The organism is Martinezella lusitana (assembly GCF_014207095.1).
GTDB lineage: Bacteria > Pseudomonadota > Alphaproteobacteria > Rhizobiales > Rhizobiaceae > Rhizobium > Rhizobium lusitanum_B.
In genome coordinates this window covers 57,672-113,234 of record NZ_JACHBG010000001.1, presented here as the reverse complement: position 1 = coordinate 113,234, position 55,563 = coordinate 57,672, and the positions used below count along the sequence as shown (strand labels likewise).

58 protein-coding genes (2 of these 58 running past the window's edge) are annotated in these 55,563 nt (G+C 60.8%); 25 read left to right on the top strand and 33 right to left on the bottom strand.

The features are described 5' to 3' along the window. The 4 genes from mctP to GGD46_RS00525 form a co-directional block, all read right to left on the bottom strand. A protein-coding gene (mctP, locus tag GGD46_RS00540) for a monocarboxylate uptake permease MctP (protein WP_184700764.1) crosses the window boundary here: on the bottom strand, positions 1–1,355 show its 5' portion. Its footprint begins 121 nt before the window's first position; 1,355 of the gene's 1,476 nt are visible here — the first part of the coding sequence; the start codon lies at positions 1,353–1,355; its stop codon lies off the left edge, out of view. Beyond that, on the bottom strand, positions 1,345–1,542 hold the full coding sequence (locus GGD46_RS00535) for a DUF3311 domain-containing protein (RefSeq protein WP_184700762.1): 198 nt from the start codon (positions 1,540–1,542) through the stop codon (positions 1,345–1,347). Before GGD46_RS00535 ends, mctP begins: the two co-directional genes overlap by 11 nt. Before the next feature lie 133 nt (positions 1,543–1,675). Further along, a complete protein-coding gene (locus GGD46_RS00530) occupies positions 1,676–2,659 on the bottom strand; it encodes a bifunctional riboflavin kinase/FAD synthetase (RefSeq protein ID WP_184700760.1) in 984 nt (327 codons plus the stop codon). 15 nt (positions 2,660–2,674) lie between these two features. Next, complete coding sequence (locus GGD46_RS00525; protein WP_184700758.1) at positions 2,675–3,523, bottom strand: TIGR01459 family HAD-type hydrolase; 849 nt, start codon at positions 3,521–3,523, stop codon at positions 2,675–2,677. Between the two features lie 424 nt (positions 3,524–3,947). Here GGD46_RS00525 and groES point away from each other — a divergent pair, with 424 nt between their 5' ends. From groES to GGD46_RS00510, 3 genes are all read left to right on the top strand, one after another. Next, positions 3,948–4,241, top strand: a complete 294-nt coding sequence (gene groES / locus GGD46_RS00520; protein WP_034488329.1) for a co-chaperone GroES — start codon at positions 3,948–3,950, stop codon at positions 4,239–4,241. 76 nt (positions 4,242–4,317) lie between these two features. Continuing rightward, positions 4,318–5,958, top strand: a complete 1,641-nt coding sequence (groL, locus tag GGD46_RS00515) for a chaperonin GroEL (RefSeq protein ID WP_184700756.1) — start codon at positions 4,318–4,320, stop codon at positions 5,956–5,958. 585 nt (positions 5,959–6,543) lie between these two features. After that, entirely contained in the window at positions 6,544–6,990 is a 447-nt protein-coding gene (locus GGD46_RS00510) for a hypothetical protein (RefSeq protein WP_210325420.1), read from the top strand. 52 nt (positions 6,991–7,042) lie between these two features. On the opposite strand, the gene GGD46_RS00505 is transcribed toward GGD46_RS00510, so the two are convergent. Further along, positions 7,043–7,750, bottom strand: a complete 708-nt coding sequence (locus GGD46_RS00505; protein WP_184700752.1) for a glutathione binding-like protein — start codon at positions 7,748–7,750, stop codon at positions 7,043–7,045. 211 nt (positions 7,751–7,961) lie between these two features. On the opposite strand from GGD46_RS00505, the gene GGD46_RS00500 reads away from it, so the two are divergent. Beyond that, positions 7,962–8,405, top strand: coding sequence for a DoxX family protein (locus tag GGD46_RS00500; protein WP_184700750.1), 444 nt, complete (start codon positions 7,962–7,964; stop codon positions 8,403–8,405). An 81-nt stretch (positions 8,406–8,486) separates the two neighbouring features. Here GGD46_RS00500 and hisG read toward each other — a convergent pair whose 3' ends face one another. The 3 genes from hisG to hisS are packed head-to-tail and all read right to left on the bottom strand — an operon-like array spanning position 8,487 to position 11,814. Continuing rightward, a complete protein-coding gene (gene hisG, locus GGD46_RS00495; RefSeq protein WP_184700748.1) occupies positions 8,487–9,182 on the bottom strand; it encodes an ATP phosphoribosyltransferase in 696 nt (231 codons plus the stop codon). Next, positions 9,182–10,300 carry an ATP phosphoribosyltransferase regulatory subunit gene (locus GGD46_RS00490; protein WP_184700746.1) on the bottom strand — a complete coding sequence of 373 codons (1,119 nt, stop codon included), beginning with the start codon at positions 10,298–10,300 and terminating at the stop codon, positions 9,182–9,184. The genes hisG and GGD46_RS00490 overlap by 1 nt, the downstream gene beginning before the upstream one ends. After that, entirely contained in the window at positions 10,300–11,814 is a 1,515-nt protein-coding gene (hisS, locus tag GGD46_RS00485; RefSeq protein ID WP_184700744.1) for a histidine--tRNA ligase, read from the bottom strand. Before hisS ends, GGD46_RS00490 begins: the two co-directional genes overlap by 1 nt. A gap of 116 nt (positions 11,815–11,930) precedes the next feature. Between hisS and GGD46_RS00480 the strand changes: the two genes are divergently transcribed. The 3 genes from GGD46_RS00480 (at position 11,931) to GGD46_RS00470 (ending at position 13,342) form a co-directional block, all read left to right on the top strand. After that, positions 11,931–12,458 carry a 2'-5' RNA ligase family protein gene (locus GGD46_RS00480; protein ID WP_184700742.1) on the top strand — a complete coding sequence of 176 codons (528 nt, stop codon included), beginning with the start codon at positions 11,931–11,933 and terminating at the stop codon, positions 12,456–12,458. Positions 12,459–12,527: 69 nt separating this feature from the next. Further along, on the top strand, positions 12,528–12,899 hold the full coding sequence (locus tag GGD46_RS00475) for a hypothetical protein (RefSeq protein WP_184700740.1): 372 nt from the start codon (positions 12,528–12,530) through the stop codon (positions 12,897–12,899). A gap of 74 nt (positions 12,900–12,973) precedes the next feature. Next, positions 12,974–13,342: a DUF305 domain-containing protein gene (locus GGD46_RS00470; RefSeq protein WP_184700738.1), complete on the top strand. Its 369-nt coding sequence runs from the start codon at positions 12,974–12,976 to the stop codon at positions 13,340–13,342. Positions 13,343–13,391: 49 nt separating this feature from the next. On the opposite strand, the gene GGD46_RS00465 is transcribed toward GGD46_RS00470, so the two are convergent. Beyond that, entirely contained in the window at positions 13,392–14,291 is a 900-nt protein-coding gene (locus tag GGD46_RS00465; RefSeq protein ID WP_184700736.1) for a LysR family transcriptional regulator, read from the bottom strand. 110 nt (positions 14,292–14,401) lie between these two features. On the opposite strand from GGD46_RS00465, the gene GGD46_RS00460 reads away from it, so the two are divergent. Further along, the gene (locus GGD46_RS00460; RefSeq protein ID WP_184702182.1) at positions 14,402–15,427 is read left to right on the top strand and encodes a zinc-dependent alcohol dehydrogenase family protein; all 1,026 of its coding nucleotides are present in this window, start codon (positions 14,402–14,404) and stop codon (positions 15,425–15,427) included. 48 nt (positions 15,428–15,475) lie between these two features. Here the strand turns inward: GGD46_RS00460 and GGD46_RS00455 are convergent, their stop codons facing one another. Further along, complete coding sequence (locus GGD46_RS00455) at positions 15,476–16,525, bottom strand: aldo/keto reductase (RefSeq protein ID WP_184700734.1); 1,050 nt, start codon at positions 16,523–16,525, stop codon at positions 15,476–15,478. Positions 16,526–16,827: 302 nt separating this feature from the next. On the opposite strand from GGD46_RS00455, the gene GGD46_RS00450 reads away from it, so the two are divergent. Further along, the gene (locus GGD46_RS00450) at positions 16,828–17,532 is read left to right on the top strand and encodes an HAD family hydrolase (protein ID WP_184700731.1); all 705 of its coding nucleotides are present in this window, start codon (positions 16,828–16,830) and stop codon (positions 17,530–17,532) included. Between the two features lie 65 nt (positions 17,533–17,597). Here GGD46_RS00450 and GGD46_RS00445 read toward each other — a convergent pair whose 3' ends face one another. Then, positions 17,598–18,122 carry a hypothetical protein gene (locus tag GGD46_RS00445; RefSeq protein ID WP_184700729.1) on the bottom strand — a complete coding sequence of 175 codons (525 nt, stop codon included), beginning with the start codon at positions 18,120–18,122 and terminating at the stop codon, positions 17,598–17,600. Then, entirely contained in the window at positions 18,119–18,748 is a 630-nt protein-coding gene (locus GGD46_RS00440) for a DNA-3-methyladenine glycosylase I (protein WP_184700727.1), read from the bottom strand. Before GGD46_RS00440 ends, GGD46_RS00445 begins: the two co-directional genes overlap by 4 nt. 302 nt (positions 18,749–19,050) lie before the next feature. Here GGD46_RS00440 and GGD46_RS00435 point away from each other — a divergent pair, with 302 nt between their 5' ends. The 4 genes from GGD46_RS00435 (at position 19,051) to GGD46_RS00420 (ending at position 22,136) form a co-directional block, all read left to right on the top strand. Then, positions 19,051–19,830, top strand: a complete 780-nt coding sequence (locus GGD46_RS00435) for a L,D-transpeptidase (RefSeq protein ID WP_184700725.1) — start codon at positions 19,051–19,053, stop codon at positions 19,828–19,830. 222 nt (positions 19,831–20,052) lie between these two features. Further along, entirely contained in the window at positions 20,053–20,751 is a 699-nt protein-coding gene (locus GGD46_RS00430) for a L,D-transpeptidase (protein WP_184700723.1), read from the top strand. A 299-nt stretch (positions 20,752–21,050) separates the two neighbouring features. Beyond that, complete coding sequence (locus tag GGD46_RS00425) at positions 21,051–21,722, top strand: outer membrane protein (protein ID WP_184700721.1); 672 nt, start codon at positions 21,051–21,053, stop codon at positions 21,720–21,722. A 75-nt stretch (positions 21,723–21,797) separates the two neighbouring features. Then, entirely contained in the window at positions 21,798–22,136 is a 339-nt protein-coding gene (locus GGD46_RS00420; protein ID WP_184700719.1) for a DUF6881 domain-containing protein, read from the top strand. 43 nt (positions 22,137–22,179) lie between these two features. On the opposite strand, the gene glcF is transcribed toward GGD46_RS00420, so the two are convergent. Genes glcF through GGD46_RS00405 form a run of 3 tightly spaced genes read right to left on the bottom strand, consistent with a single transcriptional unit; the run spans position 22,180 to position 26,149 of the window. Further along, entirely contained in the window at positions 22,180–23,499 is a 1,320-nt protein-coding gene (glcF, locus tag GGD46_RS00415; RefSeq protein ID WP_184700717.1) for a glycolate oxidase subunit GlcF, read from the bottom strand. Between the two features lie 14 nt (positions 23,500–23,513). Beyond that, on the bottom strand, positions 23,514–24,713 hold the full coding sequence (locus GGD46_RS00410; protein WP_184700715.1) for an FAD-binding protein: 1,200 nt from the start codon (positions 24,711–24,713) through the stop codon (positions 23,514–23,516). Further along, on the bottom strand, positions 24,710–26,149 hold the full coding sequence (locus GGD46_RS00405; RefSeq protein WP_184700712.1) for an FAD-linked oxidase C-terminal domain-containing protein: 1,440 nt from the start codon (positions 26,147–26,149) through the stop codon (positions 24,710–24,712). The genes GGD46_RS00410 and GGD46_RS00405 overlap by 4 nt, the downstream gene beginning before the upstream one ends. Positions 26,150–26,270: 121 nt before the next feature. On the opposite strand from GGD46_RS00405, the gene GGD46_RS00400 reads away from it, so the two are divergent. Beyond that, the gene (locus GGD46_RS00400) at positions 26,271–27,167 is read left to right on the top strand and encodes a LysR family transcriptional regulator (RefSeq protein WP_184700710.1); all 897 of its coding nucleotides are present in this window, start codon (positions 26,271–26,273) and stop codon (positions 27,165–27,167) included. A gap of 30 nt (positions 27,168–27,197) precedes the next feature. After that, positions 27,198–27,761: an O-acetyl-ADP-ribose deacetylase gene (locus GGD46_RS00395; protein ID WP_184700708.1), complete on the top strand. Its 564-nt coding sequence runs from the start codon at positions 27,198–27,200 to the stop codon at positions 27,759–27,761. Positions 27,762–27,773: 12 nt separating this feature from the next. Here the strand turns inward: GGD46_RS00395 and GGD46_RS00390 are convergent, their stop codons facing one another. Together GGD46_RS00390 and GGD46_RS00385 are read right to left on the bottom strand one after the other, a co-directional pair. After that, on the bottom strand, positions 27,774–28,937 hold the full coding sequence (locus GGD46_RS00390; protein WP_184700706.1) for an adenosylhomocysteinase: 1,164 nt from the start codon (positions 28,935–28,937) through the stop codon (positions 27,774–27,776). A gap of 135 nt (positions 28,938–29,072) precedes the next feature. Next, the gene (locus GGD46_RS00385; protein WP_184700704.1) at positions 29,073–29,981 is read right to left on the bottom strand and encodes a LysR substrate-binding domain-containing protein; all 909 of its coding nucleotides are present in this window, start codon (positions 29,979–29,981) and stop codon (positions 29,073–29,075) included. 303 nt (positions 29,982–30,284) lie between these two features. On the opposite strand from GGD46_RS00385, the gene GGD46_RS00380 reads away from it, so the two are divergent. From GGD46_RS00380 to GGD46_RS00370, 3 genes are all read left to right on the top strand, one after another. Then, positions 30,285–30,743, top strand: a complete 459-nt coding sequence (locus tag GGD46_RS00380) for an NUDIX hydrolase (protein ID WP_409527654.1) — start codon at positions 30,285–30,287, stop codon at positions 30,741–30,743. A 96-nt stretch (positions 30,744–30,839) separates the two neighbouring features. Next, positions 30,840–32,375 (top strand): inorganic phosphate transporter, encoded by a 1,536-nt coding sequence (locus GGD46_RS00375; RefSeq protein ID WP_184700702.1) that lies wholly within the window; start codon positions 30,840–30,842, stop codon positions 32,373–32,375. Positions 32,376–32,487: 112 nt separating this feature from the next. Next, on the top strand, positions 32,488–33,225 hold the full coding sequence (locus GGD46_RS00370; protein WP_184700700.1) for a 16S rRNA (uracil(1498)-N(3))-methyltransferase: 738 nt from the start codon (positions 32,488–32,490) through the stop codon (positions 33,223–33,225). Between the two features lie 3 nt (positions 33,226–33,228). Here the strand turns inward: GGD46_RS00370 and GGD46_RS00365 are convergent, their stop codons facing one another. Further along, positions 33,229–33,843, bottom strand: coding sequence for a LysE family translocator (locus GGD46_RS00365; RefSeq protein ID WP_184700698.1), 615 nt, complete (start codon positions 33,841–33,843; stop codon positions 33,229–33,231). 240 nt (positions 33,844–34,083) lie between these two features. Here GGD46_RS00365 and GGD46_RS00360 point away from each other — a divergent pair, with 240 nt between their 5' ends. The 3 genes from GGD46_RS00360 (at position 34,084) to GGD46_RS00350 (ending at position 37,505) form a co-directional block, all read left to right on the top strand. Continuing rightward, positions 34,084–35,457: a glutamate--cysteine ligase gene (locus GGD46_RS00360; protein WP_184700696.1), complete on the top strand. Its 1,374-nt coding sequence runs from the start codon at positions 34,084–34,086 to the stop codon at positions 35,455–35,457. 137 nt (positions 35,458–35,594) lie between these two features. Beyond that, positions 35,595–36,464 (top strand): DUF937 domain-containing protein, encoded by an 870-nt coding sequence (locus GGD46_RS00355; protein ID WP_184700694.1) that lies wholly within the window; start codon positions 35,595–35,597, stop codon positions 36,462–36,464. A gap of 162 nt (positions 36,465–36,626) precedes the next feature. Then, positions 36,627–37,505, top strand: a complete 879-nt coding sequence (locus GGD46_RS00350; protein ID WP_184700692.1) for an aldo/keto reductase family oxidoreductase — start codon at positions 36,627–36,629, stop codon at positions 37,503–37,505. A gap of 9 nt (positions 37,506–37,514) precedes the next feature. Here GGD46_RS00350 and GGD46_RS00345 read toward each other — a convergent pair whose 3' ends face one another. The 3 genes from GGD46_RS00345 to GGD46_RS00335 all read right to left on the bottom strand — a co-directional run bounded on the left by GGD46_RS00345 (position 37,515) and on the right by GGD46_RS00335 (position 40,381). Beyond that, positions 37,515–39,122, bottom strand: coding sequence for an ABC-F family ATP-binding cassette domain-containing protein (locus tag GGD46_RS00345; protein WP_184700690.1), 1,608 nt, complete (start codon positions 39,120–39,122; stop codon positions 37,515–37,517). Between the two features lie 195 nt (positions 39,123–39,317). Further along, positions 39,318–39,899, bottom strand: coding sequence for a dienelactone hydrolase family protein (locus GGD46_RS00340; protein WP_184700688.1), 582 nt, complete (start codon positions 39,897–39,899; stop codon positions 39,318–39,320). Positions 39,900–40,087: 188 nt separating this feature from the next. Then, positions 40,088–40,381: a DUF1127 domain-containing protein gene (locus tag GGD46_RS00335; protein WP_184700686.1), complete on the bottom strand. Its 294-nt coding sequence runs from the start codon at positions 40,379–40,381 to the stop codon at positions 40,088–40,090. Positions 40,382–40,580: 199 nt separating this feature from the next. On the opposite strand from GGD46_RS00335, the gene GGD46_RS00330 reads away from it, so the two are divergent. Next, positions 40,581–41,534 carry a LysR substrate-binding domain-containing protein gene (locus GGD46_RS00330; protein ID WP_184700684.1) on the top strand — a complete coding sequence of 318 codons (954 nt, stop codon included), beginning with the start codon at positions 40,581–40,583 and terminating at the stop codon, positions 41,532–41,534. Between the two features lie 134 nt (positions 41,535–41,668). Here GGD46_RS00330 and GGD46_RS00325 read toward each other — a convergent pair whose 3' ends face one another. The 5 genes from GGD46_RS00325 to guaB all read right to left on the bottom strand — a co-directional run bounded on the left by GGD46_RS00325 (position 41,669) and on the right by guaB (position 46,137). Further along, positions 41,669–42,301 (bottom strand): TetR/AcrR family transcriptional regulator, encoded by a 633-nt coding sequence (locus tag GGD46_RS00325; protein WP_184700682.1) that lies wholly within the window; start codon positions 42,299–42,301, stop codon positions 41,669–41,671. A gap of 209 nt (positions 42,302–42,510) precedes the next feature. Then, on the bottom strand, positions 42,511–43,392 hold the full coding sequence (locus GGD46_RS00320) for a dienelactone hydrolase family protein (RefSeq protein ID WP_184700680.1): 882 nt from the start codon (positions 43,390–43,392) through the stop codon (positions 42,511–42,513). A 145-nt stretch (positions 43,393–43,537) separates the two neighbouring features. Beyond that, positions 43,538–43,960: an MAPEG family protein gene (locus GGD46_RS00315; RefSeq protein ID WP_184700678.1), complete on the bottom strand. Its 423-nt coding sequence runs from the start codon at positions 43,958–43,960 to the stop codon at positions 43,538–43,540. Positions 43,961–44,058: 98 nt separating this feature from the next. Then, positions 44,059–44,649 (bottom strand): hypothetical protein, encoded by a 591-nt coding sequence (locus tag GGD46_RS00310; protein WP_184700676.1) that lies wholly within the window; start codon positions 44,647–44,649, stop codon positions 44,059–44,061. Between the two features lie 3 nt (positions 44,650–44,652). After that, positions 44,653–46,137: an IMP dehydrogenase gene (gene guaB / locus GGD46_RS00305; protein WP_184700674.1), complete on the bottom strand. Its 1,485-nt coding sequence runs from the start codon at positions 46,135–46,137 to the stop codon at positions 44,653–44,655. A gap of 318 nt (positions 46,138–46,455) precedes the next feature. Between guaB and nudI the strand changes: the two genes are divergently transcribed. Continuing rightward, complete coding sequence (gene nudI / locus GGD46_RS00300) at positions 46,456–46,935, top strand: nucleoside triphosphatase NudI (protein WP_246806174.1); 480 nt, start codon at positions 46,456–46,458, stop codon at positions 46,933–46,935. A gap of 88 nt (positions 46,936–47,023) precedes the next feature. Here nudI and GGD46_RS00295 read toward each other — a convergent pair whose 3' ends face one another. Further along, positions 47,024–47,872, bottom strand: a complete 849-nt coding sequence (locus tag GGD46_RS00295) for an MBL fold metallo-hydrolase (protein ID WP_409527660.1) — start codon at positions 47,870–47,872, stop codon at positions 47,024–47,026. Between the two features lie 366 nt (positions 47,873–48,238). Here GGD46_RS00295 and GGD46_RS00290 point away from each other — a divergent pair, with 366 nt between their 5' ends. Continuing rightward, on the top strand, positions 48,239–49,669 hold the full coding sequence (locus tag GGD46_RS00290; protein ID WP_184700670.1) for a DHA2 family efflux MFS transporter permease subunit: 1,431 nt from the start codon (positions 48,239–48,241) through the stop codon (positions 49,667–49,669). Between the two features lie 34 nt (positions 49,670–49,703). On the opposite strand, the gene GGD46_RS00285 is transcribed toward GGD46_RS00290, so the two are convergent. The 6 genes from GGD46_RS00285 to GGD46_RS00260 form a co-directional block, all read right to left on the bottom strand. After that, positions 49,704–50,087 carry a VOC family protein gene (locus GGD46_RS00285; RefSeq protein ID WP_184700668.1) on the bottom strand — a complete coding sequence of 128 codons (384 nt, stop codon included), beginning with the start codon at positions 50,085–50,087 and terminating at the stop codon, positions 49,704–49,706. Positions 50,088–50,152: 65 nt separating this feature from the next. Continuing rightward, positions 50,153–50,872, bottom strand: coding sequence for an RlmE family RNA methyltransferase (locus GGD46_RS00280; protein ID WP_184700666.1), 720 nt, complete (start codon positions 50,870–50,872; stop codon positions 50,153–50,155). Beyond that, the gene (locus GGD46_RS00275) at positions 50,869–52,446 is read right to left on the bottom strand and encodes a Ppx/GppA phosphatase family protein (RefSeq protein ID WP_184700664.1); all 1,578 of its coding nucleotides are present in this window, start codon (positions 52,444–52,446) and stop codon (positions 50,869–50,871) included. Before GGD46_RS00275 ends, GGD46_RS00280 begins: the two co-directional genes overlap by 4 nt. Positions 52,447–52,591: 145 nt before the next feature. Continuing rightward, positions 52,592–53,371: an anti-sigma factor family protein gene (locus GGD46_RS00270; RefSeq protein ID WP_184700662.1), complete on the bottom strand. Its 780-nt coding sequence runs from the start codon at positions 53,369–53,371 to the stop codon at positions 52,592–52,594. 16 nt (positions 53,372–53,387) lie between these two features. Further along, the gene (locus GGD46_RS00265) at positions 53,388–54,032 is read right to left on the bottom strand and encodes an RNA polymerase sigma factor (protein WP_184702176.1); all 645 of its coding nucleotides are present in this window, start codon (positions 54,030–54,032) and stop codon (positions 53,388–53,390) included. 62 nt (positions 54,033–54,094) lie between these two features. Beyond that, complete coding sequence (locus GGD46_RS00260) at positions 54,095–54,637, bottom strand: tetratricopeptide repeat protein (RefSeq protein WP_184700661.1); 543 nt, start codon at positions 54,635–54,637, stop codon at positions 54,095–54,097. A 196-nt stretch (positions 54,638–54,833) separates the two neighbouring features. On the opposite strand from GGD46_RS00260, the gene GGD46_RS00255 reads away from it, so the two are divergent. Beyond that, positions 54,834–55,563, top strand: the 5' portion of a protein-coding gene (locus GGD46_RS00255; RefSeq protein WP_184700659.1) for a type III polyketide synthase. It continues 323 nt past the right edge of the window; the window shows 730 of its 1,053 coding nt (coding positions 1–730); the start codon lies at positions 54,834–54,836; its stop codon lies off the right edge, out of view.

The following is a 55,563-nucleotide window of genomic DNA, read 5'->3' as shown; positions in this document are numbered from 1 at the left end:
ATATGCAGCGGCTTCCAGCCGGCATCCCAGACAAGGTAGGTGCCGCCGAAGAAGCCGACGAACCAGCCGGCCAGCAGCGCAGGCGCCCGGAACCATTTGGTATAAAGGCCGAAGACCAGGGCCGGCAGGGTTTGCAATATCCAGATCCCGCCTAAAAGCTGCAGATCGAGTGCAAATTGCGTCGGCAGGAAAATGATGACGAGAAGCGCGCCGATTTTGACGATGAGCGAGGTCATCTTGGCGACCTTTGCCTCGCCGGCATCGGAAACCTGCGGATCGATATAGGCCTTCCAGAAGTTACGGGTGAAGAGGTTGGCAGCGCCGATGCTCATCACGGCGGCAGGGACGAGCGCGCCGATGGCGATTGCCGCAAAGGCAAAGCCGGCAAACCAGCTTGAGAACAAGTTCTGGAACAGGGCCGGGACGACATCATTAGCGCTGTCCAGCTTCAGGTTTGCCGCGTGGCCCATGTAGCCGAGCAAGGCCAGCAGACCGAGCAGCAGCGTATAGGCCGGCAGTAGCACGGCATTCTTGCGAATGGTGTTGCCGCTGTTGGAGGCGAAGATGCCGGTGAGCGTATGCGGATACATGAAGGCCGCAAGCGCCGAGCCGAGCGCCAGGGTCGCATAGGCGACATACTGGTTGCCGCCAAGCAGCAGACTGCCCGCTCCCTTGGCCTTGAAATCCGCATCGGCCGCGGCAAAGACATTGGCATAACCGCCGAGTTTGGCCGGGATGAGCGCAATGGCGGCAATGACAACGATATAGATCATGATGTCTTTGACGAAGGCGATCAGCGCCGGCGCACGAAGGCCTGCAGAGTAGGTGTAGAGCGCCAGGATGATGAAGGCGACGGCGAGCGGCAATTCACCGTGAAGCCCGAGAGCCTTGAACACCGCCGTCATGCCGACGAGCTGCAGAGCGATATAGGGCATGGTCGCGATGACCCCGGTAAGCGCAACCGCCAGTTCGAGCGCACGGGAGCCGTATTGGCCGTGCACGACATCGCCTGCCGTGACGTAGCCATGATCCTTCGCGCGCCGCCACAGCAGCGGCATGACCATGAAGACGAAGGGGTAGACGACGATCGTATAGGGCAGCGCGAAAAAGCCGTAAGCGCCGACCGTGTAGACCAGTGCCGGTACGGCGATCACGGTATAGGCCGTGTAGAAGTCACCCCCGACGAGGAACCAGGTGATCCAGGTGCCGAAGGTGCGGCCGCCAAGGCCCCACTCGTCGATATGGGCAAGGGTCTTCGGCCGGCGCCAGCGGGCGGCCACGAAGCCCATGACGGTCACGAGCGCCAGAAAGAAGATGAAGACTGCAAGTGCTGTCGGATCGATATCAGTCGTCATTGCGCATGCTCCGATAAGCGATCCACGTCAGCAGAGCGGTGATCGGCACCCAGGCCAGTTGATACCAGTAGAAGAAGGGGAAGCCGAGCAGAACCGGATCGTGAGCGTTATAGAAGGGGACCCAAAGCAAGCCTATATAGGGGATGACGAGCAGCCAGCAGGCCGCCGTTCCAAAACGTTTGTCCATTACCTGCGCCTTTCGGAAAAGGGACGCGGCGACTCGCGCCCTGCAATATGAGCATTGCAGCATCTTTCCACGCGCTCAAGGCAAAAAGATACCGCACTGCCGCAATCCCTGCGCGCAGTTTTCTATAATGAAGTCAGGAGAAGGCGATGCAGCGATCGATGTCGCTCAGTGGCTGGACGCCGGCAAGAAGCGCCCTTGCCTCTTCTTCATCTTTTCGGATCTGTGCGACCAGAGGATCCAGCCCGTCGAATTTCAGTTCCGGGCGGAGATAGCCGAAGAAGGACACCGAACAGATTTGGCCATAGAGATCGCCGCTGAAATCGAAGACGAAGGTTTCAAGCAGCGGCGCGCCATTGTCCGTCACCGTTGGGCGGCGACCATAGCTCGCAACAGCATCGCGAATGATGCCGTCGGCTGCGCGGAACCTCACGGCATAAATGCCGGCCTTCAGCGATATTTCCGGCGGAAGCTGCATGTTTGCCGTTGGGAAGCCGAGCGTACGACCGAGCTTCTCGCCGCCGATGATGGGCGCTTCGACGGTATAGCGATAACCGAGCATCCCGGCGACCTGGGCCACCTCCCCGTCGGCGAGCAATGTGCGGATGCGGCTTGAGGAGATAACCTCGGCATTTTCATCGCGAAAAGCATCGATGAGCGTTACGCCGAAACCGTTGCGGCTGCCGGCGTTCATCAGGAAGGCCGGGCCACCCTGGCGATCATGGCCGAAATGGAAGTCGAAGCCGGTGACGACTTCGGAAGCGTGCAGCCAATCGATCAGGATCGAATGAACGAACTCATCGGCCGAGCGTTGAGAGAAAGCGCGGTCGAATGGATATTCGATGACGGCATTGAAACCGATGGCTTCGAGCAGACGCGCCTTCAGCGGCGCCGGCGTCAGGCGGAATACGGGGTGATCCGGGCGAAACACGGTGCGCGGATGCGGCTCGAAAGTCAGCACGAGAGCCGGAATGCCGCGCTCCCTGGCAATCTCCAGCGCGCGATCAAGCACCGATTGATGACCGCGATGAACGCCGTCGAAATTGCCGATGGCGACGACACCGCCCTTGAGAGCATCCGGAAGCGCGTCGCGCGTCTCGTTGCGATGGAAAACGGTCATCGGCTACCACTCCGGTCAGACTAGGCGCGGCATCCACCACTTCGGTGAGGCCTGCTCGCGCGCCAGAAAGGCACCGAGAGCAGCCTCATCCGTATGCCCGTCGACCATATATTCGCGAGCGTGGATGCCATGGCTGATATAAAGAAGATCAAGGCCGTAATCGAGCGCTCCGCGCACATCGGTCGGCATGCCATCGCCGATGGCGACGACGCGCGACAGCGGAAACTCACTCCTGACCTCGCGGGCCGCGGCAATCGCCGCATTGTAGATCGGCTGATGCGGCTTGCCGGCGATACGCGTCTGGCCGCCGAGGCGCTCGTAATAGGCCGCCATGGCACCAGCGCAGGGGATCATCCGATGGCCGCGTTCGACCACGAGGTCCGGATTGGCGCAGATGAGCGGCACGTTGCGGACGGACCAAGCCATCAGCATGTCCGTATAGTCGTCAGGCGTTTCGGTCTCGTCGTCGAAGAAGCCGGTGCAGACGATGCTTTCGGCCTCACCGACATCGACGCGCTGGACATCCAGCCCTTCGAGGATGCCGGTATCCCGCTCCGGACCGAGCAGAAACACCTTCTTCGGGCCTTCGGCAATCAGCTTGCGGGTGACATCGCCCGACGTGATGATACGGTCGTAGACGCTGTCTGGAACGCCGATCGCCCGCAACTGCTCGACCACTTTGGGAGCGACACGCGGAGAGTTGGTGATGAGGACGACGGTTAGACCTTCAGCGCGGGCGGCTTCTAGCGCGATCGAGGCTTCCTTGTAGGCGGTGACGCCATTGTGAAGCACGCCCCAGACGTCGCAGAGCGCAACATCATAAAGTCCGCCAATCTCGCGAAAGCTCTCGATCCGTTTGCCCATGCCATCCTCGCATTACATAAATCACGGGCTGACATCGCAAACCGGCCGGCAAATTACAAGAGCGGCACGCGAGGTTTTTGCGCCGCACAAGGCCGGAATGACAGGCACCGGCAACCTCGGCGAAGCGCAAATAACGCGAGTTAGGCATCAGCAAGACTGCCAAGAAAGAGCGGCGCGACACCCTTCTCCATGAGCCCAAAAGTGGTGGAGTACATGCAACGGGATGCTAAGCGGGATCGCGATGGGCATTAATCATCCTAGAAACAAGGTGACCAGCGCCGTAAAAATTTCACAGTGCTGTTCTTGACTCACCCAGTAGCCACCCCTAAATCACGGTCGCTAGCACTCGCCGATGCTGAGTGCTAACAAAGCCCATACGGATCCCCCGCTGATCCGTGAAGTCATTTGATCGAGGGATTAGACAATGGCAACCAATTTCCGCCCCCTTCATGACCGCGTCGTCGTTCGTCGCGTTGAGTCCGAAGCAAAGACCAAGGGTGGTATCATCATTCCCGATACCGCCAAGGAAAAGCCGCAGGAAGGCGAAATCGTCGCTGTAGGCTCTGGCGTTCGTGATGAATCCGGCAAGGTCATCCCGCTCGACGTCAAGGCCGGCGATCGCATTCTGTTCGGCAAGTGGTCGGGCACCGAAGTCAAGCTTGATGGCGAAGACCTTCTCATCATGAAGGAAGCCGACATCATGGGTATCATCGGCTAATCCAGCCGGTTTCCCCTTTTCCGATACAGCTGACGGGCCATAAACCCGTTCAATGCGAATTCAGGAGTTTTTAGACATGGCAGCTAAAGAAGTAAAATTCGGCCGCAGCGCCCGCGAAAAGATGCTTCGTGGCGTTGATATCCTCGCTGACGCAGTGAAGGTCACGCTCGGCCCGAAGGGTCGTAACGTCGTTATCGACAAGTCCTTCGGCGCTCCGCGCATCACCAAGGACGGCGTTTCCGTCGCCAAGGAAATCGAACTCGAAGACAAGTTCGAAAACATGGGCGCCCAGATGGTCCGCGAAGTTGCTTCGAAGACCAACGACGTCGCCGGTGACGGCACCACCACTGCAACCGTTCTTGCCCAGGCGATCGTTCGCGAAGGCGCCAAGGCTGTTGCAGCCGGCATGAACCCGATGGACCTGAAGCGCGGTATCGACCTCGCTGTTGCAGAAGTCGTCAAGGATCTCCAGGCCAAGGCCAAGAAGATCAACACTTCGGAAGAAGTTGCGCAGGTCGGCACGATCTCCGCAAACGGCGAAAAGCAGATCGGTCTCGATATTGCTGAAGCCATGCAGAAGGTCGGCAACGAAGGCGTCATCACGGTTGAAGAAGCCAAGACCGCCGAAACCGAACTCGAAGTCGTCGAAGGCATGCAGTTCGACCGCGGCTACCTCAGCCCGTACTTCGTAACCAACCCGGAAAAGATGATCGCCGATCTCGAAGACGCGTTCATCCTCCTGCACGAGAAGAAGCTCTCGAACCTGCAGGCCATGCTCCCGGTTCTCGAAGCTGTCGTTCAGACCGGCAAGCCGCTCCTCATCATCGCTGAAGACGTCGAAGGCGAAGCTCTTGCTACGCTCGTCGTCAACAAGCTGCGCGGCGGCCTGAAGATTGCTGCTGTCAAGGCTCCTGGCTTCGGCGACCGCCGCAAGGCCATGCTGGAAGACATCGCCATCCTGACGGGCGGCACTGTCATCTCCGAAGACCTCGGCATCAAGCTCGAGTCCGTTACCCTCGACATGCTCGGCCGTTCCAAGAAGGTTTCGATCTCCAAGGAAAACACCACGATCGTCGACGGCGCTGGCGCCAAGTCCGACATCGAAGGCCGTGTTGCCCAGATCAAGGCTCAGATCGAAGAAACCACCTCCGACTACGACCGCGAAAAGCTGCAGGAACGTCTTGCCAAGCTCGCTGGCGGCGTTGCCGTGATCCGCGTCGGCGGCTCGACGGAAATCGAAGTGAAGGAAAAGAAGGACCGCATCGACGACGCTCTCAACGCGACGCGCGCTGCTGTTCAGGAAGGTATCGTACCGGGCGGCGGTATTGCTCTCCTGCGTTCTTCCACCAAGATCACTGCCAAGGGTGAAAACCAGGATCAGGAAGCTGGCGTCAACATCGTTCGCCGCGCCCTGCAGTCGCTGGTTCGCCAGATCGCTGAAAACGCTGGTGACGAAGCTTCGATCGTTGTCGGCAAGGTTCTCGACAAGAACGAAGACAACTACGGCTACAACGCCCAGACGTCCGAGTTCGGCGACATGATCGCAATGGGCATCGTCGACCCGGTCAAGGTTGTTCGCACGGCTCTGCAGAACGCAGCTTCGGTTGCTTCGCTGCTGATCACCACCGAAGCCATGATCGCTGAACTGCCGAAGAAGGATGCCCCTGCTGGCATGCCGGGCGGCATGGGCGGCATGGGCGGCATGGACATGATGTGATAGGCCAACGGCCTAATCACAGGAATGTCCATAAAGCTTCGCCCATGCACTTTTAGTGCTTCAGGCCGCCAAGCGGCCTGAAGTGGCGGCATGGACATGATGTGATAAGGCCTTAGCCTTATTCGATTGTTCAATCCGGCATCCGGAATTGACGAAGGGCGGCTCTCGGGCCGCCCTTTTTGTTGTGCCAAACCGATCCATGCGCAAATCCCGCAAGCTCTCCTGGCAATGCAATTTTGTGCAACTTCCCCATTGCCGTTTTAGAAAAAGCCCCTATAACTCGCAGCGCAGCGATTTTGGAGAGTAAGCTGCAATACACGAAAATTTTACTGATTTTGGGCAGGATTAACCTGCGGCGTGGCTTAGCCATGACCTTCGAGGTTGGGTTCGTCCAAATTTATTACTTGAAAATGACTTCGCAGGTCGGCTCGCCATCCGGGAACTTTGTTGAAAGACGACAATAGCGGAGGCGCGGTTCTGTTTTCTTCATGACGGTGCAGCAGGCAGTCAGACCTTCAATCCGACGACATATGGAATTCAAACGCAGTGCGCAGGAGCCCTTGCGCTCAAGTGGTGGGGATCAGCTTGTTCAAGATTGCCAAAGCAAATTTTGCGGCGCCGTTTGCGCCTGGCTCGCTGGCGTTTGACAGCCAAGATCCCGATCTCCTCGCGCAATTCTGTGTTTCCGAAGGCTGGACCGGCGACCTGTCGAGCGGGCTTATCAAGCTCGGGCAGTGGAGCACCATGCTGCATGGGTTGAGCTCTTCGGAATGCGGGCTCCTGAGCCTGATGCACTGCTACGATGCGCAGGATCGCGCGCGCATCCTCGATCTTTTCGAGCAGGCGGCAACGGCCACGTCGTCTTTCTGCTACTCGACAACGACCCGCGGCGCCAACGGTAATCGCCAGCCGATCTTCTGCGTCGGCGAATCGATCGCTGCGGACGAACGGCATTCCGGCAGCATGGTCGGCGTCTTCCTGTTTCCACGCTTCAAGCTGGAGCCGGGCAGCCAATTGGCGACCCGGCAGTAAGGCTGAAGCACAATAAGTGCGAGGGCTCCTGCCCTCGCTTCGCCAGACGCCGTCAATCCCGCTTCGGAATGTTCAGGCCGCGCTGGCTGGCCGGGCGTGCAAGCGCACGGTCGAGCCAAGCCATGACTGCGGGGAAGCTTTCAAACTCCAACACCTCACGACCGCCGTAGAAGACATCGACTCCGCGCACCCACGGGAAGGTGGTGATATCAGCAATGGTATATTCGTCGCCCATGATCCACTCGCGCCCCTGCAGGCGGCTTTCGAGAATACTCAGGAGACGCTTGGCTTCGTCGCGGTAGCGCTCTACCGGATATGAGTTGTTGGCGACCTTATCGGCGGCAAATTTGAAGAAATGACCGAACTGACCGAACATGGGGCCGACGCCTGCCATCTGGAAGAAAACCCATTCCAGCGTCTCGTAGCGGGCCGCAGCATCACTTGGGATGAGCTTGCCGGTTTTTTCCGCGAGGTAGACAAGGATCGCGCCGGATTCGAACAGGCCGAGCGGCTTGGCGCCCGGACCATTGGGATCGATGATCGCAGGGATGCGGCCATTTGGATTGAGCGATAAGAATTCAGGCGACTTCTGGTCATTGGTGCCAAAAGAGACGAGATGCGGCTCGTAAGGCAGACCCAGTTCTTCAAGAGCGATGGAAACCTTGACGCCATTCGGCGTCGGCAGCGAGTAGAGCTGAATGATATCCGGATTGCTGGCGGGCCAGCGCTTCGTGATCGGAAATGACGAGAGATCGGCCATGGAACTCGCTCCTTAAGACTATGATTTGGCAATGAATTGGCGCCACCATAGCCGATACCGCGCATATGGGAAGAGGCCTGCCAGCACCATTGTTCAATGATTGTGAACTAATTGTATGCAGTTGTTTATCTTTCCAGCCTCTGAAAAATCACGGATATCTGTCGCCAGAAATTGTCGCCACCGAACCAAAACGACTTCACTGGAGACTGTCATGTCCAATACCAACAACATCGTCATTCTTGTGGCGCGCATCCTGCTCGCCTTCATGTTCATCTTTGCCGGTTTCGGCAAGCTGACCGACCCGGCAGGCACGGCCGGCATGATCGCCGGCGCCGGAATGCCGGCCGCAACGCTGCTCACCTATCTTGCTGGCGCGTTTGAATTCGTCACCGGCGTCTGCGTTCTGATCGGCTTCCAGATCCGCATCGTCGGCTGGCTGCTCGCCGCCTTCTGCGTCTTCACCGGCATCGTCTTCCATCTGGGCACAATCAATGTTCCGGATTTCCCGGCAGCCGCCAACGGCTGGATCAACGGCCTGAACTTCGTGAACTTCCTGAAGAACATCACACTGGCCGGTGCCTACATCATGCTCGCCACCAATGGCGCAGGCGCCTACTCGCTCGACGCACGCCGCGGTGTCTACGCGACGGCTTGATTGACCGTATGCTTCCCAAGACAAAAAGCCCGCCTGGAACATCCAGGCGGGCTTTTTTTGCGTGAATAGGAAACAGAAAGATCAGAGCACGCTGCGCACCGCCGCAATGATGCGCTGAACCATCGGGTCGCCCTCATGGCTTTCCTTGCGGGCGCGCACCAGGCAGGCTTCCGAGCGAAGGATGATGCCATCCGACAGGATCTTCAGGTGATTGGCCCGCAAGGTCGAACCCGTCGAGGTGATGTCGACGATGATATCGGCTGAACCGGCAGCAGGAGCGCCTTCCGTCGCGCCGAGGCTTTCGACGATGCGGTAGAGTTGGATGCCGTGCTGGCTGGAGAAGAACTGTTGGGTCAGGCGCCAGTATTTCGTCGCAACCGTCAGTCTGTGGCCATGACGAGCACGGAAATCGGCGGCGACGTCGCCGAGGTCGGCCATCGTATCGACATCGAGCCAGATCTCCGGCACGGCGACGACGACATCGGCGTGACCGAAGCCAAGCCTTGCGCAGAATTCGACGCGGCGGTCGGCTTCCGCCATGCCCTCACGCACCAGATCCTCGCCGGTGATGCCGAAATCGACGCTGCCATTGCCGATCTCGCGGGAGATTTCCGAGGCCGACAGGAAGGCGATTTCGACACCATCCCAGCCCTCGACACGGCCGCGATAGGAGCGGTCGTTGCCAACGGCGACGATGGGCATGCCGGCGCGCTCGAAAACGGCCGAACAATCGTCCTTCATCCGGCCCTTGGAGGGCAGCGCAATGGTGATGGTCATCAGGCGGCCCTCGCATTTTCGATCCGGTCGAGCCAAAGCGCGAAACCGACGGCCGGGATATGGTCCTTGGCGCCGAGCAATGTCATCAGCCGGTCGAACCGGCCGCCGCCGGCAAGCACTGCGCTCGATCCGGCCACCGTCACCTCGAAAACGAGGCCGGTATAGTAATCGAGCGGGCGGCCGAAGGCGGCGCGATAATCAATCTTCGTGGCATCGACGCCGGCCTTGGCCAATGCGGCGACGCGGGCATCGAAGCTCTGCAATGCCTTGCCGAGCTTCAGGCCTGCCGCATCGGCAAAGCCGGCAAGCGCGGCAGAGGCATCCGCCAGCGGCACGCTCAAGGACAGGAATTCCTCCAATACGAGGAATGCGGCATCATCGAGCCGGGTTTCCGACAGCACCAGCTTCTCGCGAAGGCGGCGGGCGATTTCCTGCGGCGAGCGGCTGGCATTGGTGGAATATCCGGTTGCCTGCATGGTGGCGTCGATATGCTTGACCAGCCCCTGCTCGTCACCACGATTGAGGAAATCCAGCACATGCGCATCGAGCCCCGTGACCGGCTGCGGGCTTGCGAGCCGCGCCAGCAGGGTTTCGAGCTGCATCATGTTGCCGAAGGCGTGGATCAGCCGCTTCTGCCAGCCTGACGGCAGGCCGAGCGCCTGTACCACGGCCTCGAAAACGGCCTGATCGCCAAGCGTGACCGAGAGCGGCTTGCCGGGGACCAAACGGTTCAGAATGCCGATGGCATCGCCGATGGCGCGGGCGTCGGCGCTGGCCGTGTCGCCATCGCCTAGATCCTCGATCCCAGCCTGATAGAACTCATGACCGCCTTCGCGGCGCTGGCGAAAGATCTCGCCGAGATAGGAATAGCGCTTCGGCGTACCGGTAGCGGTTTCGATATGGCGCAGGCAGACCGGGATGGTGAACTCCGGACGCAAGCACAGGCTAGCGCCGGTTTCGCTCTCGGTCATGAAGATACGCCGGCGAAGATCTTCGCCGGCCATATCGAGAAAGGGTTCAGCCGGCTGGATGATGGGTGTATCCACCCTCTCCGTCCCGCGGAGGGTAAACTCATCAAGCAAATCGCCGGCGAAATCCGGAAGGTTGATCAGGGGCATCAGCCCGCCCTCTTCCGGTCTTCCGCGTGCGCCGCCAATATTTCCTGCACCTTCGCGATCAGCTCGGATTCCGGCACGGTTTCCTGCGCCACGCGAGCCTCGCGCCAGCTGGCATTGTCCTCGATCTCACCGGAGAGGCGCTTGCCTTCGATCAGATCCTTGATCTGGACGACGCCCTGGGCGCGCTCATCGCCACCCTGGATGATGGCGATCGGGCAGCCGCGGCGATCGGCATATTTCAGCTGGTTGCCGAACTTCTTCCAGTTGCCCTGGAACATCTCGGCGCGGATGCCGGCGGCGCGCAGCTGCTGCGTGAAGCGTTGATAGCGCCCCATGGCGTCGACATCGCCATCCATGACGGTGACGAGCACTGGCTCGATCACTTCTTCCGTGCCGAGCTTGCCGAGGTTCTTCAGCGCCGTCATCAGGCGCGACACGCCGATGGAGAAGCCGGTGGCCGGCACCGGCTGACCCATGAAGCGCGAGACGAGCCCGTCATAACGGCCGCCGCCGCCGACCGAGCCGAAGACGACCTTTTCGCCCTTCTCGTTGGTGACGTCGAACAGCAGCTCGGCTTCGTAGACCGGACCGGTGTAATATTCGAGGCCGCGAACGACGGATGGATCGATCTTGATGCGATCGGCCTGATATCCGGCGCTGGTCACGAGGCTGCCGATGAAATTCAGCTCGTCGACGCCCTCGACGCCGTTGGACGTGCCGGCAACAAGCTCCGCAAGCTGAACAGCGCTTTCGGCGTAGTCCTTGATGCCGACGAAGAAGAGCACCTTCTCGATCTGATCGGCATTGAGGCCGGCACCCTTGGTGAAGTCGCCGGACTCGTCCTTGCGGCCGGGGCCGAGAAGCAGCGCCACGCCTTCCGGGCCGAACTTATCGAGCTTGTCGATGGCGCGCAGTACGTTCAGGCGCTGGCCGGCCTTGTCGTCGCCGCCGAGACCGATGGCTTCCAGCACGCCGTCGAGAACCTTGCGGTTGTTGACGCGGATCACATAGTCGCCACGCTTGATGCCCAAAGCTTCCAGCGTGTCAGCCATCATCATGCACATTTCGGCATCCGCCTGCACGCCCGGTGCGCCGACGGTATCGGCGTCGAACTGCATGAACTGGCGGAAACGGCCTGGGCCCGGCTTCTCGTTGCGGAAAACATAGCCGGCACGATAGGTGCGGTAGGGAAGCTGGATCTCGTTGAAGTTCTCGGCGACATGACGGGCAAGCGGCGCCGTCAGGTCGTAACGCAGCGACATCCACTGCTCGTCATCATCCTGAAGCGAGAACACGCCCTCGTTCGGCCGGTCGCTATCGGGCAGGAACTTGCCGAGCGCATCGGTATATTCGAACAGCGGCGTTTCGACAGGATCGAAACCATAATGCTCGTATACCCTACGGATCTTAGAGGTCATTTCGTTGACGGCACGAATGTCGCTGGCCGAACGATCGACAAAGCCACGCGGCAGGCGGGCCTTGAGCTTCTGCGGTTTCTTCTGTTTGTCGCTCATATCTAGGGTAATCCGGTACGGGAACAGTCGCGGTTAACTAGCGGATTGGGCTGAGTGCGGCAAGGATTGTTCTATGCTAACGACGGACAAAAACCAGACAAGGCGACATAGATACCATGCCATATGCGATCGTTCTGAAATGCGCCAACGACAACGCCGCCCCGGTTTTGGATCTCTGGCGGGAGGCGAGCCGGTTCGAAGCCGCTCCATCGATGGAGGCGCTGAACTACGCACCGCATCTCACGCTTGCCGTCTATGCGGATATCGCTCCCTCCTTGCTGTTTGCAGCTGCCGAGAAGGTCTTCGGCGCGATGCGATCCTTGCCGATCGAGTTTTCGGGCATCGGCCATTTTCCGAACGAGATGCTGGTGCTTTGGGCACGCCCGGCGGATGATCGGATCCTGAAGAACATACATGCCGCCATTCACGACGAGATCGACCCCGCACTCTGCCACGAGCATTCCCGCCCGGATCGCTGGGTGCCGCATTGCACCATAGCGATGAAGATCCCCTCGGGCTCGGCGGACCAGGCGCTGAAATGGGCCGCGGCAACGCCAGGCCGATTCACCCTCACCTTTAACGTCGTGGATTGCATCAGCTTTCCGCCTGTCGAAGTCCTGAGAGAAGTCAAACTGCTACCTTGATCGTCTCCCAACGTGGGGGGATCGCAATTTGCGCTTGTCTTTGCCGCGAGCGCATCTAGGTTCCGATTCATGCGCTTGTTTGCGATCCTGACGATGGTAGTTGCCTGGCTGTTCTACGGCGCCATGCCGGCGCTCGCGAACTGTCCCATCTGCGATTCCATGTCCGCAGCGCCCCCGACATCGACGATGACCATGCATGGCGGCATCGCCGATATGGCTGGCATGACAGGCGGCATGATGCAGCATCAGGACAAGAAGCCGGAAAATCCCTGCGCCGGCGGGATGGATCACGTGGCATCCTGCGCGGCCTGTCTCGCCTTGATGCCGACGCTTGCGGTCACAGGCGGCAAGCTTGCATTCTCCTATCCCGCGCCCGAGCCCGGCCAGCGCCTCGCCGACTCCCGGTCGCAGCCGACACAGCCCCCTCCCCGATTTGCCTGACGATCATCTGCATTCCATCAACGAGCGACCGTCCGCTCAAATCCGGATACCGTCCAGAAACGGAGAGAATAGCTATGTCCACTTCAAAATCGCTTGTGCTTGCCGGTGCCTTTGCTTTCGCCCTCGGCCTTCCCGCCTTCGCCGAAGACATGCCGGGCATGGATATGAGCAAGCCCATGGGTGACCAAGGCGCCTCCAGCAAGGCCTACAACGACGCCATGGGCAAGATGCACAAGGACATGATGATCCACTATAGCGGCGATGCCGACGCGGATTTCGTCCGCGGCATGATCCCGCATCATCAGGGCGCGATCGACATGGCCAAGATCGAGTTGAAATACGGAAAGGATCCGGAACTGCGCAAGCTGGCGAAAGCGGTCGTCACCGCGCAGGAAGCCGAGATCAAGGAAATGAAGGCCTGGCTGAAGAAGCACGGCAAGTAATTCATCCACGACGGCAGGTGGCAAGCAAGTGCCGCCTGCTTCTTGCGGCTCAATCCATGATTCCAGGCAGGCGGGCGGCCAGCAGATCGATGATCACGCGCATCTTCAGCGGAAGATGCGGCGTCTGCGGCCAGACGGCATAAATATTGACCGGCCGGCTGGAGACGTTCAGCACCTGCGCGAGCCTGCCGGCATATACATGGTCCCGCACCAGCCAGCAGGGTAGCCAGGTAATCCCCATCCCGGCAACAGCCGCATCTGCAATGACCTCCAGATCGTCAAAGCGCAGCCGCGTTTCCGGGAGGTAGTCAACGGCCGTGCCGTCACCCTGCAGGAAGGTCCATCGCTTCGTCTCGCCGGATCGTGCGTAAACGACCAGATCATGGCCGCCGAGCTCCTCGATGGTCTGCGGCACTCCCCTTGCAGCCAGATAATCCGGCGATGCGCATAACGTCATGCGGTGGAAAGCGATCTTGCGCGCAACGAGACCGGCTTCGTCGCGCAGCACGCCGTTGCGAATGGCGAGATCGAAGCCTTCATCGAAGAGATCGACCACGCGATCGCTGAAGGAGAGGTCGAGTTCCAGTTTAGGATGCATGCGAGCAAGCTCGAGCAGCAGCGGCGCGAGGCAGCGGCGGCCGAAAAGCACGGGCATCGAGATGCGCAGGCGGCCGTTGACCTCACGCTTGCCTGATTCCAGCATGGCTTCGCCCGACTGTATCTCGTCCAGAGCCCGGCGGCAGCGCTCGTAAAAGGCCTGCCCTTCGTCGGTCAGGCTCTGCATCCGCGTTGTGCGATGGAACAGACGCGTGTTCAAACGCCGCTCCAACTTCGCAATGGTCTTGCCGATCGCCGAACGCGACAGGTTCATGCGCGCCGCCGCTGCCGAAAAGCCGCCTGCTTCGACCGCCTCCACAAATTCCGGAATGCCGTTGAGCATGTCATTCATGACGATTGCTTCCTTCAGGGAACCATTTAGCGGAAATAATATCGCCACTGGCGACATACAAGCAACGATATGCTGCGCTCATTCCTTCCAATTCCTCTCAGGAGATCATGATGACGAAGAGCATGAAGCGCTGGACCCTCGATAAGATCGCCGTCGGCGCCCCTTTGAACCTTACGGAAACGGCGGTTCCCACGCCTGCGCGCGGCGAAGTGCTCGTGCGGGTGAAGGCCGTTTCGCTGAACTATCGCGACAAGCTCGTGCGCGAGACGGGCATGGGCCTGCCGATCCAGTTTCCGTTCGTGCCGGCATCCGACATGGCGGGCGTGGTCGAGGCGATCGGAGACGATGTCACCAGATTCTCGACCGGTGATCGCGTCATTTCGACCTTCCATCCCGGCTGGATCGACGGCAAGCCGCTCGGCGACGCCCGCAAACCTCCCTACAAGACATTTGGCGGCTTCTATGCGGGGGTGCTCGCCGAATATATCTCCGTGCCGCAGGATTGGCTCGCATCGGCGCCGACGAGTCTGGATGACGCCGAGGCGAGCACGCTTCCTTGTGCTGGTCTGACGGCGTGGTTTGCGCTGGTCGAGCGCGGCAAGATCAAGCCCGGCGATCGTGTCCTGGTGCAGGGCACCGGCGGCGTGGCGCTGTTCGGCCTGCAGATCGCCGCCGCTCAGGGTGCTGAGGTGTTCGTCACCTCCTCGGGTCCGGAAAAGCTCGCTCGGGCGAAGGCGCTCGGCGCGCATCACGGCATCGACCGCAACACCAGCGACTGGGTGGAAGAGGTCTACCGCCTCACCAACGATCAGGGCATCGATCACATCATCGAAATCGCCGGCGGGCCGAATTTTGCGCAGTCGCTGAAGGCGGTCGCGCCGCATGGCCGGATTTCCGTCATCGGCGTCCTCGAGGGCTTCGACATCTCCGGCCCGGCGGCACCGCTATTATTGAAATCTCCTACCGTACAAGGCATCGGCGTCGGCCATCGGCGCGCGCTGGAAGATCTCGTGCATGCGGTTGACAGCATCGGCCTGAAGCCGGTCATCGACCACCGCTATGCGCTTGATGAGGTTCCGGCAGCCTTCGATCATCTCGATCGCGGCCCTTTCGGCAAGATCGTCATCGAGCTGTAATCGCCGCCGGGCCGCCACGAGACATGACGGCCCGGCCTCTCCACGATATCAGGCCTTCGGCTCGAAGGGCTGCGGCACGCGCTGAGCGCCCTGGCGAGCTAGCATCCAGCCGGGATATTCGGGCGCAAGGGCACTGACGTCATCGAGTTTCGCAATATCGTCGACATCGAGCTTCAGCTTGACGGCTGCAAGGTTCTGGTCGAGCTGATCGAGGCGCTTCGCGCCGATGATAATGCTGGTGACGAAAGGCTTCGCCAGGATCCAGGCAAGCGCGACCGTGGCGACGCTGGAGCCGTGCTTTTCCGCCACTTCTCGCATGGCTGCGACGCAGGCCCAGGCACGGTCCTTATCGACCGGCGGAAAATCGAAGCTTGCACGCCGTCCCTCGCCATTGCCGGGAGCGCCGGGACCGTATTTACCCGAGAGTAGACCGCCGGCGAGCGGCGACCAGACCATCAACCCGAGCTTTTCCTCCGCCATCAGCGGCACGATCTCACGCTCCAGATCGCGGCCGGCGATGGAATAATAGGCCTGCACGGTTTCAAAACGGGCAAAGCCGCGGCGCTCGGAAATGCCGAGCGCCTTGGCGATGCGCCAGGCCTGCCAGTTGGAGACGCCGACATAGCGGACCAGCCCGCGGGACACGAGATCATCCAACGCCCGCAGCGTCTCGTCGATCGGGGTTACCCGATCCGTGGCGTGGATCTGATAGAGGTCGATGTGATCGGTCTGCAGGCGATCAAGGCTGGCCTGCACGGAATCCATGATATGGCCGCGCGAGGCGCCGCGATCGTTAGGCTTGTCGCCCATGACGCCATAGACCTTGGTGGCGATGACGACATCCTTGCGGGGCACGTTGAGGTTTTTCAGCGCCTGCCCGAGCAGCTTTTCCGAGTTGCCGAAGGAGTAGACGTCGGCGGTATCGATGAAATTGATGCCGGCGGCGAGCGAGTTTTCCACGATCTTGTCGGCCAGCGCCTGGTCGACATCCGCGATAGAGCCCCAGCTGCTGTTGGGATTGGCCTCACCGAAGGTCATCGTGCCCAGGCAAAGTTCGGAAACGAACATGCCGGTATTGCCGAGTTGGTTGTAACGCATAGGAGAAATTCCCTTGTGGTCAACCGGAAGACGCTTCCGGCCGGTGGACTCTTATTCTCTTGGCTATGAATTGGCCTCGGCATTGCAGCCGCGATGGCGCTGCCCTGGAGAGGTCGTAAGACGGTCGTCGATACCCGGCTCTGGCTCCGCGGCGATCGAGACAACAACGACATAATGCATCACAATCCGATTTCAACGCGAGAGCCGCGGGCGATCACGATGCAGTTACCGCTACTTACTCTTGCTTCCCCGCCAACGGAGGATAGACTCCGGTCCTCATCCTTATGCGGAACGCAAATACCATGTCGCAACGCCCCTTGACCACGATCGGCTTCGACGCCGACGACACGCTCTGGCAGAACGAACAGTTCTACCGGCTCACGGAACTGCAATTTACCGATCTGCTCGCCGACCATGCCGATAGCGACCATATTTCTGCGCGCCTGCTCGAAGCAGAAAAGCGCAACCTCCGCCACTACGGATTCGGCATCAAGGGCTTCACGCTTTCGATGATCGAAACGGCCATCGAGATCACCGAGGGCGATGTGCCAGCGAGCGTCATCGCGCAGATCCTTGATATCGGCCGCGATCTTCTCGCACATCCCGTCGAAACGCTGCCGCATGTGCGCCAGACGCTGGAGGCCCTGTCCGGCAACTATCTGCTTGTCCTGATCACAAAGGGCGACCTTTTCGACCAGGAACGCAAGCTTGCCCAATCCGGCCTCGGCGACCTCTTCGATGCGATCGAGATCGTCTCCGACAAGAATGCTTCCACCTATCGCCGCATCTTCTCCAAGGTCGGCGACGGCCCGGAACGGGCGATGATGATCGGCAACTCACTGAAGTCTGATATCGTGCCGGCGCTTGCGGCCGGCAGCTACGGTGTCTTCGTGCCGCACGAGCTTACCTGGGCCTTCGAGCATGTGGAGGAGCCAACGGAAGCGCCGCGCTTTCGTAAGATCGGCCATCTCGGAGAATTGTCCGAGGTCATACAGGCGCTGTCCTGAGCCTCGGAGCCGTTGTCATAAACAACTCCGGACGGAAAGCGGCGACGCGCTTTTCCTGAAACTGCTTACTGCCCCTGCTTGGAGCGCGGTGGGAACAGCGTCGGTCCCTGATCCTTCTGCTGGTCGGCGGGCGCCTGCTGTGCCGCCGGCGGATTGGGATCGATAAGGATTTCATAGGGGGCGCCGAGACCGCGGCGGCGGGTGACGCGCGAATAGTAAGGCTTGATCAGCCAGGTCGTGTCCTGGTTGACGGCCACATCGGCGGTGTTGCCATCCTCATCCGTGCCGAAGAAGGATTCGTCGTCATTCGAAGACAGATCGAAGATTGCCATGAAGGTATATTTGCTCTTCGAGCTGAAGGTGATCCGCACATGCTGGCCCTTTTTGAGCGGCAGCGTGTAGACCTTGCCCTTGCCGAACTTCGTCCATCCCGTCAATTTCTCGAGCACGGCCGGGAAGCCGAGCTTCTCGATCTTCTCGCCGCGGTCGAGCTGCGGCAGCTGCTGCTGGGTGTCGCTTTGAGCCAGCGCTGCGGAGGCACCGAACAGGGCTGATATTGTCAATGACATGCCGAGGAGCGTACTCTTCATGGCCGCACCAATTCGCAGCGCATCGCCTCGACCTCTTTCCGGCAGTAGCAACCTTCAAGGTGATCGTTGACGAGGCCCATCGCCTGCATGAAGGCATAGACCGTGGTCGGGCCGACAAAGGTCCAGCCGCGCTTCTTCAGGTCCTTCGAAATCCGAACGGAGGCCGGCGTCGTCGGGTTGGCGCGAAGATGCGCGAGGTCGAAGATTTCGGGACGTTCGGCCGCAGCCGGCTCGTGGCTCCAGAAATAGCGTGCAAGCGATCCGAATTCGCCACGCATCTCGATGGCGCGGCGGGCATTGTTGATGGTGGAGACGATCTTGCCGCGATGGCGGATGATGCCGGCATCTGTGACGCAGCGCTCGATATCGGCATCGTCGAACCTGGCCACCTTCTCGAAATCGAAACCTGCGAAAGCGGCGCGGAAATTCTCGCGCTTGCGCAGAATCGTCAGCCAGGACAGGCCCGACTGGAAACCTTCGAGGCAGATCTTTTCGAAGAGCCTGATGTCGCTGACAACAGGGCGACCCCATTCGTCGTCGTGATAGCGCTGATATTCCGGTAGGTTACCATGCCAGAAGCAGCGGTCCTTGCCATCTTCACCGGTGATGATGCCCGTTTCGGCCATTTTCGCGATTCGTCCCCTATTTCGGCGTGCGCCACCGGAAACCGGTATGCAATTATCGGATAAAACCAGATCAATCAAACGCTTAAATTCATAAGCCGGTTTCGATGATCGCGCATTCCGATTCATGATTTACCACTTGAAAACCATCTTTCAAAACCAAGCGGTAACCCTGATAAAGCTTTATCGGCTTCTCGGCATTTTGATGAATAGATGTTTACCATTCGCTCGCGCGCAAGTGGCACCATGGCTTCGACCGGGCGCCGATGCGCCCATCCTCGGCCCATATGTAGAGAGTTTGTCCGATGATGAAACATGCCGTTCTGTGCGCTGCCGGCGCTCTGAGCCTGCTTGCCTCTTCCGCCCTTGCAAGTGATCGTTATCAGTCGCGCCCGCCCGTTATTGTCAGCCCCGATCTGACCGCTCCCTGGGTGACGCAGCTTGGCGGCGGCGTGCAGCCGGTCGTCTACGCCCGTCCGATGGTGCGCCGCGCAGCCGATCCTCGAATGGAACAGCAAGGCGATCCGCAGGTTCGTCGGGTCGTGCAGCCACGCGGGCTGTTCTCGCGCCCCGTCGTACAGCAGGTCGCCATGGCCCGTCCGCAGTATCCGGCCGTCCGCGGTCAGGTCGACCCGCAATTCCTGCCGCAGATCGTCGACTACCAGACCAAGGAAAAGCCGGGCAGCATCGTCATCGACACCAACAACCGCTTCCTCTATCTGGTGATGGACGGCGGCAAGGCGCGGCGCTATGGCGTCGGTGTCGGCAAGCCCGGCTTCGAATGGGCTGGCGCTCACACCATTACCCGCAAGCAGGAATGGCCGGATTGGACGCCGCCGTCCGAAATGGTGGCGCGAGAAGCTGCAAAAGGACATTACCTGCCGGCCCGCATGGATGGCGGCGAAGCCAATCCGCTCGGCGCGCGCGCCATGTATCTCGGCTCCACCCTCTATCGCATCCATGGCACCAATGCGCCCTGGACGATCGGCAGCGCCGTTTCCTCCGGCTGCATCCGCCTGCGCAACGAAGATGTCACCGATCTCTACAACCGCGTGAAGGTCGGAACCCGAGTCGTCGTGATGTAGTCAGTGAGGCATCGGCGAAAGGTGTGGCGAGCATGGTCGGTCGAGGCCGAGAGTTCGCCGCGCCCATCCGCCCTCGCCCTATAATATTGAGGCGACTATTTCTCGCCCAATGATAGAAGAAACCTCCGGATTCTCGGACGATTCTTTGCCGCGAGCATTTTGATCTTGATCCGCCCGCAGGTTCCGGTAGTTTCTTGCCGAAATCAGCGAGGGGAATGACATATGAAAACAGGACTATCCGTCGTGGCGGCCGGCGCCGTTGCGGCTCTTCTTCTTGCGGCTTCGAATGCCGCAGCCTTCACCGCTTCTGCTCCCAGCGTCGCACCGGCCACCCGCAGCGATGTCATCCGGGTTGCCGTGCAGCCCCAGGGCCAGGTTAAGCCTCAGTTCCAGCGGCGGTTGGTCCGGCTGTCGACCAACGAAGTGCCCGGCACGATCATCATCGATACCAACAACAAGTATCTCTATCTCGTCGAGGGCAACAACCGCGCAAGACGCTACGGCATCGGCGTCGGCCGCGAAGGCTTCGGATGGTCCGGCGTGGTCAAGGTCGGCCGCAAGGCGGAATGGCCGGGCTGGACGCCGCCGCCGGAAATGCGCGTCCGCGAGGCCAAGAAGGGCCACAAGCTGCCGGCCTATCAGGAAGGCGGCGAGGATAATCCGCTCGGCGCGCGTGCCATGTATCTTTATCGCAACGGCAACGACACAGCCTTCCGCATCCACGGCACCAATCAGCCCTGGAGCATCGGCCTGAACATGTCTTCCGGCTGCATCCGCATGATGAACAAGGATGTGACGGATCTTTATGATCGTGTTCCGATCGGCACGAAGGTCATCGTCGTCGGCCCCGGCAACAAGCAGGGCGAAGTCAGCTATGAGGATCGCGGCGTCGATCTGCTGAGAACCATGTTCGGCGGCTGATCGGCTACGGCCACCCAAGTCCGACCGCAATGATCATCCCGGGGATGTTTCGGCAATTGCCGGCAACTCCGGGACGTTTTCCACCGGAATATCGCGCATTCCTTGCTATCCGCAGCAACACACTGTTGCGCCACGGCTACAGCCGCGAGCCTATCGTGCTGCCCTACCGATAGGGCCATTTACATTCAGTTTCATGTCAGTTCTTCTGCCTAAGCGGTCTCTAGCCACTAGTGACTGTAATGGAAGCGTAATTGTAGCGTGCTTAGCTAAGTAACACATTCGCCATCCGGGGATTCTTCATGCATCGTGCATTTCGTATCAAGCAACCGGCCATGACCGCAGTTGCGATTTCGGCATTCCTGTTTGCGGCCGGCTCTGCTTCGGCGGAAATGCAGTTCTCGGCCTATGGTGGCTTTCAGGGCGCGACCGGCGGCAATGTGACGACATCCGATGGGGCGGATTTCGACCCGAATTGGTCGGGTAAATCCTTCAAGATGCCACCCTATTTCGGCTTCCGCGGCATCTGGTGGCTCGATCAGTTCGACAAGCCGAACTGGGGTGTCTCGCTCGACTACAGCCATGCCAAGGTCTACGGCGACCTCGGCAATACGCCGGGCTGGTCGCATTTTGAATTCACCGACGGCCTGAACATGCTGACGTTGAACGCGCTGTATCGCTTTCAGGATCCGAGCCGCAACTGGACGCCCTATGTCGGCCTCGGCGCCGGTATCAACGTGCCGCATGTCGAAGTCACCCGCGCCTCTGGTACGACCTTCGACTATCAGTTCGGCGGCCCATCGCTGCAGGCCCAGGCCGGCGTCAGCTACCAGTTCGCCAAGCACTGGTCGACTTTCGTCGAATACAAGGGCAACTATAACTTCGTAAACAATGTCTCGATTGACAGCGGCGATACGCTGAAGGCCCGGGTCTTCACCCACGCCATCAACTTCGGCGTCTCCTTCAATTTCTAAGACTGCATCGCCCTAGGCTTGACCGATTCCCCAGACCAGTTCTGGCTTGGGGGATTGTGTGTTATATAATGGCCTATGAGCCTTTCCTATTATCGATGTGACTGGATCCATCCGGAGAACGAGGATCCTGTCGTCGTCTATTACGAGGTTGATGTGGCCGGTGATGTTCCGCGGCTCATCGACGTGTTCGCTGACGGCCGGCGGCAATGCATGTCGATTGTCGATTTCGCCTTGCTGGGACCGAACAGGCAACGCGTCACCAGCCTGGTCGAAGGCTCGTTCTACGATGGCATAGCGGGCCTGATCGACGGCCTCTTCTTCGAGGATGGTCAGGAACGCATCAGCATGACGCGCATCGCCGCCGACAAATTCGAGATCGAATGGCAGACGCATCGTACAGCAGAGTCACGTTGATGCAGATCGCCGACACGCCGAAAACAGCTTCACCGGAGATGGGTCAGACGGCAGTCGGCTGCAATCCCTTCAGCTTGGCCGGGACTTCGCCGCCATAGGCCCAATCGAGCAATTCTACCGTATGCAGGATCGGGATGCCCGTTCCGGTGGCGATCTGCGTGATGCAGCCGATATTGCCCGTTGCGATGACATCGGCCTTCGTCGCCTCGATATTCCTGACCTTGCGGGCCTTCAGCTCGGCTGAAATCTCCGGCTGCATAATGTTATAGGTGCCGGCCGAGCCGCAGCAGAGATGCCCTTCCGCGGGGTCGCGCACCGTAAAGCCGGCGGCCTTCAAGAGGAGCTTCGGCGCCATGGTGATCTTCTGCCCATGCTGCATGGAACAGGCGGAATGATAAGCGACGGTGACGCCGCGCGGCATATGCGAGGGCAGATCGAGGCTGGCGAGATATTCGGTGATATCCTTGGCAAGCGCGGATACCTTCGCCGCCTTTCCGGCATAGGCGGGATCGAGGCGCAGCATGTGCCCGTAATCCTTGATCGTCGTGCCGCAGCCGGATGCCGTAATGATGATCGCATCGAGCCCGCCGGCTTCGATCTCGCGCGTCCATACGTCGATATTGGCGCGGGCGGCGGCAAGCGCCTGCTCTTCGCGCCCCATATGGTGTACCAGCGAACCGCAGCAGACCTCCCCTTCCGGCGCTACGACCTCGACACCAAGGCGCGTCAGCAGGCGAATGGTCGCTTCGTTGATCCCGGGATCGAGCACCGGCTGCGCGCAACCGGTCAGGATCGCCACGCGACCGCGCCGCTCGGCCTGCGGCTCATGCCGGCGGGGCCTGGAAAATGGGGACGGCGCCGGCACGCTGCGCGGCGCGAGGTCGAGCATCGCCGCAAAGGGCTTCAGCGACGGGATACGCCTCAACAGACCCTTCAACGGCTGGCCGAGGCGCGCAAGACGCAGAGCGAAGCGGAAGCGGCTAGGATAAGGCAGGACCGCCGCCAACACATTGCGTGTGATCCGGTCCATCAACGGCCGCTTGTAGGTGTTCTCGATATGGGCGCGGGCGTGATCGATCAGGTGCATGTAATCGACACCCGAAGGACAGGTCGTCGTGCAGGCAAGGCAGGAAAGACAGCGGTCTATATGCGTCGTCACCTCGGCATCGGCGGGCCGGCCGTTTTCCAGCATGTCCTTGATGAGATAGATGCGGCCGCGCGGGCTATCGAGCTCGTTGCCAAGCGTCACATAGGTGGGACAGGTGGCGGTGCAGAAGCCGCAATGCACGCATTTGCGCAGGATAGCCTCGGACTCGGCCACATGCGGATCGGTAAGCTGTTCAGGAGTGAAATTGGTTTGCATCGAACAGAGCCCCGTCACGCCATCTTGCCCGGGTTGAAAATCCCGGCCGGATCGAACTTTTCCTTCACGCGCGCCGAAAGCAGCGCCACGGCCTCGGGCTGCGGCTGGAAGGCCGGTGTCGTCGCGCGGTGGGCCGGCGTGGCGCGCAGCAAGGTCGCATGTCCGCCGCCCAAGGCATGAATATAGCGGCGTAGTACGTCACCTTCCGGCTCGGCTTCCATTCGCATCCAGACGAGGCCGCCCTGCCAATCATAATAGGCATCAACCCCCGCTTCGAGGCGCAGAGCGGCGACAAGCTGGTGGCCCGTGCCCGGCGCAACCGACACGCGCCAGATGGGGCGCATCGTGCCGTCGCAATAGGGCTTCACGTCGCGGATTTCGCGCCAAAGCCTGCGGCTGTCATCTTCGCCAAGGCGTGCCACCGAACCAAGGCGACTCATGGCGGCTGTCAACTTCTCCGCCCGCACCGAGACGGAGCCGGCAAGCCCCTCGATGCGCAATACCGTCGCCTCCCCTCTCGGCAGCTTGCCGTCGAGAAAGGACCAGCCGACGGTAAGCGGCAGATGGGCCGCTCCCGATACTTCCAGCGGCAATGCCATGGCGGCAGCCATCGCTCGCGCCGCCTCGGCATCGTTAAGGCCGGTAACGACGATCGTCTCCTCGGTCTTCGGCCGTGGCGGCACACGGAAGGTCACCTCCGTCAGAAGGCCGAGCGTTCCGTGCGAGCCGGCCATCAGCTTGACGAGATCGAGGCCGGTGACGTTCTTCATCACCCGCCCGCCGGCCTTGACGATTTCGCCTCTGCCATTGACGAAGCGAACGCCGAGCAGGCTGTCGCGCGCGGCACCGCTGACGAAGCGGCGCGGGCCGGAAATATTGGCCGCGAAAATCCCGCCAATCGTCGGCTCACCTTCCGTCGCCATCAGCGCGCGATGATCCATGGGCTCGAACGTCATCATCTGGCCGCCTTCGGCCAGTGCCGCTTCGATTTCGGCAACCGGCGTGCCCGCACGCGCGGTCATCACCATCTCACCCGGATTATAGGCAACGATGCCGGCAAGACCTCGGGATGACAGCACCGCCTCCGCAGCAACCGCATTGCCGAAGCCGGATCGCGTGTTGCCGCCGACGACGGCAAGAGCCGCGCCGCGTGCCGCGTGATCGCTGATGATGGAGGCGGCTTCCGCCTCGGTCGTGGGATGGAACTCGTTCATGCGGCGTCACGCCCATCCAGCGGAAACACCTTGGAAGGATTGAGGATCCAGCCGGGATCGAAGGCCGCCCGCACCGCCATCATCTGGTCGAGATCGACCTTGTCATACTGGTGCCGCATCAGGTCGCGCTTCTCGATGCCGACCCCATGCTCACCGGTGAGACAGCCACCGGCATCGACGCAAAGCCGCAGGATGTCGTTGCCGGCCGCCTCTGCCTTGGCGGCGTCCTCGGGATCGTTGGCATTGAAGAGGATGAGCGGATGCATATTGCCGTCGCCGGCATGGAAGACATTGGCGACACGCAAACCGTAGCCGTCGATGATCTCAGCCGTCTTCTTCAGCACATAGGACAGCTGGCTGAGCGGCACGGTGCCATCCATGCAGATATAATCGGCGATGCGGCCAGTGGCGCCGAAGGCGGATTTCCGGCCCTTCCAGATCAAGGCCGCTTCTGTTGCCGACTGGCACTCCCGCACCGTCTTGACGCTATGGGTGCGGGCAATGGCGACGATACTTTTCAGCATGTCGTCCATTTCCGCCTCCGAGCCTTCGACCTCGACGATCAGCAGCGCGCCGACATCAAGCGGATAGCCCGCTTTTGCAAAGGCCTCGCAGATCTCGATCGCCGGCTTGTCCATGAATTCGATGGCGACCGGAACGATACCGGCCGCAATGACATCGGCAACACAGGCACCTGCTTCTTCCGAGGTATCGAAACCGAACAGCACCGGCCGCGCGCCTTCCGGCTTGGCGATCAGCCGCACAGTCGCTTCCGTCACGATGCCGAGCTGACCTTCCGAGCCGCAGACGAGGCCAAGCAGATCATATCCGGCTGAATCCAGCGCCTTGCCGCCAAGATCGACGATCGTGCCGTCGGTCAGGACGAGCTTCACACCCAGCAGGTTGTTGGTGGTGACGCCATATTTCAGACAGTGTGCCCCGCCGGAATTCATGCCGATATTGCCGCCGATGGTGCAGGCCAGCTGCGAGCTTGGATCCGGTGCATAGAAGAAGCCATCGGCCGAGACGCTTTCGGAAACATTCAGGTTCGTGACACCCGCCTGCATCGTCGCCGTGCGATTGGCATAATCGATATCAAGGATGCGGTTCATCTTGGAAAGCCCGAGAACGACGGCATCCTCCTGCGGGATCGCGCCGCCGGAAAGCGAGGTGCCGGCGCCCCGCGGCACAACGGGAATGCCGTAGCGGTGGCAATATTTCATGACAGCCGCCACTTCCGCGGTCGAACGCGGCAATGCGACCGCAAGCGGCACGCGCCGATAGGACACGAAAGCATCGGTTTCAAAGGGAACAAGTTCGCGCGCCTCATGAATGAGACATTCCGGCGCAAGAAGATCGGCAAGGTCGGCTACGATCGTGCTGCGGCGGGCGAGAACATCCGCGCGCGGCTCCAGAAATGAAATAGCCTCGGCCATGCCGTCCTCCTCCTGCGTCCGATTTGGGGCGTCGGCTCCTTTTAACGCATTACAGGCTTAGCGCTTTCCCAAAATTGGCGCAAATGATAAGCATTTATTCCAAAACAGGAAATAATAGTGCATGACCAATCTTGGGGATCTTGAAATCTTCGCCAGCGTCGTCGCCACAGGCAGCATGTCGCTGGCCGGCCGCGCGCTCGGCTTTTCTCCCGCCGTCATTTCGAAACGCATCAAGCGCCTGGAAGACAGGCTCGGCACGCGGCTTTTGCAACGCACGACGCGGCAGATTTCGCTGACGGAGGCCGGCCAGGGCTTCTATGACCGGGTGCTTGCCATCCTGGCCGGGCTGGAAGAGGCGGAAGCCTATATCGCCGGCCGCTCGGCGCAGATGCAAGGTACGCTGAAAATCTCCGCGCCCACCTCCTTCGGCCGGCTGCACATCGCCCCGCACTTGAAATCCTTCATGCAGGCGCATCCGGACCTGGCGATCAATCTGGTGCTCAGCGACGAATTCGTCGATATCGTCGGCGGCGGCTTCGATATCGCCATCCGCATTGCCGAACTCACCGATTCGAGTCTCGTCGCGCGTAGGCTTGCTCCCGTGCGCAGGGTGCTCTGCGCGGCCCCCTCCTATATCGAAACCCACGGCATGCCCGTGGATATAGAGGATTTGCGCCGGCATATCTGCCTGCCGGCGCACAACCACGATCCCTGGCGGCTGGATGGCCCCAAGGGAGGCCTTACCTTCCGTCCCGAGGGCAAGCTGATCACCAATTCCAGCGAGGTCATCCGTGAGGCCGTGATTGCCGGCTTCGGCATTGCGCTGCGCTCGACCTGGGACATCGGCCCCGAATTGCGCGACGGTCGTCTCGTCCAGGTGCTGCCGGCTTATGAGGGGTCGCACAGCGTCACGCTTTCGGCAGTCTATCCGACCAGGCAGTTCCTGCCGGCGAAAGTGCGCGTCTTCATCGACTTCCTGACGGAACTTTATGGCCCCGTGCCCTATTGGGAGCGATAAGAGAGGTCTTCGAAAATCGAGGAGATCAGCATGTCCGCGCTTGAAACCATTCGCTCCGATCTTTCGAACATCACGCGGACACGCTTCACCGTCGTTCTCGGCGACATTACCAGGCTTTCCGTCGACGCCATCGTCAATGCCGCAAATAGCAGCCTTCTCGGCGGAGGCGGCGTCGATGGCGCGATCCACCGGGCTGCCGGGCCGGAGCTTGTTGCCGAATGCCGGATGCTGAACGGCTGCAAGACCGGGCAAGCGAAGATCACCAAGGGATATCGCCTGCAGGCCAGGCATGTCATCCACACGGTCGGTCCCGTCTGGAACGGCGGCGGCAATGGCGAGGACGGGCTGCTTGCGGCCTGCTATCGCAACAGCCTCGGCCTAGCCCGCGAGCATGGCCTGAAGAGCATCGCCTTTCCCGCAATTTCCACGGGTGTCTACCGCTTTCCCGTTTTGCCCGCCGCAGAGATCGCCACGCGCATCGCCGTTGCTGAAAGTACCGATGGCGCTTTCAGCGAGATCATCTTCTGCTGCTTCGGCGACGAGATGGCCGGGCTCTATGATCGACTGCTGCCGGAAGCGCTGGCGAGCGCCTGATGGTGCCGCCCGTTAGCGCGCCAAATCCAGATAGGCGGAGGCAACCATGGCGTCGATATCGGCGGGAACAGGGATGACGCAGGCTTCCCTGCCGAGCCCGCCCTTGGCGACGCGCTCCAGGCAGCGAGCCTGCAAGGTAAAGCCGAGATCCATGGATTCGACCGTGTTGCCGAGCGGGCGCGGACCGGCGAGATTGGCCATGTGGCCACCGCCGAGAATGTGGAAGGCCCGGCCGTCACGCATACGCACGGTCTCGATATATTCGGCCTCGTAGCGATCGATGCCGGCGACCTCAGGGCTACTGCGGAATGCCTCGACGTCGATCTCATGCGGGAAGTGGCCGCCATTCATCAGGATCGCGCCATCCTTGATAAGTGACAGATCGGCCGCGGTGATGATGTTCGGATAGCCGGTAACGGTCACGAGGACATCGGCAGAGCGGATCGCCGCTTCGCGCAATGGCGTCGTGAAGCCATCGAGATGGGCTTCGAGCGTGGTGACCGGATCGATGTCAACGACACTGACAGCGGAAAAGGCATTGCGGAAACAGGCTGCCGTCCCCTTGCCGCAGGCGCCGTAACCGAAGACGGTGACGCGCTTGCCGTTGGTGGAGCGATTGGTGAAGCGCAGATAGCTCTCGAATAGGCTCTGCCCGACGGCATGGCGGTTTTCGGCGACTTGCTTGATCGGGCTGTCGTTGATGACGAGGATCGGCATGTTGAGCTTATCGCGCATCGGCATTAGCCGGGTGCGGCCGGAGGTGGTTTCCTCGGTGCCGCCAAGAAGATTAGCATAGGGCTTGTCGGCTGCACGGGCAAAGAGATCGCCGCCATTGTCGAGCAGCAGATCCGGTTTTTCCGCCAGGATCGCATCGAGGCTCGCGCCATGCTCATCGGCATCGCTGGTCTGCGTCGCAAAGACCTTGATGCCTTGGGCGCGCAGATAATCCACTGTTTCCGGCTGGGTGCTATTGAGATTGCCGGTGCAGACGAGACCGGCACCGCCGGCGCGCAAAGTCATCAGCAGCGCGACCGTCTTCGGCTCCAGATGAATGCCGGAGCCGATGGTCAGGCCGGCAAAGGGCTTCGTTTCGCGAAATTCTCTGGCCGTGGCGGCGAGCAACCGGCAGCTATGGGCAACCCAATCGATGCGAGACAAAGAAGAAGGCTGATGCATGACGTGCTCCTGGCGGCTGGTTCGTTGGGCCGATCTGGCACGATGGGCAACGGCCTGTCGATGGACATTGGAATAGGCCGCATGGCAGAAAATCTGCCATGCCCGTGGGAGACCAATATATGGCCGAATGTCCTACTAGGATTGCGCCGCCCCTGCCCGGCTCAGCCAGTCAGCCAGGCGGACGAGCGCGGGATCCTTCGTGTCGCTGCTGCGAATGCTGAGGCTGTAGCCTGCCGGCCGGTGAATGAAGCCATAGGGCGCGACCAGCGTCCCGCGCACGAGATCGTCACCAATGGCCGTCCGGGGCGCGATGGCAACGCCGAGGCCGGAGCGGGCGGCGCCGATGGCCAGCAGCAAATCCTCGAATTCGCGCTTGCGGGCGAACCGGACAGGCGCGCGGCCGCTTTCCGAAAACCAGTCATCCCAGAGGCTTGGAGCGGAACGGCTGCCGAGCGCGACCGCACCGGCCAGGGCGGCGACGCCGGAACCAAGACTCAGGCGCGACGAGACGTCCGACGTGGCAACAGGACCGAATTCGTCCTCCATGAAACGTATGGCCGTGATATCCCGCGTCGGCCTGTATTCCCCGCCCATGATGACCGCTTCGAGATCGGCGCGCCTCGCCAGCGGCTCGACCATCGCCATCGGCACGATGTCTATATCGATGCCGTCGAGGGTTGCCTGCAGATCGGCCACCCGCGGCATCAGCCACCAGACGGCGAAGGCCGAGGGAACGCCAAGGCGAAGCGTGCGGCGATTTCCCTCCGACAGTTCCGCGGATGCCCGCGCGAGAATACCGAAGGCAACGCCTATAGAATCGGCAAAGGCCCGGCCCTTCGCCGTCAGCACGAGCCGGCCGTTTTCCCGATCGAACAAGGGCACGCCGAAATGGGTTTCGAGCAGGTTCAATTGCTGCCTGACGGCACCGCGCACGACGCCGAGTTCCTCCGCCGCCTTCAGGATGCTGCCACGGCGCGCCACGGCATCAAAGGCGCGCAGCGCGTTCAAGGGCGGGAGGCGTTGAGGCACGACACGATCGGGCATGGCAAGGTTTTATCTTTCTTTCCAAGGCAATAACGCATAGGCCCAAGCAACTGCGCCATCTGCGGCATGAAAATGCTGTTGAATGTCGCTTCCAGCACAATCCCTGGCGAATATCAGGGAGCAAGTCCTGTTACTTTTATCTACTCACCTCTCAATAAATTTGTGGGGAAATACCATATCTCCATATATGGAACGCAATTTTTTTCCACACAATGTTATGATCGAAGCAAAGCAGAATCCCCAACCCCAAAGGTGAACCGACAATTGGCCATACTCAGCCGTATAGCAAATGATGTGCAACTCATGTTTCGGCGTCCGCCGCGACAACAGTATGCCGCGCTCTGTTATCGGCTGAAGAAGAAGACGGGTGAGCTGGAGATGCTGCTGCTTACCAGCCGCGACACCGGCCGGTGGGTCATTCCGAAGGGATGGCCGATGCCCGGCAAACTCTCCCACGAAGTCGCGGCGCGCGAAGCCTATGAAGAGGCAGGCGTGCGCGGGGCGGTGGAAACAACACCGCTCGGCTCCTTCGGTTACGACAAGGTGCTGAAAGACGGCATTCAGGTGCCCTGCCGTGTGCAGGTCTACGCGCTTGAGGTCAATGAACTCGTCAAGAACTTCAAGGAGAAGGGCGAGCGCTCGATGGAGTGGGTTTCCTGCGACGAAGCGGTCAAGCGCGTGCGCGAGCCTGAATTGCGGGATCTGATCCTTGCCTTCGCACAGCGGATGACGCAAACCAGCGCTATCGCGCAGATAAAGTAAGCCACATTAGTCACAAGAAATTGTGTCAGGATCGACGGTGGATATTGCGCGGCCTCGCAGCCGGCGCAATACGAGAGTTTTGTTTCAGAGAATAGCATGCCCGACCGACCGGCCACACCAGTAAAACGGACGCTCGATAAGGACCTCGACAAATTCACCTATGTCGAGGATGCGACCTACCATGTCACCAGGCGTCTCGTGGCACCGGGACTGGGCCTGATCTTTCTCGGCCTCGCTATGGTCTTCGCCGGCATCTACGTGTTCGACAATCCGCGCGCCACAGTGATCTTTGCAGCCGTCGCGCTTGCCGGCTACATGGCCATGAACATCGGCGCGAAGGACGTGGCCAACAATGTCGGCGCGGCGGTGGGGGCGCGTGCGATTACCATGACACAGGCGCTGGTCATGGCGGCCATCTTCGAGATCCTCGGCGCGACCATCGCCGGTGGTCCGGTCATCAACACGATCTCAACGCATATCGTCGATACCGACCGGATCATCAGCGTCGGCAAACTGGCCTGGCTGATGATGGCGGCGCTGCTGGCCGCGGCCCTCTGGATCAATTTCGCGACCTGGCTCAAAGCGCCGGTCTCAACCACGCACACGATCGTCGGGGCTGTCGTTGGTGCAGGTGCTGCATCGGTCGGCCCGGAACTGGTGAACTGGCATGTCCTGGCGGCAATATCTGCGGGCTGGGTGATAACCCCTTTCCTTGGCGGCACCATCGCCGCCGGCATCCTCTATTTCATCGAAACCTTCATCATCTATCGCGATGATAAGATTGCCGCCGCGCGACATTGGATTCCGATCCTGATCGGACTGATGGCCGGTGCCTTTGCGGGCTATCTCGTCGTCCAGCTGGAACCGAAGGGGGCAATCCCCAATATCGGGAACGTGGCGATCGGTGTCAGCGTCGGCATCATCACCTGGCTCGTTGCACGACCGCTGGTCGCGGCGCAGTCCGTCGGGCTCGAAAACAAGAACAGCTCGCTGCGCAAGCTTTTCCGTCTGCCACTGATCTGTTCCGCAGCGCTGATGTCCTTTGCCCATGGCGCCAACGACATCGCCAATGCCATCGGCCCGCTGGCGGCTATCGTGCGCGACATCGGCATCGGCGGCTCGCTCAACCTTGTGGCCGAGACGACTGCCCACAAGGCGCCTTTCTGGGTGGTCATGATCGGCGGCTGCGGCATCTCCGTGGGCGTGCTGCTTTACGGGCCGCGCCTGATTCGCCTTCTTGGCGAGCAGATCACCAAGCTCAATCCGATGCGGGCCTATTGCGTAGCCGTGTCCGCAGCACTTACCGTTATCGTCGCCGCATGGTTCGGCTTTCCGGTGAGCTCGACGCATATTGCCGTCGGGGCGGTTTTCGGGGTCGGCTTTTTCCGCGAATGGTCGACTGTCGGCTCGAAGCGGCGCCTCGCCTACATGCGCAAGAGAGCCGAAGCCGCGGGCATTCCCTGGAACGAGCCGGAAACCACCGACGAGCGCAATCCCGACGAAATCCATCGCCGCCGCCTGGTGCGCCGCTCGCACTTCATGACCATCATCGCCGCCTGGGCGATTACCGTTCCGGTTGCGGCCCTGCTTGCCGCCGTCGTATATTGGGTTATGGTCGCGCTCTTCATTTAGGACGGTTGGGCTTCTCATCGGATCCTCGTACCGCCTCGTCATTTGTATTTGCGCAATTCCGCAGGGAAGACCGCTGCGGACTTTTCGCGGAATTGCTTTAGGGGGGTAATCCATGCGCGCCAATTTCCGCATGCAGCGGCTGTTCGTGACATCAGATATCAAGGCAGGCTCTGCCATCGAGGCCGATCAGGATCAGTTCAACTATCTCGCCAATGTGCTGCGCATGGAGGATGGTGCCGAGCTTCTGATCTTCAACGGCCGCGACGGTGAGTGGAAAGTCAGCGTCTCGTTCCCCTCCCGCAAGCGCATCCTGCTGACGCCGGTCGAAGAAACGCGGCCGCAGCCGAGCCCTTCCGATCTGCACTATCTCTTCGCGCCGCTGAAGGTGGGACGGCTCGATTATCTCGTGCAGAAGGCCGTCGAAATGGGTGCCGGCCTGCTGCAGCCGGTCATGACGCAGCATGTGCAGGGCAAGATCACCAATCTCGACAAGGTCAAGGCCAATGTCATCGAGGCAGCGGAGCAATGCGGCATCCTCGGCATTCCCGCTGTCGCCGAACCGGTAAAGCTGACCGACCTGCTTGCCGGCTGGCCGCGCGATCGTCGCATCATCTATTGCGACGAGGGCGATGCCGGCCAGAATCCGCTGCCGCTGCTGTCGCAGGTAAAGGAGAAGCATCTGGCGCTGCTGGTCGGGCCCGAGGGCGGTTTTTCCGAAGAAGAACGTGCTCTGCTGCGCAGCCTAGATTTCGTTACCGCCATTCCACTCGGGCCGCGCATCCTGCGCGCCGACACGGCCGCCGTTGCCGCCATGGCGGTGATACAGGCGGCGATCGGCGACTGGAACTGAGTTTCACTCCAATACGGCGACGACGGTCGCGACGATCAGCAGGATCGCCAGCGAGATGTTGACGATCCGCGACACCGTCGGATCTTGTAGAAAGCGCGAGAGCGACGCGCCGACGAGAAGCCAGACCATATGGATGGTAATGATCATGCCGGTCAGCAACGCGATCTTGACGGTGGCGTCGAGCAAGCGTTGATCCTGAAACAGGCTGACGGCGGCAAAGACGGCTGCAATCGCCAGATAGGCCTTGGGATTGGCGACGGCGAGCAGAAAGCCGCCGGAGAAGGCTGGAGCCGCCTTATTGTCGTTACTGCGCGACAGCGGCGGTGCGGTGGCGATCTTGAAGGCGAGATAGAGGATGTAGACGGCCGAGACCGTGGTCAGCACGAAGGCACCGTGCGGCACGGACAGGACGATCGCAACGACGCCGGCCGCCACGGCCAGCAAGACCGCGACTGTGCCCGCGATCAGGCCGCAGACATAGCCAAGCGACCGCCGGAAGCCATAGGCCGCCCCCATTGCCGTCGCGCTGATCGTCGAGGGGCCGGGACTTCCCATGATGACCAGTGAAGCCAAAAGCAACGTCAATATGGGATAATAAAAGCCGTTTGGGCCGTTCATCGATATGCTCCGCTGATGTCAGTGGAGGCAAATTATCGGCGCGAATAGCGAGATGTCTTGAACGCTTGTGCAATATGCCGTCGGCAGACACGAGTGCGATGCACTTGCGAGACATAAAATCCTATTTTTTTGAACGACCCTTGAAAGAAATTCACTTGCACCGTACCTCAATCCGCGTCAATCACCCTCCAATTGACCTGCGACCGGCGCGGGTTCTCCTCCGAGATCTAAGGTAATACCATGGCGCGCGATACTACCGACCAGACTCCGCTCAGCTCGGTCTCGGAAATGACGGCCTATCTGGCGGCCGGCAACAAGCCGAAGGAAAAATTCCGCATCGGCACGGAGCACGAGAAATTCGTATTCTTCCGTGCCGACAACAGCCCCGTGCCCTATTTCGGCGACGCCAGCATTTCCGCGCTCCTCAAGGGGCTGCAGGCAAAGAGCGGCTGGGACCCGATCATGGACGGCGAGAACATCATCGGGCTCGGCGAACCCACAGGCATGGGCGCGATTTCGATCGAGCCGGGCGGCCAGTTCGAACTCTCCGGCGCGCCGCTCGAAACCATCCACGAGACCTGCAAGGAATCGAACAACCATCTAGCGGCAGTGCGCGAAATCGCCGAGCCGATGGGGATCCGCTTCCTCGGCGTCGGCGGCAGCCCGAAATGGACGCTGGCCGAAACGCCGCGCATGCCGAAATCGCGCTACGAGATCATGACCCGTTACATGCCGAAGGTCGGCACCAAGGGTCTCGACATGATGTACCGCACCTGTACGATCCAGGTGAACCTCGACTTCTCGTCGGAAGCCGATATGCGCCGCAAGATGCGCGTGTCGATGAAGCTGCAATCGCTGGCAACAGCGCTCTTCGCCTCCTCGCCCTTCACCGAGGGCAAGCCGAACGGGCTTTCTTCCTGGCGCGGCGAAATCTGGAAGGACACCGACAATCGCCGCGGCGGCCTGCTCGATTTCACCTTCCGCGACGATTTCGGCTTTGAGGACTATGTGAAGTGGGCGCTCGACGTTCCCATGTATTTCGTCGTACGTGACGGTCGTTACCACGACTGTACGCATGTCACCTTCCGCCAGTTCATGGACGGCGCCCTGAAGGGCGAAATCGCCGATTGGGAACCGACGATGGGCGACTGGACGAACCATCTCTCGACGCTGTTCCCCGACGTGCGCCTCAAGCGCTTCCTCGAAATGCGCGGCGCAGACGGCGGCCCCTGGCGCCGCATCTGTGCACTGCCGGCCTTCTGGGTCGGTCTGCTCTATGACGACGAGGCTCTGACGGCAGCCGACGCGCTGACTAAGGACTGGAGCTTCGACGAGGTCAATGCGCTGCGCGATGTCGTCCCGTCGCAGGGATTGAAGGCTTCCATGAAGGGTCATAGCCTCATGGATGTGGCGCGCGAAGTGGTCGGCATTTCCCGCCTCGGCCTCAAGAATCGCGGCCGCTTGAACGGCGATGGGCAGGACGAAACCGTGTTCCTGGCACCGCTCGATGAGGTGCTTGCCAAAAAGGGCACGCTCGCCGACGATCTTCTGATGCTCTACAACGGCCGCTGGAACCAGTCAGTCGAGCCGATCTTCGAGGAATATCAGTACTGACACCGGGCTTGCCTGCCTTCATCGCCTCGACGGCATGAAGGCAGAAACCGGTATGCGCCCTCCTTTTTCCCGCTATACTATCGGAATCAAGCGCCGCCTGATTCCGAAGCGGCCTCATTGTGGGGAAAGGGACTTCGATGCTGCCACTCTTCGACATGATGATGCAGGCACAGAACGGCGCCGCCACGGAGGCCATGGCCAAGCAGTTCAATCTCGCGCAAGAGCAAGCGGCGAAGGCGATGGCCGCGCTGATGCCCGCATTCTCGACCGGCTTCAAGCGCAGCGCGACGGACCCCTATAATTTCATGGGCGTGATGCAGGACATCACGTCAGGTAGCTACGCCAAATATTTCGAGGACATGAGCAAGGCCTTCACGCCTGAGGGCATCGCCGACGGCAACACCGTGCTGGCGCGGCTGTTCGGCTCCAAGGATGTTTCCCGCGCGATCGCTACACAAGCTGCGCAGATGACCGGCGTCGGCCAGGAAGTCTACAAGCGCATGCTGCCCGCCATGGCTGATACGCTGATGGGCGGCCTCTTCAAGGAGACCAGCGGCCAAATCCCGCAGATGGCCAATCCCTTTCTTAATACCGCCATGGGCGAGATGATGCAGGGCTGGCTGCAGACCATCGGTTTTGCGCCGAAGCAGAAGCCCACGCCGCAGGCGAGCATTTTCGACAATCCCTTCACGCAGGCGATGGAACTGATGTTCGGCGCCGATCCGGCCAAGCACGAGAAGGCCGCACAAACCAATCCCTTCCTCGACAATCCTTTCGCCAAAGCGTTCCAGGACATGATGAGGAACTTCCCGATGCCGGTCGCCCCGGCAAAGGAAGAGCCGAAGGCCAAGCCCGCCGCCGGTGTCGACATGGCGGCCTATACCGAGATGTTCAACGCCATGTTCGACAGCGGCCTGGAAGTGCAGAAGAACTATCAAAAGAACATGGAAGCGATATTCGACAGCTATCTGCAAGCTGACAGCAAGCCGGCGCCGACGCAAAGCTAACACTTTAGTCGATATCCCGTCATGGATGCTGGTTGGGCGTCTTTGCAGGCCAATGCCAATTGCAGGCATTGTTCGAAATTCCGCACAGCCCGTGCGGATTGCACCCAGTTATCAGACACTGAGACACGGCCTATCTCTCACTCATCTTGAAGGGAGATACCCATGTCCATCATCGACCAATCCGGCAGCTTCACTCTCGGCGACCGCCGCGTCAAACGGCTCGGCTATGGCGCCATGCAACTGGCTGGCCCCGGCGTCTTCGGCCCGCCCAAGGACCACGACACTGCAATTGCAGTTCTGCGCCAAGCCGTGGCGTCCGGCGTCGATCACATCGACACCAGCGACTTCTATGGGCCGCATGTCACCAATCAACTGATCCGCGAGGCGCTTCATCCCTATCGCGATGATCTGGTCATCGTCACCAAGATCGGCGCGCGACGCGGCGCCGATGCATCCTGGCTGCCGGCGTTTTCAGCTGACGAGCTAAGGCAGGCGGTTCACGACAATCTGCGCAATCTTCAGCTCGACGTCATCGATGTCGTCAATCTCCGCATCATGCTCAATCCGCATCACCCGAGCGAAGGTTCGATCGAAGCGCCGCTGACGGCTCTTGCGGAGCTTCAGCGTCAAGGGCTGGTGCGGCATATCGGGCTTAGCAACGTCACGCGCAGCCAAGTCGCCGAAGGCCGCAAGATCACAGAGATCGTCTGCGTGCAGAACCTCTACAATCTTGCACAGCGTACGGACGACGCGTTGATCGACGAGCTGGGACGCGACGGGATCGCCTATGTGCCCTTCTTCCCGCTCGGCGGCTTTACACCATTGCAATCTTCGACGCTCTCCGATGTTGCGACCCGCGTGAACACGACGCCGATGCAGGTCGCCCTCGCCTGGCTTCTGCATCGCGCCCCGAATATCCTCCTCATTCCGGGTACTTCGTCGCTCAGCCACCTGCAGCAGAACATCGCCGCAGCGGGCCTGACGCTGCCTGGCGATGCGATCGCGGAACTCGATCGCATCGCGGGTCCGAGCCACGCCTGACAACGCCGATCAAGCATTCGGCAATGCCGAGACGGTTCGCGCTGGAAGCTCGAGCCGTCTTTCTATGCCGATATTGTCGAGAAACACTTCGTCGTGGCTGACGACCAGGAGCGCACCATCATAGGCACGCAACCCCGCTTCGACGGCGGTGATGGAATCGATATCCAGATGGTTTGTTGGCTCGTCCAGAATCAGCAGCGAGGGCGGCACCGAGCCGCCGAGCACGCAGGCGAGCCCGGCTCGCAGAAGCTGCCCGCCACTCAAGCTGGACACGATCTGCAACGCGGCATCAGCGCGGAACATGAACCGTGCCAGGGCTGCGCGGCAGGCATTCTCGTCTGCGTCCGGATTGATCCTTCGGAAATTGTCGCGGATCGACAGCGACGGATCGAGAAAACTCACCCTTTGGTCCAACAGAGCGAATGGAAGAACACGCACCGTCCCTTTCCACGGTTCCAGCGCGCCTGATATCAACGCGAGGAGCGTCGTCTTGCCCGATCCGTTCGGCCCGGTGATCGCGACGCGCTCCGGTCCCGTCATGACGATATCGAGATTGCGAAAGATCGGCCGCTCGGGATCGTAGCCGGCGGTAACACCCTCCAGCCTGAGCACGACCCTATTTGCCGGCAAGCCGGACGTCGGAACCTTGACCGTGAGGGGCTGCAGGATCTCGATCTTTTCGCGGGCAGCTGCGGCATCCTGCAGGGCCTGGCCACGCCGCCGTTCGGCAAGCCGTGTGTTCTCGCCGCCCGTCATCTCGGCCCGCTCTTTCATCCCGCCAAGCAGGATGCGCGGTATGCCGCCCTTGGCCGCCATTTTCCGACCGGCCTTGTCGCGTCTCGCCTGACGTTCGACAGCCGCCTGGGCGCTTCTCTCCACTTCGGCGACGCGCTTCTCGGCCTCGGCGAAATCATGCTCGGCTGCGGATAGCTCCAGCGCTTTGCGCTCCCGATACTGTGTCCAGTTGCCGCCATAGCGCGAAGCGCCGAGCGACGTCAGCTCGACGATCGCGTCCATGGTGTCGAGCAACTCGCGATCATGGCTGATGACGACGGCGCCTGCCCTCCAGCCCACCAGCAGATCGATCACAGCCGCGCGGCCGTCGCGGTCCAGATTGTTGGTTGGCTCATCGAGGACCAGAAAATCGGGATCGTCGAGGATGAGGGCTACAAGGGCGCAGCGGGTGCGCTGCCCGCCGGACAGGGTGACGAGACGCGTCTCCGGCAAGACCTCGAGCCCGACACGATCGAGTGCCGAAGCCATGCGCTGCTCAAGCGTCCAGTCGGCCGAGGCAAGCTCCTCATTCGTCGCCTCGCCCAGCTCCGCGCGCTGCAGAACGGCCAGTGCCTCGCGCGCACCAAAGAGATCGGCAACGGTTTCATCTGCCTGCACCTGCACGCTCTGGCGCAGGATTCCCAATTTGCGGTTGAAGGAAATCGTACCGGATTGCGGCTGCAGATCTCCGGCGACGAGCCTTATCAGCGTCGTCTTGCCGACGCCGTTGCGGCCGACAAGACCGGTGCGTTCGGCGCCGAAGCTCAGATCGAGATTGGAGAGGAGCGGCCGGCCGTCAGGCGTGGACCACGAAAGATTGGATAGAACGATGGATATGGACATGAATACGAATTTCCTCGATAGCAAGGCTGAAAGACATTGCGGTCGAGGTAGAATCCATTGCGGCACACATCCTGTTGGTATTGGCGATGCCTATAAGCTAAGCGATAAGTTGCGTCGTTTCAAGGCGAGATCGTTCAGGCTCTGCATCAAACACAGCGAAGGATGCCATCCAAGCACCGCCCAGGCGTCCTGGTGTCACGCTTTCGCATCGATGGCGTCGAGGAAGCTGATGACGCGCTTCCATGTGAGGTCGGCAGCCTTGGCATCGTAGTCCGGCAGGCTGGCATCGGTGTAGAGATGGCCGCCATCACCCGGGTATCGGAAAATCTCCGCCGCGAGCCCGGAGCGATCGACGGCCCGTCGCCAGTCGGCAACGTCCTCCTCCGATTCGAATGGATCCGGCTCGGCCAGATGCAGCTGCAGCGGCAAGCCCTTGCGCGCATTCTCGACGATGGAGGCGATGCCATGCAGGAACAGAATGCCGGCGGTCTCGCGGCGCTTTGGCCATAGGCTTGCGGCAACCGCAGCGCCCATGGAAAACCCGGCAAGCACGGTTGAGGCAGGCAAACCGGCCAGCGCCCATTCCGCTTGCTCACAAATCGTGGGCCAGCCGATTTCGTCCTTGAAGGCGAATCCTTCCTCGATCGACCGGGCGATCAGACCGTCGTAGAGGTCCGGTGCGAAGGCCTTGTGCCCTGCTGCCTGCACACGCTCCACCGCCTCGTGTTCGAGCTGCCGCAAACCGTAGACGGAGTGGAAGAAGATCACCGTTGCCATCGTCGTATCCTGCTATTTCGATCAGGCCCTAAGATAAGACAGTTGATGGGGGAAGCAACGTATCCGTGCACATTCACCCGCTGAACGGACCCCTTAAAGAAAAAACCCGGTGTTGGCCCTTGGGCCGAACACCGGGAAAGAAGCAGGGCTTATTGGCTGTCACCCTGCGGGGAAACGATTGCCCGACATCAGCAACGAGCGCTGGTGAAGGCTGAAGAGCGCGCGCAGCGGCGCGCGGACTGGGTCAAATGGCTGGACGGATCCTCGAAGAAGGTCGAGGTAGTCAACGCGGCGCTGAGGTCCTGGCGAGTCAAGCCGATATCTCTCAACTGGCTGTCGTCAAGCTCGTTCAGATAGTCGATCTCGCGACGATTGCGGAGAGCACGCCAGACGGAAGCCGCTTTACCAAAAGCAACCGTCATACGAGCCGTCAGAGACAGCGATGGCGTTACAAGGCCGAGGGTCTGATCTGTCGCGCGCATTTCCGTAATCCTTTCCTTGGGGCACACGCCAGCCGAGCCCCTTCCCAGGGATCGGGGAAAGGGCACAGGCCGGGAGGAGTTCGACAGGAATGTCTGTTCGATTGGTATGCTGAATTGCATTCAGAAGATGCCAAAGCCCTATTGATCAGTCCAACGAATGTTTCTAATGATAACTATCAAACTCCTTTATAGGTGAACCATGTCCGCGCCGCTTGATATCGATCAGTTGCAGACCTTCATCGCAATCGTGGATTCCGGCAGCTTCACCAAGGCAGCCGACCGCGTGTTCAAGACGCAGTCGGCGGTTTCCATGCAGATGCGCCGATTGGAGGAGCGTGTCGGCAAGCAGCTTTTCATCAAGGACGGCCGTGGCAACCGGCTGACGGCCGAGGGCGAAAAGCTTCTGAACTACGCCCGCCGGATCATTCGCCTCAACAACGAGGCTATCGCCGCCTTCGACGACAACCGTCTCGAAGGCACGCTGCGCATCGGCACGCCGGATGATTACGCCGACCGCTATATGCCCGAGATCATTGGCCGTTTCGCCAAGACGCATCCGAATGTCGAGCTCTACATCGTCTGCGAACCCTCGGTGGATCTCGCCGAGCGCATGCATCGCGGCGAACTCGATATCGCGCTCGTCACCCACAATCCGCGCGAGCGCATGTCTGATGTCGTGCGGACGGAGCCGCTCTGCTGGGTCGGGTCGGCCAATCACCCGCTGCGCGACGACGCGCCCATCCCGCTCGCCGTCGGCCGGCGCGACTGTCAGTGGCGCCAGCTTGCCTGCTCGGCGCTCGATGCCGGCGGCCGCGAATATCAGATCCTGTTCACCAGCTGGTCTTGCACCGTCGTTGCCGCCGCGGTACTGGCGGGTATGGCTGTCTCGGTCATGCCTGAATCGGCTCTGCGAACCGGCATGAAGGTCCTGACCCAGGCCGATGGCTTCCCGGCCCTGCCGCCCGTACAGATCGGCATCATGAAGCGGCCCGGGCTTTCGGTATCGCTGATGAACGCCATCACCGCGCATATCTCCGCCTGCCTGGACAATATCACGCCGGCCGTTGTTGATGATGACCTCGATGGCGATGTGAAGACCTATGCGCGTATCTATCCGCGCCAGCGCGCCAATCAGATCTTGCCGGGTTGGTGAGCTAGAGCCTTTTCACTTTTCTTCGAAACGCGAAAACGCTCTATCCTTTTGTTTTAAGCAATTCCGGACGGAAAACCGCCGCGTACTTTTCCTGGAATTGCTCTGGCGGCCCACCACCCGATCGCCCTCGTTGGTTAGAGCGCCGGCTCCGCCAGCAATGTGGTGCGGATTACCTGCTTCCATTCGCCAAGCATGCGTTTTGCCATGCCCTCGTCGCTCATGATGGCGAAGCGAACGGACGCACCGATCAGATGGCTGAAAAGCTGGGTGCGCGCCTTCAGGTCGATGCGGCTTTCCGCCGGCAGGAAAGGCTGAATGCAGGTCAGGAAGATCTCGGCGACGCGATTGCTGTGCAATATGTTGAGCTGCAGGATATCCTTGTCGATATCCGTACCGAGCCAGACGCCAAGATAGGCCGGGTCGCCGCGAAACTCGCTATAATACCAATCGATCATGCCGCAAACCAGCTCGATGGCGTGGTCCAGCGATGTCACCGAGGAGAAAGCTTCCTCGACCTTCTCCTGGATGAGTTTGGCATGACGATCGAGCAAGGCCCTGACGATCGCGCCCTTGTCCGGAAAATACTGGTAGACGGAACCGATCGGAATCGCTGCGACCACAGCCAGTTCGGTCATCTTCATGGCGCTGACGCCCTTTTCGGCGATCAGTGTCGCCGCGGCCGAGAGGATGGCATCGACACGTTGGATACTCCGCTCCTGCTGTGGCCTTTTTCGGAACGTGATGCGGTCTGGATTATCCGGAGTCATTCTTTACCCGTTTCATTATCATGCTGAACGGCGCTCAAGCGCGCCAAACGCTATGCCACCGGACGGGTTCAATGTGCGTAAACGGGAAAAGTCCAATTTTACTCATTACTTAGGAGCTTTGATCAAAGCCTGGAGCAGCGCCCGAAACATGGTTTCGGCCGGGTAATCAGCGTGTGAACGGCGAGCCTGCGGAGGCCAACCGTATCATTCTAGGACAGATGCTTCTTCAGAAACTCGATCGTCCTGCCCCAGGCCAGATCGGCAGCCTTCTTGTCGTAACGGGCAGCCGACGTATCGTTGTTAAAGGCATGATTGACGCCGTCATAGACGAAGATCTCGAAGGTCTTGCCGCCGGCCTGCAGCTCCTTGCGATAGGCGTCGATACCGGCATTGATGCGATCGTCGAGGCCGGCGTAATGCAGCAGCAGAGCTGCCTTGATCTTGGGCACCTCGCTTGCCGCCGGCTGTGCGCCATAATAGGCAATGCCTGCCTTCAGCTCGGGCGAGATCGTCGCGAAACGATTGACGAGGCCACCGCCCCAGCAGAAGCCGACGGCACCGACCTTGCCGTTGGAACCATCGAGCTTGGCGAGATAGGTCAGGCTTGCCTCGGCATTGGCCGCGGTCAATGCCGGATCAAGATTGGTGAACATATCCCGCGCCTTGTCTTCATCGTCAGGCGTGCCGCCAAGCGGGGAGAGAAAATCCGGCGCCAACGCCACGAACCCTTCCAGCGCCACGCGGCGAGCGATATCGCGGATATGCCCATTGAGGCCGCGATTCTCGTGGATGACGATGACACCGCCCAGTTTGCCGGACGCCTCCTTTGGTTGGGCGAGATAGCCCTTCATCTCGCCCTTGCTGCCGGCAAACGTCACGTCCTTTGTCGCAAGCCTGTTGTCGTCTGCGGCGATGACCTCGGCGCTCGCCTTGTTGGCAGCAAGCAGCGGCGCGATGGCGGCAGCAGCTCCGGCTGAGCCCGCGAGCTTGGTCAGCTTGTCCATGAAGCTCCGACGATCGAGCGTCAGATGCGTATATTCGTCATAGGCGTTGATCATCGCCTGCGTCACAACAGGCTTTTCCGTGCTCATGGTTCCGTTCTCCCTGTTTTCTTGGCAGCAAGCTGAAAACGACCGGCCACCCGCTGACAAGATAGGTCAGCGAGCGACGACGTAACGGTAAAGGAAAAACACAAAGACGTGACCGCGGGTTGCGCCCACAGTCACGCTGACCGCATCAGGAGAAGGCGAGCCAGATGCCGAGCCAGACCCACATGCCGACGAGAGCCACGAAGCCGAGCGCAAAGAGCGGGCTGCGATAGCGCAGGTCGTTGCTGGTTACATGCACGAAGGCATGGGCATAGCGTGTGGCAACGAAAATCCAGGCGAGGATCACGGAAGGGAGATTATCCGCCTGCGTGGTGTAGAGCAGGACGCAGCAGACGTGGAAGAGCAAGGGAAGTTCGAACTGGTTGGCAAGGCTGTTGCGCACCGCAAGGCTCTCGGCAGGCTCGTTCGCCGCATGGTTCTCGCGAAACTGCACGGGCTGGATACGACCGGCCTTGACCAGAACATGGCGGCGCCACCCAAGGAGCGCGTAGAGGCCGAAGACAAGCACCGCATGCGCCACCATGGGCCGGAACATTTCATAGCCTGTCACACCGCCAACTCCTTTGGAATTTCCGAAAACTATACAGCAGATCTAAAATGCGACAGCGACCGTTGCGTATGACGTATGACGCACGGCGCTGTAGTCGATCAGGACGGTTTGGAGCCGTCCCGCGAGAGGTAGCGAAAAATCGCGAAGCGGGCCAGCAGAATAACCGTCACCACCAGGGTCAGGAACTTCAGCCTGACGATAATAGGCAGCGCGCTTGAGAGAAGCGCCACCGTCGCATCCGATGGCGTTGCCGGCGGATACAGCATGAGGCCGGCGATATTCTCGGCATAGTCGACAACGGCATAGAAGATCGGCAGGCAGAAAATAAAGAACCTCGCGCCCGGCGGGATCGCGCGGCCGAAGAAGAAGCCGTTTGGGCCGATCATCTGCAACAGGCAGAACAGCAGACCGCCGAGTACGAGCGGAAAGATCAGCTCCGGCCCCAGATACATGGAATGCAGGATGGCGGCCGGATCGGGATGATCTTTGAGGTAGCGCAGCATGACGATGACATCGTCGCGCTCATAACCGCCGATGCGCGCATCCAGCATCTGTTGGCCGGCTGCCGCCTCGCTGAAGGCGCGCACGAAGCCGGCGTAGATCCAAGCGAATAGTGCTAGGGAAAGAGCTGCTAGGATCGCCGCCAGGCCCTGTACGGACCTGGCATTGCCCTGAGCGCGATCGTCCATCGATCAGCCGCCTGAGCCCGGATAGTTCGGGCTTTCGCGGGTGATCGTGACGTCGTGGGCATGGCTTTCGCGCAAGCCAGCGCCGGAGATGCGCACGAAGGTCGCGCGCTCCTGGAACTGCTTGAGATCGGCGCCGCCGACGTAGCCCATGGCGGCCTTGAGGCCGCCTGCGAGCTGATGCAGGACACCCGCAACCGGACCCTTGTAAGGCACCTGGCCTTCGATGCCTTCCGGCACGAGCTTCAGCGTGTCGCGAACCTCGGCCTGGAAGTAGCGGTCGGCCGAGCCGCGGGCCATGGCACCGACGGAGCCCATGCCGCGATAGGCCTTGAAGGACCGGCCCTGGTAAAGAAAGACTTCGCCGGGGCTTTCGTCCGTGCCGGCAAGCAGCGAGCCGATCATGACAGCCGATGCTCCGGCGGCGATCGCCTTGGCAAGGTCGCCAGAGAATTTGATACCGCCATCGGCAATGACAGGGATATTCTGTTCCCGCGCCGCTTCGACCGCCGACATGATAGCGGCAAGCTGCGGTACGCCAACACCGGCAACGATGCGGGTGGTGCAAATCGAACCGGGGCCGATACCGACCTTGACTGCATCGGCGCCAGCATCGATCAGTGCGCGCGTGCCGTCATAAGTGGCAACGTTGCCGGCCATGATACGGACGGAATTGGAAAGCTTCTTAACGCGGGCGACGGCGTCGAGAACGCGCTGCGAATGACCATGGGCGGTGTCGACGACCAGAAGGTCGACGCCGGCCTCGATCAGGCGTTCAGCACGCTCGAAACCATCGTCGCCGACATTGATGGCCGCGGCAGCGCGCAAGCGGCCCTGAGCATCCTTGGAAGCATTCGGGTTAAGCTGCGACTTCTCGATGTCCTTGACGGTGATCAGGCCGACCAGACGGCCATCGCCGTCAACAACGAGCAGCTTTTCGATACGATGCGTGTGGAGCAGGCGCTTGGCTTCCTGCTGTTGCACGCCATCCTTGACCGTCACGAGATTTTCGCGGGTCATCAGCTCGTAGATCTTCTGCTTGGGATCGGAGGCGAAGCGGACGTCGCGGTTGGTGAGGATGCCGACGAGGCGATGCGACTTCTCGACGACCGGAATGCCGGAAATGCCGTGCGCCTTCATCAAGGCGAGCGCTTCGGCAAGCGTGGCGTCCGGACCGATGGTGACCGGATTGACCACCATGCCGCTTTCGAACTTCTTGACCTGGCGAACCTCTTCGGCCTGCTGCACTGGCGTCAGGTTGCGGTGGATAACGCCGATACCGCCGGCCTGCGCCATGGCGATCGCCAAACGGCTTTCGGTCACCGTATCCATCGCCGCTGAAATGATCGGCAGGTTGAGATCGATATCCTGGGCGATGCGGGTGGCGACATTCGTCTGGCCGGGCATGACCTCGGAGTGTCCCGGCTGCAGGAGCACGTCGTCGAATGTCAGAGCATCCAACCCGGTTGGCGTTTCAATGATGCGTGCCATGGCCAATTCCTTCGTCTGTGAAAAACAGGAAAGCCCGGAACGAATCGTCTACCGGGCGATCTTGCAAGTGTTGCTTGGAAGTTGGCGAGGGCTGGTAACACGTCTATGACAGGAAGGGAATAGCAAAAAGCTACCGGCTGGTATGTCCGGCGCGCAGGCTTCGCCTATCGCCTCGAATAAACAGCTTCGCGTCGTCGGATAGCTCCCTGCCAGCCTCGCGCACGGCCGTTACGGGCATGCCCCGATCAAAGTTGCGATCCTCAGCCCGGCCGCCTTGATCTACCTTGCAGCGGCTGCGAAAAGCTGATGTTCGAAAGGTTGGAGCAGGCGACGCGCGCCTCCAGCCCATGTCATTGGGAGAGACATTTGAGACAGCGAATAATCGTGTGCCCGCTTATTCAAAACGAAGGGGCATATCTGCTCTGCAAGATGCCGCAGAATCGCGGCGTGTTTCCTGGCCAATGGGCACTTTCCGGCGGTGGCCTCGAGCCGGGAGAGCGCCTTGAGGAAGGGTTGCGCCGTGAAATACGGGAGGAGCTCGGGGAGAAACTGCAAATCGCCAAGATCCAGCCCTGGACGTTTCGCGACGATGTCAGGACAAAATCCTATCCCGACGGATCTACCGAAGAACTTCACATGATCTACCTGATTTTTGACTGCGAGACGGCAAATCGCGAGGTCACCATCAATGAAGAATTCGAGGAATATGCCTGGGTCGAGCCGCAAAATCTCAAAGACTACGATCTGAACGAGGCCACGAGATCCACCTTCGCCGCCAAAGGCGTGCTGCCGGCTTAGAGCACTACCGGGAAGATACCTGGCGCTTTTCCCGGTAGTACAACTTAGCGAACCATGGCTGATCGGGACTAGGCCGGTCGATCTGCCCCTAGAGGTCGAACTGGTAGGTCTTCGGAATGTAACGGAAACCTTCCGCCTGCTTTTCGACGAAGCCGACGGCGGGGAAAGGCATGTGGAAACCGAGGAAGGGAATGCGGTCGGCGGCAATCATGTCGAAGATTCGCCGGCGGGTCTTGGCGGCTTGGGCCTTATCGACATCGAAGCGGACCTCCCAGTCCGGGCGACCAAGCGACAGGACATAGTGATTGGCGGTGTCACCAGTCATGACAAGCTGCTTGCCGTCCGATTCGAGATGGAAAACGAGATGGCCGGGTGTGTGGCCGGGAGCCAGCATGGCGGTCATGCCGCTGACGATAGGGTCGCCGTCCTTCAGGAAAGTCATCTTTTCGGCAAAAGGTGCGACATTCGCCAGCACTGCCTTGTAACCGCCTTCGGCCGGCGTTCCTTCGCGCGCGTTGTCCGTCCAGAACCCGTATTCGATCTCGCCGGTGACATAGCGGGCATTCGGAAAGGCCGGAGCGCCCTCCTCCATTAGGCCGCCGATATGATCGCCGTGCAGATGCGTGAGAGCAACGACGGTGACCTGCTCCGGCGCATAGCCCGCAGCCTTCAGCCCCTCGCGGAAACGGCCGAGGCCGCGCGCGCGGCCGGCTGCACCAAAGCCCGTATCGACGACGATCACATCCGAGCCCGTATCGATGATCGCGGGCGCGTAGCTGTTGACCAGCCTTTCTGTTGGCAGGAAATTCTGTTCCAGCAATTTGCGAACGGTATCCGGTGCCTGGTTCGAACCGAAGGTCTCCCAGGGATTCTCCATGATACTGGTACCGTCCTTGACGACGGTAATGGTACAGGATCCCAATTTGAACTGATGCATGTCTAGGGGCGGGACAGCCGTCAAGATCTTACTCCTTGTGTAGATGCGCAACGTAAGCTGCGCCTATCGTCGCCGGCGGCTGCAGCTCGATAGAGCTTTGCGCTAGACCGAAATTTGGTCATGACAAGCCAATCCAAATTCGCTAATACACCGGGTAACGTTTTATGCGTTTAGCATTTACATGCTCTTAGCATATGTCAAATCCTGCATTCCGGCCCTATGGCAAGCGATATCACGAAGACGTGATCCCCAAGCCTTCATCGAGCAGAATCCGGGATTGGCAGCAGCCGCGCATAGGACTACAGAGCGGCTGGCCGCGCTCAAGCGGCAGCCTTCCCGAAGACAGATCTATCAAGGCAGATGCCTATGAATCGCATCGTTCCGTTGATCCTCGCCGTTGCCCTTTTCATGGAACAGATGGATTCCACCGTCATCGCGACGGCACTGCCGGCCATCGCCAACGATCTCCATGTCGGCCCGATCACGCTCAAGCTGGCGCTGACTTCCTACATGGTGTCGCTGGCCGTATTCATTCCGATCAGTGGCTGGATGGCGGATCGGTTCGGCGCCAAGAACATCTTCCGGGTCGCCATCTGCGTCTTCGTCATCGGCTCCATCATGTGCGCCTTTTCCGGCGGCCTCTTGGAATTCGTCTTCGCCCGCTTCCTGCAGGGCGTTGGCGGCTCGATGATGACGCCGGTCGGGCGCCTCGTGCTGGTACGCACCACGCAGAAGAGCGATCTGGTCTCGGCCATGGCGCTGCTGTCCATTCCGGCGCTCGTCGGCCCGCTTGCCGGGCCGCCGCTCGGCGGCTTCATCACCACCTATGCCTCCTGGCACTGGATCTTCCTCATCAACGTGCCGGTCGGCATCCTCGGCGTCATCCTCGCTTCGATCTTTCTGCCGGATGTGGAAGCGACCATGCCGCCGAAACTCGATATCATTGGCTTCCTGCTGACGTCCTTTGCCGCATCCGGCATCGTCTTCGGCATGTCCGTCATCAGCCTGCCTGCCTTGCCGCCCTATATCGGCATCTCTGCCGTCGTCATCGGTGCCATCTGCGGCATTCTCTATATCGCCCATGCGCGCCGCCATCCGGCACCGATCCTGGACCTGTCATTGCTGGGGAACGCCACCTTCCGCGCTTCTGTCACCGGCGGCACGCTCTTCCGCATCTGTATCGGCGCCATGCCCTTCCTGACGCCGCTGATGCTGCAGCTCGGCTTCGGCCTCAATCCGTTCCAGTCCGGCCTCATCACCTTTGCCGGCGCGATCGGCGCGATCACCACAAAGTTCATCGCCCGCCGCGTCTTTACCGCCGTCGGCTTCAAAACGGCGCTGCTTTCGGCGGCCGCCGTTACAACAGTCACGACGATCTGCACCGGTTTTTTCCAGCCGTGGACCTCGCACCTTATCATCGTCGCGATATTGCTGATCGGCGGCTTCTCGCGCTCTTTCTTCTTCACCGGCATCAACGCGCTCGCCTTCGCCGATATCAGCGACAGGCAGGCCAGCCAGGCGACATCCATGAGTTCCGTCATGCAGCAGATCAGCCTTGCGCTCGGCGTCGCCGTTGCAGCCATGATCCTCGAGACCTCGACCTTCTTCAACAGAGCCGAACTTCAGGTTCGCGACTTTCATGTCGCCTTCTTCTGCATCTCTGTGCTGACGGTGCTCGCCACCATTCCCTTCATCCGGATGGATCGCAGCGCCGGCGCCATGGTTTCCGGCCACAAGGCTGGCCTGAAACGCGTCTCAGGCCTTGAGCCGCAGGTGCAGCAGCCGGTCGCCAAGTGACGCCGTCCGGCGGACGCTTGGACGCGATCGAAGCCTATTCCGGCCTTTCGCAGACGGCACTCAGCTTGTTGCCGTCGGGGTCACGGACATAGGCGGCATAGAAATTGGCGTGGAAGGAGCGCAGGCCCGGCTTTCCCTCATCGGTGCCGCCGCTAGCGAGCGCCGCGGCATGGAAAGCATCGACAGCAGCGCGGCTTTCGGCATTCAAGGCAACCATGGAACCATTGCCGATGGTTGCTGCCCTCTGATCATAGGGCTTGACCACCCAGAGCCGGCAGCGCGTATCGCCTTCACCGGCATAGCCGATTTCCTCATCCGATTCGCGAAGGCACTGATAGCCAAGCGTGAGCAGGACCGCGTCGTAAAAACCGCGCGAGCGAGTAATGTCGTTGGAACCGAGCGTTATGTAGAGAAGCATGATTGAATCTTGATCGTCCGTGATGCCTTGGGAAACGGTATCATCCAACGAAAAAGTCAGTCAGATCAAGCCTCCGCGGCTTCCTCTTCGGCCTTGCGTCCCTTGAAGCCCTTCGCCAGCAAGAACATTTCGACCGATTCGGCTCGCGATGCGCCAGGCTTCACATGGATGACCTGACGGAAATTCTGCTTGAGGAAGGTCAGCAGATCGCGCTCCGTGCCACCCTGGAAGGTCTTGGCAAGGAAATGCCCGCCCTCTCCCAGCACTTCGACGGCGAAATGCGCGGCAACTTCGCAAAGATGCATGGTGCGCAGGTGATCGGTGCGATGATGACCTGTGGTCGGCGCCGCCATATCGGAGATGACGAGATCGGGCGTACCGCCGACGGCATCGATCAGCCGCTGCGGCGCTTCCGGATCGAGGAAGTCGAGCTGCAAGATCGTCACGCCGGGAATGGGCGCCATTTCCAGGAAGTCGATCGCGGCGACGCGGATATCGTCTTCGGTCGATTCGGTCACCTTGGCGGCGATCTGCGACCAGCTGCCCGGTGCAGCGCCCAGATCGATGATGCGGCGCGCGCCCTTCAGAATCTGATGCTTCTCGTCGATCTCCAGCAGCTTGAAGGCCGCGCGGGCGCGATAGCCTTCAAGCTGGGCGCGCTGCACATAGGGATCGTTGATGTGCCGCTGCAGCCATTGCCGCGAGGAGGCCTTCAGCTTCTTTTTCTTGACGCGCTGGCCGAGCTTGCGGCCCGTGCGGTTGCCGGCGATGGTTGGCTTGGTCACGTCTGCGGCCCCTTCGTATCCCTCGGTCGATGCCCCCTGCGCGAGCGGCCCCGCCGCCAGACGCCGTCATCCGCCATCATATCAGTCAGCAATCCCTCGCGCAGGCCGCGATCGGCGACACGCATGCGCGGGCTCGGCCAGCGGCGGCGGATCGCCTCCAGAATGGCGCATCCCGCCAGAACCAGATCGGCGCGATCCGGACCGATGCAGGGATTGGCGGCCCGGCCGGCAAAATCCCAGGACAGCAGCTTGGCCTGCATCGCGCTCACTTCATCATCCGACAACCAGACGCCGTCCACCCGGCGCCGATCGTAGCGCGGCAGATCGAGATGGACGCCGGCAAGCGTCGTCACTGTGCCAGATGTGCCGATCAGATGGAAGTCGGCGCTGTCGCGCGCAGCCCCCTGCACGGGCGGGCAATCGAAACGCTCCAGCATGCGCTGCACTTCGCACACCATCGTCTCGAACAGCTCCGGCGTGACGTCCCGGCCGCCATGCCTTTCGGACAGCGTCACGACGCCGACAGGCAGCGAGGTCCAATGGGTGATATGATTGGCAAGGCGGCTGGAACGATTTTCGCCGATGCGGATGACCGCAATTTCGGAGGAGCCGCCGCCGATGTCGAACAGCACGACCGAGCGCGCTTCCGGTCCCACCAGCGACGAGCAGCCAGAAACGGCAAGCCGCGCCTCGGTCTCGCGATCGATGATCTCCAGCTGCAGCCCGGTTTCGGCGGTAACGCGTTCGAGGAAAGCTTCGCCGTTGTCGGCCGCGCGGCAGGCCTCGGTAGCGATCAGCCGCATACGGCGGATTTCGCGTGTCTTCAGCTTGGCGGCGCAAATCCGCAAGGCTTCGACAGCCCGATCCATGGCGTCGCCCGAGAGGCGGCCGCTGGCGCCAAGCCCCTCGCCGAGGCGCACGATGCGGGAAAAGGCATCGACAACCCGGAACTGGCCCGGGCGCGTCGGCTGCGCGATCAGCAGCCGGCAATTGTTGGTGCCGAGATCGAGGGCGGCATAGAGGTCGAGCGGACGGGAATCGGCCTCGGCATAATGATGCTGGCCCTGACCTTCACGTCGCGGCTGCGATTGCCTAACCTGCCGGTGATCGTCGTGAGCCGGCGCTTGCGCGTTCGCTAATGTACTTGTGGGAGCGACGAATTGCGCGGTTTTTTCATGCGCCAGCGGCCGGCCCTGCAGGCCACGCTTGCTGCGATGCTTGCGCCTATTCTTGCCGCTCTTGTGCGATGACCGATGGCCATGATCCGCCGCAGCGCGATGCTCGGCCGTTGATGAAGGGTGCTGTGTCTGGGGGGAAGATTGCGCATCACCTTGTGCTCCACCGCGCGCACGGCGTCGGCGCTTACGCTTTTTGGCCGGAGAACCGGCTTCATCTTCCACTGGGCGCATCGCCGCCTGGCTGGACTTGCCTGCCTGACTGGCCTCCGCAGAATGAGCGTTCGGGCGACCATGGCCGCGCTTACGCTTCGCGCGCCGGGAGGATTTATCCTTCCTGCGCTCTACTGCTGACGCCCCGTTTGCCTGCGGCGCTGAGCCGCTGTCGGGGTCACTCACGTATCTTTTCCACCGCGCCGCGCAAGGCCCTTAAGGCATGCTGCTGGCACTCGTTCGATTTTCGTTGGGCAAAGAATACCAGCAGGATGGGTTTTCGCCAAATTCTTTTTGAATCACGCCATTTTAGCCGAGCCCCAAACAGCCATCAGGCGACCAGGCGCGACCTGATATCAGCTGCAAGTTGCTGTATCCGATCGATCGGCGCGTGACCGATCAGCATGAAGGCATGCGTGGCGCTCGACCAATAGACGACGTTCATGCCTCGGCGGCTTTCCGAACCCGGTGCAGCCGCGCCTTTGGCAGAGCGAACGATACACAGCGCCATCGGCCCGCTTTCCGGGTCGAGATAGGCGATCTGAGCCAGGGGCTTGCTGTCATAGTTCAGGATCTGGGCACGTTTGAAATCAATGCCGGGCATGGCGACGGCTTCCGGCGCCAGAGAAAGGCCGAGCTTGTTGCCGACGTCGTCGAGCTGCGCAACCTGTTGTGCATGATCACCCGCTGGGGCGTTTAGCGTGTCCGCCGTATAAAGCGAGAGGTATTCCGCCACCGCAGCGCGCCATTCGCTGTCTTCATCGGGTTTCGAGAGCTGGCGGTTGACCGCGATCACGCCGCGATCGATCGCAATGGCGGCTACGAAGCTTGCGGCGATTGCAGCCAGGAAGCCGCGACGACCGATACCGGCGGTACTGGCGTTAAGTTTTTCGGCCGATGAAATTGTGGCGAGCATGGCTTCCAGCCTTGCTGCCGGCGCCTGGGCGAGCACGGGCTCGAATGCATCAGCGAATGGCAGCGCGCTGCGCGACAGAAACTCAAAACGCTCCGCCACACGCGCATCGTCGGCGATCAATCGTTCGATCCATTCACGGTCGGCATCCTCAAGCTCGCCATCGATGAAGGCGGTGAACTGCTCGTCCGTAGGCATTTGTGCTTTGCTCAACTCACTCATTTCTATTCCCCAGTCGCCCGCCACCGGAAGACACCCCTCCGGCTACTGCCCCCATGCTTTCCGCAAGCTTCGTCCGTGCGGCCGCCAGCCGGCTCATCACCGTTCCGATCGGCACCTCCAGGATCTCGGCCACTTCGCGGTAGGAAAGCCCCTCGACGTAAGCGAGGAAGACCGCCGTGCGCTGTGCTTCCGGCAGCGCCTGCACGCGCTGCAGCACCTGCCCGGCGAGAATATGCGTTTCGGTCTCCAGCGCGCCGTCGAACACGAGCGTCTCGTCGGCATCGACGAAGCCCTGCCCCATGCGCACGCGCCGCGAGCGAACCTCGTTGAGCCATATCGAGTGGAGGATGGCGAACAGCCAGCGATCCAGCCGTGTGCCCGCCGTGAACTGCGACGCCCGTTCCAAGGCCCTGACGCAGGTCGCCTGCACGAGATCGTCGGCAACATCACGCTGGCGCGACAGCACCACACCGTAACGCCATAGCCGCGCCAGATGCTGGGACAAGCCCATCCTGATATCGTCTTCGCTCGCTATGACATCCTCCGCGACATCCGCTTTCCGGAGAGCCGCCGATCTTTTCGGCGGCTCCGATCCAGTCCGACTATAAGCAGAAATCGCGGTACGAGCGACCGGCATCATTCCCATAGCCTTCGCAAAGCTCCCTGCTTATCGCCTTCATGATTGCCCTCACATCGTCATCACATGCTGGAGGGGTTCAGGATGGCGGCGTGAAGGTCGCGATATTCCTCGCAGGTCGTGTTGCCGCAGAGTGCCTTGATCGTATTCAACTGATCCTTGGCGAGATCCATCCGACCCTTGATGACATAGGCTTCGCCGAGATATTCGCGCACCAGCGTATATTTCGGATCCATGGCGACGGACTTGGTGTAGTAGGAGATACCCTCATCCGTACGGCCGAGCTTGCGGGTGGCATAGCCGCGATAGTTCAGCGCCTCGGCCGTGTTCGGGTTCTTCATCGTGTCCAGAACTGCGAGAGCTTCCTGGTAGCGATGATCCTTCTTAGCCAGTGAATAGGCGTAGTCGGCGCGATTTTCGTCTGTGACGTTTGCGCCCTGCTGCTTCACGCATTTCTGGCTCTTCTGGTCGTAGATTTCTCCCTTCTTGCAGGTCGGCGTCGTGCTTGAATCATTGCCGGCTGCAAATGCCGGAATGGCGAAGGCGCCAACGGCCAGGCCGACGCCGATCGTGATGGCAGCCAGGCGGAATCTATTGGTCTTCATGGAATGTCTCCTTGGCAAATGAACGTTGCGGGTGGAGAACACACCGTCTGCCAACTTTATTCGGTACGCCGCGCAATATTTTCGCGCGAGCGGCGCAGGGGGAGCCGTCACTCTTTCGTGACTGCTGCGGCACCGAATAAGCCGGTGCCATCGCGTGTTTCCACAGAGTGCCCTCGAAGGGCCACAGGAGACCCCCGTGACCGATACCGTCAAACTTTTAAGCCTCGCCGTGGCAACGCCCGACAACATCATCCTCCAGACGGATGCCGCCGAGACGGCAAGCCGGCTGTTCTCGGATCGATTTCAGGACTTCAAATATCTCGCCCGCGTGTTCGAGAGCACCGGCATTCGCAAGCGCCATCTGGCGCGGCCGCTTTCCTGGTTCGAAGAGCCGCATGGCTGGCAGGATCGCATGGGCGCTTACGCGGAGGTCGCATCCGAGCTTTTCCGCCGGACCGCAACCTCGGCGCTGCAACGCGCCGGCATTGACGCCGGAGAAGTCGATTGCATCGTCACGGCCTCATCGACCGGGCTAGCGACTCCGAGCCTCGAAGCGCGGCTGGCCGGAGAGCTGGGTTTCCGCTGCGATATCGAGCGCGTACCGATCTTTGGGCTTGGCTGCGCGGCAGGCATCTCCGGTCTTGCCGTCGCGACGAACATGGCAAAGAGCCGGCCCGGCGCGGTCGTGCTCTTCGTTGCGATCGAGCTCTGTTCGCTTGCCTTTCGCCTGGACGAACTGACACGGCCCAACATCATCGCGACCGCGCTGTTCGGCGACGGCGCCGCGGCCTGCGTGCTGCGCACTGGGGACGGCGGCATTGCGGAAATCGTATCGACGGGCGAACACCTCTTCCCCGACAGTCTCGGCATCATGGGCTGGAAGATCGACGACACGGGCTTCGGTATCGTGCTGGAGCAATCGCTGC

Coding starts and splice junctions, on each gene's coding strand:
- GGD46_RS00535 (WP_184700762.1), bottom strand. CDS start 1,542: ATGGACAAACGTTTTGGAACGGCGGCCTGCTGGCTGCTCGTCATCCCC.
- GGD46_RS00530 (WP_184700760.1), bottom strand. CDS start 2,659: ATGACCGTTTTCCATCGCAACGAGACGCGCGACGCGCTTCCGGATGCT.
- GGD46_RS00525 (WP_184700758.1), bottom strand. CDS start 3,523: ATGGGCAAACGGATCGAGAGCTTTCGCGAGATTGGCGGACTTTATGAT.
- groES (WP_034488329.1), top strand. CDS start 3,948: ATGGCAACCAATTTCCGCCCCCTTCATGACCGCGTCGTCGTTCGTCGC.
- groL (WP_184700756.1), top strand. CDS start 4,318: ATGGCAGCTAAAGAAGTAAAATTCGGCCGCAGCGCCCGCGAAAAGATG.
- GGD46_RS00505 (WP_184700752.1), bottom strand. CDS start 7,750: ATGGCCGATCTCTCGTCATTTCCGATCACGAAGCGCTGGCCCGCCAGC.
- GGD46_RS00500 (WP_184700750.1), top strand. CDS start 7,962: ATGTCCAATACCAACAACATCGTCATTCTTGTGGCGCGCATCCTGCTC.
- hisG (WP_184700748.1), bottom strand. CDS start 9,182: ATGACCATCACCATTGCGCTGCCCTCCAAGGGCCGGATGAAGGACGAT.
- GGD46_RS00490 (WP_184700746.1), bottom strand. CDS start 10,300: ATGCCCCTGATCAACCTTCCGGATTTCGCCGGCGATTTGCTTGATGAG.
- hisS (WP_184700744.1), bottom strand. CDS start 11,814: ATGAGCGACAAACAGAAGAAACCGCAGAAGCTCAAGGCCCGCCTGCCG.
- GGD46_RS00480 (WP_184700742.1), top strand. CDS start 11,931: ATGCCATATGCGATCGTTCTGAAATGCGCCAACGACAACGCCGCCCCG.
- GGD46_RS00475 (WP_184700740.1), top strand. CDS start 12,528: ATGCGCTTGTTTGCGATCCTGACGATGGTAGTTGCCTGGCTGTTCTAC.
- GGD46_RS00470 (WP_184700738.1), top strand. CDS start 12,974: ATGTCCACTTCAAAATCGCTTGTGCTTGCCGGTGCCTTTGCTTTCGCC.
- GGD46_RS00465 (WP_184700736.1), bottom strand. CDS start 14,291: ATGAATGACATGCTCAACGGCATTCCGGAATTTGTGGAGGCGGTCGAA.
- GGD46_RS00460 (WP_184702182.1), top strand. CDS start 14,402: ATGACGAAGAGCATGAAGCGCTGGACCCTCGATAAGATCGCCGTCGGC.
- GGD46_RS00455 (WP_184700734.1), bottom strand. CDS start 16,525: ATGCGTTACAACCAACTCGGCAATACCGGCATGTTCGTTTCCGAACTT.
- GGD46_RS00450 (WP_184700731.1), top strand. CDS start 16,828: ATGTCGCAACGCCCCTTGACCACGATCGGCTTCGACGCCGACGACACG.
- GGD46_RS00445 (WP_184700729.1), bottom strand. CDS start 18,122: ATGAAGAGTACGCTCCTCGGCATGTCATTGACAATATCAGCCCTGTTC.
- GGD46_RS00440 (WP_184700727.1), bottom strand. CDS start 18,748: ATGGCCGAAACGGGCATCATCACCGGTGAAGATGGCAAGGACCGCTGC.
- GGD46_RS00435 (WP_184700725.1), top strand. CDS start 19,051: ATGATGAAACATGCCGTTCTGTGCGCTGCCGGCGCTCTGAGCCTGCTT.
- GGD46_RS00430 (WP_184700723.1), top strand. CDS start 20,053: ATGAAAACAGGACTATCCGTCGTGGCGGCCGGCGCCGTTGCGGCTCTT.
- GGD46_RS00425 (WP_184700721.1), top strand. CDS start 21,051: ATGCATCGTGCATTTCGTATCAAGCAACCGGCCATGACCGCAGTTGCG.
- GGD46_RS00420 (WP_184700719.1), top strand. CDS start 21,798: ATGAGCCTTTCCTATTATCGATGTGACTGGATCCATCCGGAGAACGAG.
- glcF (WP_184700717.1), bottom strand. CDS start 23,499: ATGCAAACCAATTTCACTCCTGAACAGCTTACCGATCCGCATGTGGCC.
- GGD46_RS00410 (WP_184700715.1), bottom strand. CDS start 24,713: ATGAACGAGTTCCATCCCACGACCGAGGCGGAAGCCGCCTCCATCATC.
- GGD46_RS00405 (WP_184700712.1), bottom strand. CDS start 26,149: ATGGCCGAGGCTATTTCATTTCTGGAGCCGCGCGCGGATGTTCTCGCC.
- GGD46_RS00400 (WP_184700710.1), top strand. CDS start 26,271: ATGACCAATCTTGGGGATCTTGAAATCTTCGCCAGCGTCGTCGCCACA.
- GGD46_RS00395 (WP_184700708.1), top strand. CDS start 27,198: ATGTCCGCGCTTGAAACCATTCGCTCCGATCTTTCGAACATCACGCGG.
- GGD46_RS00390 (WP_184700706.1), bottom strand. CDS start 28,937: ATGCATCAGCCTTCTTCTTTGTCTCGCATCGATTGGGTTGCCCATAGC.
- GGD46_RS00385 (WP_184700704.1), bottom strand. CDS start 29,981: ATGCCCGATCGTGTCGTGCCTCAACGCCTCCCGCCCTTGAACGCGCTG.
- GGD46_RS00380 (WP_409527654.1), top strand. CDS start 30,285: ATGTTTCGGCGTCCGCCGCGACAACAGTATGCCGCGCTCTGTTATCGG.
- GGD46_RS00375 (WP_184700702.1), top strand. CDS start 30,840: ATGCCCGACCGACCGGCCACACCAGTAAAACGGACGCTCGATAAGGAC.
- GGD46_RS00370 (WP_184700700.1), top strand. CDS start 32,488: ATGCGCGCCAATTTCCGCATGCAGCGGCTGTTCGTGACATCAGATATC.
- GGD46_RS00365 (WP_184700698.1), bottom strand. CDS start 33,843: ATGAACGGCCCAAACGGCTTTTATTATCCCATATTGACGTTGCTTTTG.
- GGD46_RS00360 (WP_184700696.1), top strand. CDS start 34,084: ATGGCGCGCGATACTACCGACCAGACTCCGCTCAGCTCGGTCTCGGAA.
- GGD46_RS00355 (WP_184700694.1), top strand. CDS start 35,595: ATGCTGCCACTCTTCGACATGATGATGCAGGCACAGAACGGCGCCGCC.
- GGD46_RS00350 (WP_184700692.1), top strand. CDS start 36,627: ATGTCCATCATCGACCAATCCGGCAGCTTCACTCTCGGCGACCGCCGC.
- GGD46_RS00345 (WP_184700690.1), bottom strand. CDS start 39,122: ATGTCCATATCCATCGTTCTATCCAATCTTTCGTGGTCCACGCCTGAC.
- GGD46_RS00340 (WP_184700688.1), bottom strand. CDS start 39,899: ATGGCAACGGTGATCTTCTTCCACTCCGTCTACGGTTTGCGGCAGCTC.
- GGD46_RS00335 (WP_184700686.1), bottom strand. CDS start 40,381: ATGCGCGCGACAGATCAGACCCTCGGCCTTGTAACGCCATCGCTGTCT.
- GGD46_RS00330 (WP_184700684.1), top strand. CDS start 40,581: ATGTCCGCGCCGCTTGATATCGATCAGTTGCAGACCTTCATCGCAATC.
- GGD46_RS00325 (WP_184700682.1), bottom strand. CDS start 42,301: ATGACTCCGGATAATCCAGACCGCATCACGTTCCGAAAAAGGCCACAG.
- GGD46_RS00320 (WP_184700680.1), bottom strand. CDS start 43,392: ATGAGCACGGAAAAGCCTGTTGTGACGCAGGCGATGATCAACGCCTAT.
- GGD46_RS00310 (WP_184700676.1), bottom strand. CDS start 44,649: ATGGACGATCGCGCTCAGGGCAATGCCAGGTCCGTACAGGGCCTGGCG.
- guaB (WP_184700674.1), bottom strand. CDS start 46,137: ATGGCACGCATCATTGAAACGCCAACCGGGTTGGATGCTCTGACATTC.
- GGD46_RS00295 (WP_409527660.1), bottom strand. CDS start 47,872: ATGCATCAGTTCAAATTGGGATCCTGTACCATTACCGTCGTCAAGGAC.
- GGD46_RS00290 (WP_184700670.1), top strand. CDS start 48,239: ATGAATCGCATCGTTCCGTTGATCCTCGCCGTTGCCCTTTTCATGGAA.
- GGD46_RS00285 (WP_184700668.1), bottom strand. CDS start 50,087: ATGCTTCTCTACATAACGCTCGGTTCCAACGACATTACTCGCTCGCGC.
- GGD46_RS00270 (WP_184700662.1), bottom strand. CDS start 53,371: ATGCCTACGGACGAGCAGTTCACCGCCTTCATCGATGGCGAGCTTGAG.
- GGD46_RS00265 (WP_184702176.1), bottom strand. CDS start 54,032: ATGCCGGTCGCTCGTACCGCGATTTCTGCTTATAGTCGGACTGGATCG.
- GGD46_RS00260 (WP_184700661.1), bottom strand. CDS start 54,637: ATGAAGACCAATAGATTCCGCCTGGCTGCCATCACGATCGGCGTCGGC.